The sequence below is a fragment of the Polyangium sp. y55x31 genome (genome assembly GCF_029946505.1).
Classification (GTDB): domain Bacteria; phylum Myxococcota_A; class Polyangia; order Polyangiales; family Polyangiaceae; genus Polyangium.
Map to the genome: position 1 here is coordinate 115,344 of NZ_JARZHG010000001.1, position 57,671 is coordinate 173,014.

Consider the following 57,671-nt stretch of genomic DNA (forward strand, 5'->3'; position numbering starts at 1 on the left):
ACGCCCGTGCGCGCCCCGGGGAGAGAATCGGCGACGGTGAGCTCGCTCCACGTCACATCGTAGAGGTCGCGGCGCTCGGAATCCGCGAGGAACCGCTCCGCCGGCGCGCGTCGGGTCGTGAATCCATCGACATGGGCGACGGGATGGCCCTCCGCGTCCCAGAACGTGAGATCGGAGCGCGTGACCTCCGTCGACGCCGACGGCTCCGTCCCCAGCGCGTGCTCGACCCAGGCGGGGACGCGCGGATCCCCGTACCAAACGAGCCGTTCCACGGAGAAGGGCAGCCGCGGGACGTCGGCTTTCGCCGGTTCGTCCGCGGCCTCGCCGCCGAAGCCGCCGCTCCAGAGGCCGAGGCCGAATGCATTGTCGAGCGCGCCGCCCGGCAGGGGGCTGTCGCCGAACGCCGTGTCCTCGGGGGAAACGAGCTTGCCGAGCGCTGCCGCTTTCCGGACGGCGACGACTTTGTCGAGCCACCACCAGCGCGCGCGCCATTGGAGCTGCGTCGCTCGCAGCGCGGCCCCGACCTCGGACAGCGGCCCCGGCGTCGGCCCCACGAGCGGAGGCGTGAACGGGTCCCGACGCGGCGCCTCGTGGGCGTCGAGCCCGCGGAGCAGCGCCGTCACGTGTGTCGTCCAGCCATCACCGCTCCGCGTGGAGAGCGTGGCGGAAAACCCGGCGTCGCCCTCGAGAGGCGTGAGGTGGACGTGCAATGTGACGTGGTCGGTCACGTCGGCGAACGTCAGGACCTTGAGGAAATGGACGTCGCACAGCTCGATGGGTCGGCCGGGGAAATGCGACGCGCCGATCGCGAGGAGGACGGACGGATAAAACGCGCCGGCAATGATGATCCGATCGTAGACGAGGTGTCCGTCGAGGTACGGCTGGACGCCCGGCCCGATCTCGACGGTGTGGAGAATGGATCCGTCGGGGAGATCGACCCGGGCACCGGCGAGGCGATACCGGCCCGCCGGCGTCCCTCCGCGGTTCTCCGCCCGGCGGGAGACGTCGATCCAGTGACGCTCGCGCTGGAAGGCATACGTGGGCAGCGCGACGCGGCGCGGGCGGGCATTCGCGAAAAATGCTTCCCAATCGACGTCGTGCCCACGCGCGGAGAGCCCCGCGAGCGCCGTCGTCAGGCTCTCGGGTTCGGCGATGTCCTTGCGCAGGACCGGGAAAAACGCTGCGTCATGCTCGTCGGGCAAACATGCGGGCCCGAGGCCGCTGAGCACGCCTCTCGGACCAAGCTCGACGTACGTGGTGACGTGATCCGCTGCGAGCGTCTGCATACCGTCGCGCCATCGAACCGCGCGCCGTACGTGCTCGACCCAGTATTGCACCGAGCAGAGCTCCTCCACGGTCGCGCGTTTGCCCGAGAGGTTCGAGACGATCGGAATCCGGGGCGCATGCAACGTCACCCCCGCCACGACGCGGCGGAATGCGTCGAGCATGCCGTCCATGCGGGGCGAGTGGAATGCGTGCGAGACCGGGAGGCGCGTCGCTTTCCGCCCGAGCGAGCGAGCCATGTCGGCGACCGCGAGCACGGCGTCCTCGTCGCCTGCGACGACGGTGGCCTCCGGACCATTCGAGGCGGCGATCTCGGCCCGACCGTCGAGGCCGGCGAGCCAAGCGTTCGCCTCCGCCTCGGTCGCGCGCAAGGAGACCATCGCGCCGCCCGGAGGCAACGCTTGCATCAACCTGCCGCGCGCGGCGACGACGGTGCAGGCGTCTTCGAGCGACAGAACACCGGCCACGTGTGCAGCCACGAGCTCGCCGATCGAATGGCCGAGGAGCACGTCCGGCTCGACGCCGAAGGATTCGAACAGCCGGTACAGCGCGACCTCCAGGGCGAACAGCGCGGGCTGCGTATACATCGTCGCGTCGAGCAGGCGCGAGGTCGCCGAGTTTTCCTCGGCAAACAGGACCTCTCGCAGGGGAACGTCGAGCGTCCTGTCGAAATACGCGCAGCAGGCGTCGAGGGCGTCGCGATACACGGGATACGCTTCGTAGAGCGTCCGCCCCATGCCCGGCTGCTGGCTGCCCTGCCCCGTGAACAAGAAGGCGAGTTTGCCCCCCGCGCCCTCCTCCCCGAAAATCGCGCAGGAAGGCATTTCCCCTCGGCTCACGGCGCCGAGCGCGTCGAGGAGCGCGCCGCGATCCTCCACGACGATCGCCGCGCGGTGCTCGTGGAACGTCCGCGTCGTCGCGATCGAGTAGGCCACGTCGCCGAGCCCGAGCTCGGGCCGCGCCACGAGGTGCGCCAGGAGCCGCGCCGCCTGGGCGCACCGCGCGGCCGGTGTCCTGCCGGAGACGAGGAACGGGAGCCACCGCGGCGCGTTCGGTCGAGGAGCGTCCGCGACCCGCGCGTCGGCCCTCGGCGGCTCTTGCAGGATGACGTGCGCGTTCGTCCCGCTCAACCCGAAGGCGGAGACGCCCGCGCGACGCAAGTGCCCGCTGTCGGAGCGCGCCCAGGCGAGCGGCGCGTCGATCACACGAACCGGCAGGGCGCTCCAATCGATGTGCGGGTTCCGCGGCGTCGTGTGCAGCGTGGCCGGCAGCGCTTCGTGGTGGAACGAGGCGATGATCTTCGCCACGCCCGCGAGACCGGCTGCAGCCTCCAGGTGACCGATGTTGGTCTTGACGGCCCCGAGCAGCAGCGGACGCGCTCGCTCCCTGCCCGGACCGTACACCGCGGCGAGCGCCTGCACTTCGATGGGATCGCCGAGCGAGGTGCCCGTGCCGTGGCACTCGATCACGTCGACCTCGCCGGGCGAAAGGCGAGCATCCTCCAGCGCCGCGCGCAGCACCTTTTGCTGGGACGGGCCGCTCGGCGCGGTGATGCCGCTGCTCGCGCCGTCGTGATTGACGGCGCTGCCTCGGACGACGGCGAGGATCTCGCGACCGTGCGCGAGCGCGTCGTCGAGCCTCTCGAGCGCGAGGACGACGACGCCTTCGCCTCGGCCATATCCATCGGCCTCGGCGGAGAACGTCTTCGACCGGCCGTCCTTCGCGAGCGCGCGCGTGCGCGAGAGCAGGACGAACGCCTCGGAGGCCGCCATCACCTGCACGCCGCCCGCGAGCGCGAGGTCACACTCCCTTCGCCGCAACGACTGGCATGCGAGGTGAAGCGCGACGAGCGACGACGAGCAAGCCGTGTCGAGCGATAGCGCCGGGCCTTGCAATCCCAGGGTGAACGCGATCCTTCCCGCGGCAAACGAGGTGTGGGTGCCGAGGACGGCGTACGCCTCGCCCTCCTGGGCCGCGGCGTGCAGGACATTGTAATCGCTCGGTCCAATGCCGACGAAGACGCCGGTCTGGGAATCCTTCAATGCGCCGGGGACCGTGCCGGCGCTCTCCAGCGCCTCCCACGCGGCCTCCAGGAGCAGCCGGTGCTGCGGATCGATGTTCTTGGCTTCGCGCGGGCTGATCCCGAAAAACGTCGCGTCGAAGAGGTCCACCTGGTCGAGGAACGCCGCCTCGCGGACGTAACTCTTGCCCTTCGCGTCGGGGTCGGGATCGTGGAGGGCATCCATGTCCCAGCGGGCCTTCGGGACGGGCCCCACGGCGTCCTCGCCTCGCGAAAGGAAGCGGAAATAACTCGGGAGATCCACGACGCCGCCCGGCAGACGTAGCCCGATGCCGACGATGGCAATGGGCGCGCCCTCGGCCGACGGCGCCGCTTGCCCGCCGCCCATGAGCGCGGTCGATCCGACCGGCGGGGCGAGGAGGTCGAGCAAAAACGTCGCGACGTTTTCCGGCGATGGGTGGTCGAACGTCAACGTCGCGGGCAAACGCGCGCCGGTGGCTTGCTGAAGCCGGCTGCGCAGCTCCACGCTCATGAGCGAATCCAGCCCGAGGTCCATGAACCCCATGCGCGCGTCGAGCCGCGACGCATCGGGATGGCCGAGGACCGCCGCCGTTTCGCCGAGCACGAGGCCCATAAGGCGCGGCGCGCGGTCCTTCTCCGGGAGCGCGCGGAGCTCCAGGGAAAACGCGGACGGCGCACCGCCCGGACGCACGTCCGTCGCGGCGCCCTCGAGCGCCCGGCGCGCGTCCGGCAGATCGCCGAGGAGCGGGCGCGGACGCGCCGCCGCGAACGACGGGGCAAACAGCGCCCAGTCGACGTCGGCCACGGTGACGGCGACGTCGGCTCCCACGAGCACACGTTCCAGGGCCGCGAGGGCCTTCGCGGGCGCCATCGGGCGGAGCCCACGCCGGCGGAGGAACTCCGCGGCGCCCGCCTCGGAGGCCATGCCGCTCCCGGCCCACGGACCCCACGCGATGGAGGTACCGGCGAGGCCCTGGCCGCGGCGATGCTCGACGAGCGCGTCGAGGAAGGCGTTCGCGGCCCCATACGCGCCCTGGTTTCCGCTCCCCCACACGCCCGCGATCGAGGAGAACGTCACGAATGCGTCGAGCGGCGTCTGCGAGAGCGCCTCGTGGAGATGCCACGCGCCGGCCGCCTTGCCCGAGACCACCTCCGCGAGCTCGTGCGCGCTCGTTTGCAGGAGCGGCTTCTGCTGGAGGACGCCCGCGGCGTGAAAGACCGCGCGGAGGGGAGGCGCCGCGGCTCGAAGCTGCTCGCAGAGCGCCGCCACGGCGGTTCGATCCGACGTATCGCACGAAAGGATCGTCACACGCGCGCCGAGCGCGGTGAGCTCCGCCTCGAGCTCCGGCGCCCCTTGCGTTTGGCGCCCCCGACGGCTCGTGAGCACGAGGTGCGTGGCGCCCTTCCCCGCAAGCCAGCGCGCGACCTCGGCGCCGATCGCGCCCGTGCCTCCGGTGATCAGGATCGTCCCCTCGGGGGTGAAGGCGGGGCGACCGGCGCCCGCATCCTCGTCCACGCGCGCGAGCCGACGCACGTAGATGCCGGCCTCGCGCACCGCAAGCTCGCCCTCCGCGCCGACGCCGGAGAGCGCGAGGCCGAGGCGCTGCCGTCCCCGCTCGTCGAGCGCGCCGGTCACGTCGATGAGCCCACCCCATCGCTCGGGATGCTCCAGCGCCGCGACACGCCCGAGCCCCCACACGAGTGATGGAATCGGACGCTTCAGCGGATCCGATCGACCGACGCTCACGGAGCCGCTCGTCACCACCCAGAACGGGGCCTCGACGCCGCAATCCCCCAGGGCCTGGAACAAACTGAGCATTCGCGCCGCGCCGTCCACGAGAACAACCTCGCCCGCGGGCAAACCCTCCTCCTCGGCGAGGAGCAAGACGATCCCCCGCGGGGACTGCGCGTCCGAAAGGGCGTCGCGCAGCCGCGCCGCGATCCGATCCCGACCCTCTTCGTTCCTCGACAAACGGAGGGAGACGACGCGCGCGCCCCTCTCCGTGAGCGCGGCTCGTATCGTGGAATGCAGGGCGCCCTCGGCGCCCGTGTCGTCGACCACGACCAGCCACGACCCTTCCGCGGGGCGCGCATCGTGCTGCTCGAGCGGCCGCCAGATGACGCGATAACGGAGCGCAGCGAGGCTCGATTGCTCCTGCTGCGCCTTGCGCCACTTCGCGAGGAGCGGCATCGCCGCGCCGAGCGCCGAGCGCCGCGCGTCGTCGTCGACGCCGAGCACGGCCGTGAGCGTGGACAGATCCTCCCGCTCGACCGCCGCCCAGAGACCCGCCTCGGCCGCCGAAGACGCGCCCGTCGCCGTGGGGTCGATGCCGCGGGGCTTCGCGCCCTCCAGCCAGCAGCGCTCCATCTGGAAGGCATACGTCGGCAGCTTCACGCGACGCGGGCCGAACGGCGCGAAAAACGCTTTCCAATCGACCGCTACGCCGTTCGCATGGAGACCTCCGAGCGCCGCCACGACCGCGGCGGCCTCGGGGATCTCTTTGCGCAGCACGGGGACGAACGTCGCGACGCCGTCCCCGGACAGGCACGCCGGTCCGAGCGCGCTCAGCGTTCCTCGGGGGCCAAGCTCGAGGTACGTCCGGACCCCCTCCTCCGCCAGGCAACGCATGCCGTCGTGCCAGCGAACGGCGCTGCGCACGTGCCGGACCCAGTACTCCGCCGAGCGGATCTCCTCTGCGGCCACGCGTTTGCCCGTGACGTTCGAGACGATCGGGATGCGAGGCGTTTCGCGCGTCACACCCTCCACGACACGCCGGAAGGCCTCCAGCATCCCGTCCATGCGCGGCGAGTGGAACGCATGCGAAACCGAAAGCCGCGTCGCCCTGCGCCCGTGCGCACGTGCCATTTCGGCGACGGCGAGGACCGCATCCTCGTCGCCGGCGACGACCGTGGCCTCCGGGCCGTTCAGCGCCGCGATGTCCACGCGCCCCGCGTGCGGCGCGAGCCAGCCGCGTGCCTCTTCCTCGTTCGCCTGCAACGCGACCATCGCGCCGCCTTCGGGGAGCTCGCCCATGAGCTTCGCCCTCGCCGCGACGACGACGCAGGCGTGCTCGAGCGTGAAGACGCCCGCGACATGGGCCGCGGCGAGCTCGCCGATCGAATGACCCATGAGCACGTCCGGCGTGACGCCGAAGGACGCGACGAGCCGATGCAGCGCCACTTCCAGCGCGAACAGGGCCGGCTGCGTGTAGGTCGTGTGATCGAGCAGGCCTGCCTCGGGCGTGCCCTCCGGCGCGAACAGGACGTCGATCAGCGGGCGGTCGAGGAGTTTGTCGAAGTGCGCGCACGCGGCGTCGAGGGCCTCGCGAAAGACGGGGTACGTCTCGTAAAGCTCGCGCCCCATCCGCGGGTGCTGGCTGCCCTGTCCGGTGAACAGCATCGCGAGCTCGGCCCGCGCGCGACCTTCTCCGAGCGTGACGCCCGGCGGGTTTTCCCCCCGCGCCATCGCGACCAGCGCGTCGCGCAGTGCGGATCGATCCTCCGCGACGATGGCCGCCCGCCGGTCGAGGTGCGCCCTCGTCGTGGCCAGCGAAAAAGCGAGGTCCACGAGCTCGTTTTCCGTCTCGTTTTCGACGAGCGCGGAGAGCTGCTTTGCCTGCGCGCGCAGCGCGTCCGGGGTTTTTCCGGAGACGACGAACGGTAGCCACCGCAGCGCCGGAGCCCCGGGGGCCGCCGAGACGCGTGATTCCTCGGCAGGCGCCTCCTCGAGAATGACGTGCGCGTTCGTCCCGCTGAGCCCGAACGCCGAGACGGCGGCGCGGCGGACGTGCCCCGCTTCGGACCGCGGCCAGGGCAGGAGCGTGTCGACCACGCGGACCGGGAGGGCATCCCATTCGATGTGCGGGTTGCGCGGGGTCGTGTGCAGCGTCGGCGGCAGCGCTTCGTGACGCAGGGAGGCGAGGACCTTCGCCACGCTCGAGAGGCCCGCGGCCGATTCGAGGTGGCCGATGTTCGTCTTGACCGCGCCGACGAGGATCGGGTGCTCCGGCCCCCTACCCTGGCCATACACCGCGGAGAGGGCTTGCACCTCGATCGGATCTCCGAGCGACGTGCCCGTGCCGTGGCATTCGACGAAGTCGATGTCGGACGGGTCGATCCGGGCATCGTCGAGCGCCGCCCGCAACACCTTCTGTTGCGAGGTCCCGTTCGGCGCCGTGATCCCGCTGCTCGCCCCGTCGTGGTTCACCGCGCTGCCGCGCACCACCGCGAGGATCGTCCGTCCCGCCGCCCGAGCGTCCCCGAGGCGTTCGAGTGCCAGCACGACCACACCCTCGCCGCGCCCATACCCATCCGCTCGCGCCGAGAACGTCTTCGAACGTCCATCCGCGGCGACCGCCCGCGTGCGGGACAGGAGGACGAACGCGTCGGGCGCGGCCATCACCTGCACGCCGCCCACGAGCGCGAGATCGCACTCTCTTCGACGCAAGGACTGGCACGCGAGGTGAAGCGCCACCAGGGACGACGAGCAGGCCGTGTCCAGCGACAAAGCCGGGCCCTGCAGCCCGAGCGTGAACGCGATCCGGCCGGCGGCGAAGGACATGTGTGTCCCCGTGACGACATGCGCGTCGGCCGATGACGCCGAGCTGCGCACGAGGTCGTAATCGCTCGGCCCGATGCCGATGAAGACGCCGGTCTGCGAGTCCTCGAGCCCGCGCGGATCGATGCCTGCGTCCTCGAGCGCCTGCCACGCCGCCTGGAGCAGGAGCCGGTGCTGCGGATCGATGTTCTTCGCCTCGCGCGGGCTGATCCCGAAAAACGCGGGGTCGAACAGGTCCACGCGATCGAGGAACGCTCCCTCCCGAACGTAGCTCTTGCCCGCGGCGTCCGGATCCGGATCGTAATGCGCGTCTGCGTCCCAGCGATCCGCGGGAATCGGCCCGATGGCATCCCCGCCGGCCGACAGGAATCGAAAGAAGCTCGCGAGGTCGACGACCCCGCCCGGGAGCTGCAGCCCGATACCGACGATGGCGAGCGGCTCGTCGAGCTCCGCCCTGGCCGGCTGCACGCGCGGTCGATCCACGAGCGCGTCGCTCGTTCGTCCGAGCGCAGGGGCGAGGCGCTCCAGCAAGAACCGCGCGACACGCGCGGGGGTTGGATGATCAAACGCCAGCGTCGCCGGCAAGGCGGTCCCGATCACGCGCTGGAGCGCCTGGCGGAGCTCGACCGCCAGGAGCGAATCCAGGCCGATCTCCATGAAGCCCGCATGTTCATCGATGCGCGAGGCATCCGCGAACTTGAGGACCCGCGCGGTCTCGGCCATCACGAGCCGGACGAGGCGCCGGAGCCGCTCGGGCTCGGCGAGCGGGCGGAGCTCCGAAAGAAGGGGGGGCTCGTGGGTCCCGGCCGCCGGGCCGTCACCGAGGGCTGCGCGCGCCTCGACCAGATCGTCGAAGAACGGCTGCGCGCGCACCGCGGAGAAGGCGGGCAGGAGGCGCGACCAATCCACGTCGGCGAGGGTGACGGTCACCTCGTCGCCGCGAAGCACCTGCCCGAGGGCCGCGATCGCGACGGGCGGCGCGATCGCTCGCAGCCCCCGGCTTCGAAGGCGCTCTTGCTCGGCGGTGGCCCCCGCCATGCCGCCCCCCGCCCAGGGTCCCCAGGCAATGGACGTCCCGGACAAACCACGCGCGCGCCTTTGCTCGATCAGCGCGTCGAGGAACGTGTTGGCCGCGGCATACGCTCCCTGGCCCCCGCTCCCCCACACGCCGGCGATCGAGGAAAACGCGACGAACGCGTCGAGCGGCTCCGCGGACAGGAGCTCGGCGAGGTGCAAAGCCCCGGCCGCCTTGCTCGCGAGCACCTCGGCGAGCTCGGCGGCGCCCATGGAATCGAGGGCCGTTTGATGAACGACGCCCGCGGCGTGAAAGACGGCGCGAATCGGCTGCCCCGCCGTGACAAACCCCTCGACGAGCGCGCGCACCGCGTCGCGATCGGCCATGTCGCAGGCGGCGAGGGTCACACGGGCGCCGAGCGCGACGAGCGCGGCTTCGAGCGCCTCGGCCCCCGGCGCCTCGCGCCCACGACGGCTGACGAGCACGAGGTGCTCGGCGCCGTTCCCGGCCAGCCACCGAGCGACGGCGCCGCCGAGCGCGCCCGTGCCCCCGGTGATCAGGATCGTCCCTTTCGGCTGGAAGGGACCACGCGCCGCGGTCGTCGGCTCGGGGGCGCGCGCGAGGCGGCGCACGTACAGGCCGCTCGGCCGCACCGCGAGCTGATCCTCCGCGCCGAGCCCAGCGAGCGCCGCGCAGAGCCGCGCGCGTGCTCGTTCGTCGAGGGGCGCCGCGACGTCGACGAGCCCCCCCCATCGCTCGGGATGCTCGAGCGCCGCCACGCGGCCGAGGCCCCAGCAAAGCGAGAGATGCAGGCGCTGCAAAGGATCGGACGGGCCGACGCTCACGGCGCCGCTCGTCACGACCCAGAGCGGCGCGCCGAGGCCGACGTCGCCGAGCGCCTGAAGCAGGGCGAGCGTCCGCGCCGCCGCACGAACGTACGCGCCCCCGCCGCCCTGCGCGGGTTCGTCCTCGTCGAGGAGCAAAACGATTCCCCGCGGCGAGGTGCCGTCCGCGAGGGCTTCACGCAGCCTCGAAGCGATACCCGCTCGATCGTCCTCGTTCTCGCCCAGGAGAACGGAGACGACGCGCGCGCCACGCTCCGTGAGCGCCGTCTCGGTCGCGGCGCAGAGGGCCGTTTGCCCGCTGCCGCGGACGAGCAGCCACGTACCGTCGATGGAGCGGGCCTCGGGGATGGGGAGCTCGATGGGCTTCCAGCCGACCCGATAACGAAGCGCGCTTTCCGCGGGCCGTTCTCGTTCGCGTTGCGGGGCTTCGATCCAGAAGCGCTCGCGCTGGAAGGCGTACGTGGGCACCTCCGCGCTTTGCGCACCGAGCGCCGTGAAGAAAGCCTTCCAGTCGACGGCGATGCCGCGCGCATGGAGCGCGCCGAGCGCGAGCGCGACGGATGGCTCGTCGGGGACGTTCTTGCGCAGCGCCGGGACGAAGGCCGCGTCAGGCCCCTCTTCCTCGGTCAGGCAGAGCGGTCCGAGGCCACTCAGCACCCCTTGCGGACCAAGCTCCAGATACGTGCCGACGCCGTCCGCCGCGAGGCTCCGCATGCCGTCGTGCCAGCGCACCGCGCGCCGTACGTGACGAACCCAGTATTCCGCCGTGCAGAGCTCCTCCGCTGTCGCGAGTTTGCCCGTCGTGTTCGATACGATCGGGATACGGGGCGGATGCAACGAGACGGACGATACGACCCGCCGGAAGGCGTCCAGCATCGCGTCCATGCGCGGCGAGTGGAACGCATGCGAGACGGAGAGCCGCGCCGTCTTGCGCCCGAGCCGTCGTGCCTCGTCGGCGACCGCGAGCACGGCGTCCTCGTCGCCCGCGACGACGATGGCCTCTCGCCCATTGAGGGCCGCGATCTCCGCGCGCCCTGCGTGACCGGCGAGCCAGCCGCTCGCCTCCTCCTCGGTCGCCTGCAAGGAGACCATCGCCCCACCGGGGGGCAGCTCTTGCATCAGCCGTCCACGCGCGGCGACGACCTTGCAAGCGTCTTCGAGCGACAGGACGCCCGCGACGTGCGCCGCAGCAAGCTCGCCGATCGAATGCCCCGCGAGGACGTCGGGCGTGACGCCGAACGATTCGAACAGCCGGTAGAGCGCGACCTCCAGGGCAAACAGCGCCGGCTGGGTGTATCGAGTTTCGTGAAGGAGGCTCGCTTCGGGGGTGTCCTCGCGCGCGAAGAGCACGTCCCGGAGGGGTCGATCGAGCAGCGCGTCGAAGCAGGCAAACGAGGCGTCGAGTGCGTCTCGAAAAACGGGCACCGTCTCGTAGAGCTCCCGTCCGCTCTGCGGGAGCTGGCTGCCCTGCCCCGTGAACAGCACCGCGAGCTTGCCCGCCCGATGGCGCTGGTCGACCACGGAGAGCGCCGCGCGTTCGCCCTGCCCGAGCGCCGCGAGCGCGTCGAGCAGCGCGCCGTGCTGCGCGGCGACGAGCACGGCCCGGTGCTCGAAATGTTTTCGTGTCGTCCCGAGCGCGCACGCCACGTCCGCGAGCTCCACCTCCGGGCGCGCGGCGAGGTGCTGGTGAAGACGGCTGGCTTGCGCATGCAGGGCCGCCGCGGTTTTTCCGGACAAAACAAAGGGGAGCCATCGCGGCGCCGCGGCGCTCGACGCCCGCGCCGCGCGGGGCTCCTCGCTCGGCGCTCCCTCCAAGATCACGTGTGCGTTCGTCCCGCTGATCCCGAACGACGACACGCCCGCGCGCCGGGGACGGCTCCGCGACGGCCACGGGACGGCGTCCTGGAGCAGCCGGATCCGGCTCTCGGACCAATCCACGTACGGCGACGGCGCCTCCGCGTGCAGCGTCCTCGGCAATCGCCCGTGCTGCATCGCGAGGACCATCTTGATGACCCCGGCGACCCCCGCCGCGGCCTGCGTGTGGCCGATGTTCGACTTGATGCCTCCGAGCCAGAGCGGGTGCTCCGCCGAACGGCCCGCGCCGTACGTGGAAAGGAGCGCGCGCGCCTCGATCGGATCGCCGAGCGTCGTCCCGGTCCCGTGCGCCTCGACCGCGTCGACGTCGTCGGCCGACAGCCTCGCGCTCGCGAGCGCTTGCTTGATCACCCGCTCCTGGGCAGGGCCGTTCGGCGCGGTGAGCCCCTGGCTCTTGCCGTCCTGGTTCAGCGCCGATCCGCGCACGACCCCGAGGATGGTGCGCCCGTGACGACGCGCGTCCGACAGCCGTTCGAGCAAGAGGAGCCCCACGCCCTCCGCCCACCCGACCCCGTCCGCGTTCGCCGAAAAGGCCTTGCACCGGCCGTCCTTCGCGAGGCCGCGCTGCCGGCTGAACTCGATGAAGCTCATCGGCGTCGCCATCACGGTGACGCCGCCGGCGAGGGCGAGCGTGCACTCGCCCGCACGGAGCGCCTGGCACGCCAGGTGGATCGCGGCGAGCGACGAGCTGCACGCGGTGTCGATCGTGATCGCCGGGCCCTCGAGCCCGAGCGCATACGCCACGCGGCCGGAAGCGACGCTGGGCGCGCTGCCGAGGCCCACGTGTCCTTCGAGCTCGTCGTCGCCCGAGCGCATCAGGGCCGCGCCATAATCGCTGTACATGATGCCCACGAAGACACCCGTGGGGCTGCCGAGGAGCGACGCCGGATCGATCCGCGCGTGCTCGATCGCCTCCCACGATGCTTCGAGCAGCAAGCGTTGCTGCGGGTCGATCGCCGCGGCCTCGCGGGGGCTCACGCCGAAGACCTCGGCGTCGAACCGATCCGCGTCGTGCAAGAAGCCGCCCTCGCGCACGTAGCTCTTGCCGCGCGCGTCCGGGTCCGGATCGAAGAGCGTTTCGAGGTCCCAGCCGCGGTTCTCAGGGAAGCCGCCGATCGCGTCCTTGCCCGCGTCGACGAGGTCCCAGAGCTCCTCGGGCGAAGACACGCCGCCCGGGTACCGGCAGCTCATTCCGACGATCGCGATGGGCTCGTGCCACCGCTCCTCGACCTCCGTGAGGCGCTCGCGCGTCTGCCGGAAGGCCGTGGTGAGCCGCTCGAGATAGGCCCGAAGTTTCTGCTCCTCGCTCATCAACCAAACCCCATGTCTTCGAGCTCGCGGTCGAGGATGCCGAAGAGCTCATCGTTCGACGCCGCTTCGAGGTCCTTGGGTGCCAAGGCCTCGGGGGCGCGTGCGTCGGAGGCGCGCCCCTTGGAAAGAAGAGCCCGAAGCCTGCGATCGACGTTCCCCCAGGTGACGTCGTCCCCGGCCGGGATCCCGGCGATCAAGGCCTCGAGCGTGTCGAGCGCCGCGCCGAGCGACGCGGGGGCTCGTTTGGCAGGGACGATCTCGGCGCGGAGCCATCGCGCGATGGCGGCCGGCGTCGGTTGATCGAAGAGCAGGGTCGCCGGCAGGCGCAAGGCCGTCGCAGCGCCGAGGCGATTGCGCAGGTCGAGGGCCATCAACGAATCGAGCCCCAGCTCTTGCAGCGGGCGATCGGGCTCGATCGCGGAGGCCTGCCGCCCCATGACCGTCGAGACCTCCTTGCGGACGAGCTCGAGGAGCGCGCGGGTTTGCTCGGCCTCGGAGAGGGACGAGAGCCGATCCTTCAGGAGGTCGGCCGAAGCGCTCGTGGCCTCGGGCACCCGCCGAGGCGCGGCACGGACGAGCCCTCGGAGCATGGCGGGCAGGGCCTCGGGCCGGCTCGCGAGGGCGCCGAGGTCGAGCCGAACGGGGACGACACAAGCGTCCACGCCCAAGAGCGCGGCGTCGAGCGCGGCGAGCCCCTCACCCGTCGAGAACGAGAGCAGGCCGTGACGCGCGAGCCGCGCCCGGTCTGCGTCCGAAAGACGCGCCGCCATGCCTTCCTCCGCCCAGGGGCCCCATGCGAGCGACAGGGCTCGCTGCCCCGCGGCCTGCCTGTGACTCGCGAGCGCATCGAGCAGCGCGTTCGCCGCCGCGTAGCTCGCCTGCCCTGCGTTGCCCAGCACCCCGGCGAGCGACGAGAACAGGACGAACGCGGAGAGCTCGCGCCCCTGCGTCAACGCATGCAGCGCGAGCGCGGCGTCCACCTTGGGCCGGAACACACGGTCGATCCGCGCGGCGTCGAGCGCCGGGAACAACCCGTCGTCGAGCACGCCCGCCGTATGAAAAACGGCGTTCAGAGGGAATGCCTCGGGGATCGTGGCGAGGAGGCGTTCGAGCGCCTCGCCATCTCCCACGTCGCACGCGGCGAAGGTGACCGTCGCACCCGCGGCGCGCAGCTCGTTCGCGAGTGCCTCCGCGCCCGGCGCCGCGCCGCCGCTTCTTGAAACGAGCAGCAGATGGCGGGCGCCGTATCGGGCGACGAGGTGCCGCGCGACGAGGGCGCCGAGCGCGCCCGTGCCTCCCGTGATGAGCACGGTCTTGTCGGGATCCAAGGCGAACGTCGCTGGCCCGCTCGCGGCCGGGACACGCGCGAGGCGGGGGACGACGGCGCGGCCGCCACGGATCGCGATCTGCCCTTCGTCGCTCGCGAGCGCGAGCGGCAACGCCTCGAGGGATGCGGCGTGCTCGTCGAGGTCGACGAGGCTCACGCGGCGCTCCGGGGCTTCGGCCTGGAGCGAGCGCAAGAGGCCGACGAGCGGGGCATGCAGCAGATCGACGGCGCCCTCGTCCGATCGCGTGGCGACGGCGCGCTGGGTGACCATCACGAGCTTCGTGGCCGACCCTCGCGCGTCGCCGAGCCACGCTTGCACGAGCGCGACCATCCGGTGCGTCGCGTCCCGGAGATCCGCGGCCAGATCGCCGTTCGTCCCGCGTTCGGGCCGCGGCGCCACGACGAGGAGGTCGGGGACCGGGGCCCCTCCGTCGAGAGCCGCCTTCAGCGCGTCGATGCCCGCGTGCGTCTCGACGCTCCATCCCGCCTCGCGCAGCACGCGGTCGAGGCCGGGATCGGTGGGCCCGAGGAGCACGAGGCGCCCCGACGGGGGTCGCGCCTCGGGCGTGTCGAGCGGCCTCCACTCCACGCGATGAAGCGAGGAGCGGTGAGGCGCGACCGCGTCCCGGATCTGCGCCGCGGAGGCCGGTCGTGCATGCAGGCTTCCAATGGTGGCGACCGGCTCGCCGCGTTCGTCGGTGATGTGGAACGACGCCGCATCACTCCCCTCGCGACGCGAAAGCCGCACACGCAATCGAGTGGCCCCCGTCGCGTGCAGCGAGACCCTTTCCCAGGAGAAGGGGAGCGGGATCTTGTCTGCATCGACGGCGGTCTCCAGCGTCGCGACGTGCAGGGCCGCGTCGAGGAGCGCCGGGTGAATCCCGAACGATCCGCCTCCCTCGGCGCTCCCCTCCGGCAGCTCGACCTCGGCGAAGAGCTCCGAGCCGCGCCGGAAAGCCGCGCAAAGCCCACGGAACTCCCCATCGTAGCCGAGCCCCACGTCGGCGAGCCGTTCGTACAGACCACCGATGTCGATCGGCTCGGCGCCCGGGGGCGGCCAGTCATGCAGGCCTGACGGCGCCTTCCCTTCGCCCGGCGCGAGGGTGCCCGTGGCATGGAGGGTCCACGGGGCGTCCGCCGGCGCGCCCTCGAGCCTCGAATGGACCGTGAGCGAGCGCGTCCCCGCGTCTCCCTGCGCGCCCACCACGAGCTGGAGATGGAGCGCCCCGGCGTCGGGGATCACCATCGGAGCCTGGATCGTCAACGTCTCGACCTCGGCGAGCCCCACGTGTTGCGCGGCGAACAACGCGAGCTCGACGAGCGCGGCGCCCGGCAAGAGGTTCGTCCCGAAGACGACGTGCCGCGCGAGCCAGGGGTGCGCGGACGGCGAGAGCCTTCCGGTGAACACGTGCTCGTCCGTCGCGGCGACGGCGACGGACGCCTGCAGGAGCGGGTGCGTCGCGTCGGCGAGGCCGGCGGACGCCATGGCGGCGCGCGAGCGCTTCGGGGCGTCGAGCCAGTAGCGCCGGCGCGAGAAGCCATAGGTCGGCAGCGGGACGCGGCGCCCGCCGTGCGGCGCGAAGAACGCGCTCGCATCGACGGAAAAACCTCGCGTGTGGAGCCGCGCGAGCGCGGTCACGAACGTCTCCGCCTCGGAGGCGTTCTTGCGGAGCGCCGGCAGGAACGCGCGTTCGTTTCGATCGTCATCGGCGAGGCAAGCAGGCCCGAGGCCCGTCAGCACGCCCTGGGGCCCGAGCTCGAAGAACGTGTCCACGCCCTCCGCTTCGAGGCATTGCATGCCGTCGCGCCACCGGACGGCGCGGCGTACCTGACGAACCCAGTACGCTGCGGTACAGAGCTCCTCGGCCGTCGCGCGTTTGCCCGTCACGTTCGAGACGATGGGGATCCGGGGAGGCGCGAGCTTCACGCCCTCGACCACGCGACGGAACGCCTCCAGCATGCCGTCCATGCGAGGAGAGTGGAACGCGTGCGAGACGGCGAGCCTCGAAACCTTGCGACCTCGCGCCCGGATCCGCTCGGCCACGGCGAGCACGGCCTCCTCGTCGCCGGAGATCACGGTCGACGCGGGGCCATTGATCGCTGCGATATCGAGCTTCGCGCCGTGCTCTCCGACGAGCGCGGCCACGTCCGCCTCGCTCGCCTCGACCGCGACCATGGCGCCGCCCTCCGGCAGCTCTCCCATGAGCCGGCCCCGCGCCGCGACGACGGTGCAGGCATCCTCGAGGCTCATCACGCCGCCGATGTGCGCGGCCACGAGCTCGCCGATCGAATGACCACAAAGGAAATCCGGCCGGACGCCGAACGACTCGACGAGCTTCGTGAGCGCGTATTCCAGGGCAAACAGCGCCGGCTGCGCATATCGCGTGTGCCCGAGCAAAGCCTCGCCCGTGGTCCCCTCGACCGCGAACACGACATCGACGAGCCGCGCTTCGAGGTGCCCATCGAACCCCGCGCACGCGCGCTCGAACGCCTCGCGGAAGACGGGGTAGGTCGCGTAGAGCTCCTTGCCCATCCGCGCGTGCTGGCTGCCCTGCCCCGTGTACAGGAACGCGAGCTTGCCGGCCCGTCGTTGCCGATCGACCACGACGCCTGGACCGTGCTCGCCGCGCGCAATGGCCGAGAGCCCTCCCACGAGCGCGCCCGTGTCCTTCGCGATCACCGCGGCCCGGTGCTCGAAGTGCGTCCGGCTCGTCAGCAGGGACGATGCGACGTCGAGCCCCTGGATCGACGGGTTTGACAGGACGTACCCCCGCAGCCGCTCCGCCTGGCGACGCAAGACGTCCGGCGTCTTGGCGGACACGACGAACGGCAGCCAGGAAGGCATCGGCGACGCGCGCTCCGCCGCGCCGGGTGAGGGCTCGGGCGCCTCTTCGAGGATCACGTGGGCGTTCGTCCCGCTGATGCCGAACGACGAGATTCCCGCGCGGCGCGGGCCCCTCCTGCGTTCCCACGCCGCGGCGTCGCGCAGCAATCGAATCGAGCCCGACGACCAATCCACGTGCGGCGATGGTTCGTCCGCGTGGAGCGTCTTCGGCAGGACGCCCCGCTGCATCCCGAGGACCATTTTCATGATGCCCGCCACGCCCGCCGCCGCCTGCGTGTGCCCGAAATTCGATTTGATGCTGCCGAGCCAGAGGGGCGCGTCCGCGGTGTGCCCGGAGCCGTACGTGGCGAGGAGCGCCTGCGCCTCGATGGGGTCGCCGAGCGTCGTGCCGGTCCCGTGCGCCTCGACGGCGTCGACGTCCGCAAATGAGAGCCCCGCGCTCGCGAGCGCCTGCTTGATCACCCGCTCCTGCGCGGGCCCGTTGGGCGCCGTGATGCCCTGGCTCTTCCCGTCCTGGTTGAGCGCCGACCCGCGCACCACCGCGAGGATCCGGTGACCTTTGCGACGTGCATCCGCGAGGCGCTCGAGCAGGAGAAGGCCCGCCCCCTCCGACCACGCCGCCCCGTCCGCCTTCGCCGAGAACGATTTGCAACGCCCGTCCTTCGCGAGGCCGCGCTGCCGGCTGAATTCGATGAAGCTCGCGGGCGTCGCCATCGTCGTGACGCCCCCCGCGAGCGCCAGATCGCATTCGCCGTTGCGCAAGGCCTGGCACGCGAGGTGAACGGCGACGAGCGACGAGCTGCACGCCGTGTCGACCGTGACGGCCGGGCCCTCCAGGCCGAACGTGTAGGCGATACGGCCGGAAGCGATGCTCGGCGCGCTCCCGATCGCGACGTATCCTTCGAGCGCGGCGGGCGCCTCCGGGAGGCGCGCACCATAATCGTTGTACATCACGCCGACGAAGACCCCCGTCGCGCTCCCCTGGAGGGACGCGGGCTCGATCCCCGCCTGCTCGAACGCCTCCCAGGTGGTTTCGAGGAGCAGCCGTTGCTGCGGATCGATGGCCAGCGCCTCGCGTGGCGTGATGCCGAAAAACTCGGCGTCGAAGTCCGCCGCACCGCGCAAGAATCCCCCCTCGCGCACGTAGGTTTTTCCGCGCGCGTCGGGGTCCGGATCGTAAAGCGAATCGAGATCCCAGCCGCGATCCGTGGGAAAACCGCTGATCGCGTCCGTACCGGTCTCGAGCAGCGCCCAGAGCTCCTCGGGCGACTCCACGCCGCCCGGGAACCGGCAGCTCATGGCCACGATCGCGATGGCGTCCGATGCGTCGGTCACGGAGGCTTTCGGCTGCACGGACGACGTCGCCTGCGCCGCGCCCGCGCGCGAGAGGACCTGTGCTTCGAGGTATCGGGCGAGCGCGATGGGCGTGGGGTGATCGAAGAGGAGCGTAGCCGGCAGACGCGAGGCCGTGGTTTTTCCCAGGCGATTGCGCAGCTCGATCGCCAAGAGCGAATCGAGCCCGAGTTCCGAGAGCGGCCGATCCGCTTCGAGCGCCTCGGGCTTGCCCCCGAGGACGGCCGCCGCCTCCTCGCGCACGAGATCCAGAAGCGCGGGGATCCGATCGGCCACCGGCAACGACGACAACCGCTGCAGGATGGCCGGCGCGGTCGACGTCTTTTCGGCCGTGGCGCGTGAGGATCGGGCGCGACCGCGCCCTCGGAGCATCACGGGCACGCTCTCCCCGCTGCGATCGAGCGCCGCGGTATCGAGTCGGATGGGCGCCACGAGGGCGTCGTCGACGCCGAGCACCGCGTCGAAGAGCGCGGTCCCCTGCTCTGCCGACAGGGGGAAGAGCCCAGAATGGGAAAGCCGTGATCGAAGCGCATCCGATAGATGCGCCGCCATGCCGCCCTCCGCCCACGGGCCCCACGCGAGCGATACGCCCGTTTGTCCCCGCGCCCGCCGCCGGCCGACGAGCGCGTCGAGGAATGTATTGGCCGCCGAATAATTGGCTTGCCCCGCATTCCCCAGCACGCCGCTCAGGGACGAGAAAAGGACGAACGCGGAGAGATTGCAATGCTGCGTCAGCTCGTGGAGGGCCCACGCGGCGTCGATCTTGGGTCGGAGCACGCGGCGCACGCGCTCCGGGTCGAGCGTCATCAAGACGCCGTCGTCGAGCGTGCCGGCCGCATGGATCACGGCGGTGAGCGGATGTTCGGCCGGGATCGTGCGGAGCAAAACGCCGAGCGCGTCGCGATCGGCGACGTCGCACGCGGCGAGCCGGACGTCCGCGCCCGCCTCCCGTAGCTCGGCGAGCAGCGCCGGCGCGGAGGGCGCATCGCCGCCCTGCCGCGAGACGAGCAAAAGGTGACGCACGCCATGCTTCGCCACGAGGTGACGCGCGAGATGCGCGCCCAGCGCGCCCGTGCCGCCGGTGACGAGGACGGTCCCCTCCCGATCGAACGGAGTGTTCCCGGATTTCCCCGTCGCGTCCATCTTCGCGAGCCGGGGCACGCGCCCTGCCCCGTTCCGCAAGGCCATTTGGGGTTCGTCGCTCGTCAATGCGCCGGGCAACGCCGCGAGAGACGCGGCGTCGTCGACATCGACCAGAAACATCGCTCGCTCGGGAAACTCCGCCTGCGCCGCGCGGACGAGCCCCCATACCGGAGCGTGCGCGAGGTCCTCGACGTCCTCGCCGGTCCGCGTCGCAATGGCGCGCCGGGTGAGCACGACGATGCGACGATGCGAGCATCGGCCGTCGCCAAGGTACGCTTTCAGCCAGGCGAGCGCCTCCTCGGTCGCAGCGTGCGCCTCGCGGGCCACGTCCACCGGCTCTCCGCTCGATAAGGCGGCGAGCACGAGCAGCTCGGGGATGTCACGGCCCTGATCGAGCGCCGCGCGCAAGGCATCGACGTCCGCATGGCGCTCCACGCGCACGCCGGCCTGTTCGAGCGCCGCCGCGATGTCGCCGCAATCCTTCCCGAGCAGCGCCGCGGCGAGCGGGTGCCGTGGAGCGCTCGGAGCGGGCTCGACCCACGTCACGGCGAAGAGGCCGGCATTCGCCGGAGAGCCGAGGAACCGGTCCGCGGGCGCGCGGCGCGTGGTAAAACCCTCGATCTGCGCGATGGGCTCGCCCTCGGCGTCCCAGAATGCGAGATCCGACCGGCTCGTATCACTTCGAGGGTCCGCGCCCTCGCGCAAGGAATGCTCCGCCAAGGCGGCCTGGATGGGCCTTCCAGACCAGACCAGCCGCTCGACGGCGAATGGCAATCGGGGGACGTCGCTGCCCTCGGGCAAACGAGGGACGGCGTCACCGTTCGCGCCGGTATCGCCGCTCCACAACTCGAGCCCGAAAGCATTGTCGATGAGCGGGCCTGGCACGGGGGCATCAAAGGCGGAGACCCCTTCGGGCGGCGCCAATCGCCCGAGCGTGGTCCGCGTACGGGGTCGCAAGACGCCGTGGAGCCACCACCACCGAGGGCCCCATTCGAGCTCGATGGAACGGAGCACGTCGACGTGCGCCCGTCCCATCTCGGAGGCCTCGAACATGGGAGGCTCGACAGGCCCGAGGTGCAAAAGCGCACCGGGCGCTGCGGGGCCGAGCGTCGCCGTGGCGTGGGTCGTCCACGAATCGCCGCTCCTCGTCGTGAGCGCGGCGGAATATCCCGCGCCGTCGCCGGACCGAGGGACGAGGTGAACGTGCAGGATGACGTGATCCTGCGCGTCACCGAACGAAACCGGCGTCAAGAATTGGATCTGCCCGAGCTCGATGGGCTGCCCTGGCCAGTACGACGCGGCGACGGCGAGCAGAATGGACACGTGGACGGCCCCCGCGACGACGATACGGCCATACACGACGTGGTCGGCGAGATAAGGCTGGACGCCCGGCCCAATCTCGACCCTGTGGAGGAACGAGCCGTCCGGGAGCTCGAGCCGCTCCCCGGCGAGCGCATATCGCCCCGCGGGCGTCGCGCGGGCCGAGGAGGGGCGACGCGCGGGCTCGAGCCAATGGCGCTCGCGCTGGAACGCATAGGTCGGGAGCGGGACGCGCCGGCCGCCGGAGGTCTCGAAGAATCGCCTCCAATCGACGTTCACGCCGCGCACGTGGAGACCCGCGAGCGCCGTCACGAGTGTTCGCGTGCCTTCGGCCTCCTTGCGGAGCGCCGGGAAAAACTTGATCTTGCCTTCGCTCTCCTCCGACAAACAAGCCGGGCCGGCGGCGGAGAGCACGCCCTCGGGGCCAAGCTCGAGGCAATGCGCGACGCCTTCGGCCTCGAGGCTCTGGATCCCGTCGAGAAAACGCACCGCGCTCCGGATCTGACGCACCCAGTACTCCGGCGCGCGGAGCTCCTCGGCGCTCACGCGCTTCCCGGTCACGGTGGAAACAATCGGAATGCGCGGGCTCCCGAGGGCGACGCCGTCCACCACGCGGCGATATGCCGCGAGGATCCCGTCCATGCGCGGCGAATGGAACGCATGCGAGACGGAGAGGCGTGTCGTCTTGCGCCCGCGCGTCGCGAGCTCGGCCGCCACGGCGAGCACCGCATCTTCGTCGCCTGCGATGACCGTGGAGCGCGGGCCATTCAGCGCGGCGATGTCCACCTTGCCTTCGAGCGTGGTGATGAGCGGGCGAATCTCCTCCTCGGACGCCTGCACCGCGACCATGGCGCCGCCCTCCGGCCCCGACCCCATCAGCTTCCCGCGGGCGGCGACGAGCTTGCAGGCATCCTCGAGGTTCAGCACCCCGGCGACGTGGGCCGCGGCGAGCTCCCCGATCGAATGGCCCATCAAGACATCGGGCTCGATCCCCCAGGACGAAAGCAGCCGGAAGAGCGAGACTTCCAGCGCGAAGAGCGCGGGCTGGGTGTATTGCGTTCGTTCGAGGAGCGCGGACGTCTCCGGGGTTTTCTCGGCGAACACGAGCGCGGCGAGAGGCCGATCGAGAAACCCGTCGAGCTTTGCGCACGTGGCATCGAAGGCTTCACGAAACACGGGATACGTCTCGTAAAGCGCCCTTCCCATTCCGACGTACTGGCTCCCCTGCCCCGTGAAGAGCAAGGCCAGCTTTCCTCCGCGACGCCGGTGATCGATCACCGCCGTCGACGCAGCCCGCCCCTCCGCCACCGCCGACAGCGCATCGAGCAGGCTGCCGCGCGCATCGACGAGGAGCGCCGCACGATGATCGAAATGCGTGCGGCCGGTCGAAAGGGAATGGGCCACGTCCACGAGATCGAGATCGGGGCGTTGTTCGAGGTACACGCGCAATCGCTCGGCCTGCGCGCGCAGGGCCTGGGGCGTGTTGCCGGAGACGAGCATCGGCTGCCACGACGTGCGCTCGGGCGAAGGCCGGACCTCGGCCGGCGCCGCGGGAGGAGGCGCCTCCTCCAGAAGGACGTGCGCATTCGTCCCGCTCAGGCCGAACGCCGAAACCCCCGCCCTGCGCTTGCGGCCCTCTTCGTGCCGTGGCCATGGGGAAAGGGAATCGACGACGTGGACCGGGAGGCCGGCCCAATCGATATGCGGATTGCGCGGCGTCGTGTGGAGCGTCGGCGGGAGCGCGCCGCGCCGCAACGACGCAATCATCTTGGCCACGCCCGCGAGGCCCGAGGCCGCCTCCAGGTGCCCGATCTGGGTCTTGATCGCGCCGAGCAGGAGCGGCCTCTCCGCGCTCCTTCCCGGGGCATACACCGCGGAGAGCGCGTGCACCTCGATCGGATCCCCGAGCGACGTGCCCGTGCCGTGGCATTCGACGAAGTCCACGTCCGTCGGCGCGAGCGCGGCGTCCTCGAGCGCGGCGCGCAGCACCTGCTGCTGCGACGTGCCATTGGGCGCCGTGATGCCGCTGCTCTCGCCGTCATGGTTCACGGCGCTGCCGCGAATCACGGCGAGCACCGTCCTGCCCTGCGAAAGCGCGTCTTCCAGGCGTTCGAGGACGAGGACGACGACGCCCTCGCCGCGTCCGTACCCATCGGCGGCGGCCGAAAACGTCTTCGAGCGCCCATCGGACGCGAGCGCGCGCGTGCGCGACAAGAGAATGAACGCCTCGGGCCCCACCATCACCTGCGCGCCGGCCGCGATCGCGAAATTGCATTCCCGCCGCCGGAGCGCCTGGCAGGCGAGGTGCAATGCGACGAGCGACGACGAGCACGCCGTGTCCACGGAGAGCGCAGGGCCTTGCAGGCCGAACGTGAAGGCGATACGCCCGGCCGCGAACGCGGGCTGGGTCCCCGTGAGCACGTGCGCGCCGGCCTCCGGACTCTCGTTCGGCAATCGGTCGTATTCGCCCGGGCCGATCCCGACGAAGACGCCCGTCCGCGTCTCCCGCAGCTCGGACGGGACGAGCCCTGCGTCCTCCAGCGCATTCCACGTCGCTTCGAGCAGCAACCGATGGCGCGGATCGATGGTCCTGGCCTCGCGCGGGCTGATCCCGAAGAGGGCCGCGTCGAACAGGTCGACGTTCTCGAGAAACGCCGCATCACGCACGTAGCTCTTGCCGTCGACATCCGGATCGGGGTCATAAAAGGCATCGGCATCCCAGCGATCCCGCGGGACCCGCGAGACCGCGCCTTCGCCCTCGGTCAGAAACCGCCACAACCCGTCGATATCGACGATCCCCCCGGGCAAACGCAGCCCGAGCCCCACGATGGCGAGCGGCTCGCGCGACGCCGCTTCGAGCTTCGTGATGGTGCCGCGCAGGCGCTCCACCTCGCGGAGCGATCGGAGCAGCGTCTCCCGGAGCTTGTTTTTCTGGTCGTCGTGGCTGTCCATGCGATTCTACTTCTCTTCCAGGAGGGAGCTCGCCGCGGCGATCAGCGCGTCGTCATCGAATGCCTCGAGGTCCGTGACCGCGACGCTCGGCGCCTCCTCGGCAGGACCCGGCTCGGCGAGCGACAAGAGCGCGTCGAGGAGGCCTCCCTTTCGCAACATCGAAATCGATACCCGTCCGAGGAGCTTTCGTATCTCCTGGTCACTCAAATCGCTCGCGCTCACGCTCGGCTCCTGCTTCTTCTCCTCGTGCAAGGCTTGCTGGAGCGTCTTGGCGAGGAACGCCGCCGCGCGGTGCGGAGACGGGTGATCGAATGCGAGCGTCGCCGGGAGCTTGACGCCCGTCGCGCGCTCGAGCCGGCGTCGCAGTTCGAGCGCCATGAGCGAATCGAGGCCGAGGTTCGTGAAGCCCGCGCGCGCGTCGATCGCGGCGCCGTCCGCGTGGCCGAGGACGGATCCCGTCACGTTTCGCACCAGCGTGACGAGACGCTCGAGCCGCTCTCGCTCCGTGAGCGGCTGGAGCTCGGTGAGGAGCTCGGGCTCGGAGCCCGCCTCCCGCCGGTCTTCCACGGGCGCTTCGAGGGCCTTTTGCGCTTCCGGAAGCTCGGCGAGCAGCGGTCGCGGGCGCGCCGCCGTGAACGACGGGACGAACCGCGTCCAGTTCACGTCGGCCACCGTGACGTTGGCCTCGTCGTGCTCGATGGCCTCCTGCATTGCCTGGAGCGCCCGGCCGATCGGCAAGGCTCCGATCCCGAGGCGGCGCAGCCGATCCTGGGTGACCTCGTCCGCGCCCATGCCGCGGCCCTCCCACAAGCCCCACGCAATGGACGTTCCCGCGAGCCCGAGACCACGCCGATGCTCGGCCAGCGCGTCGAGGAATGCATTCGCCGCCGCGTACGCGCCCTGATTGGCGCTGCCCCATACGCCGGCGATGGAGGCGAACATGACGAAAACGTCGAGCGGCCTCCCCGCAAAGACCTCGTGCACCCGCCACGCGCCGATCGCCTTGCCGGAGACCGCACCCGCGAATGCATCGAGGCTCGTCTCGACGAGCGGCTTTTGATGCGAGACGCCGGCCGCGTGGAAGACAGCGCGGATCGGCGTGCCTTCCGATTCGAGGCGATCGACGAGCGCGGAGAGCGCGCTGCGATCCTGCGTGTCGCAGGCAGCCAACGTCACACGCGCGCCGAGCCCTTCGAGCTCCGCGGCGAGGGAAGCGGCCCCAGGCGTGTCGCCGCCGCGGCGGCTCGTGAGCACGAGATGACGGGCGCCGTGCTTTGCGAGCCACCGCGCCACCTCGCTCCCGAGCGCGCCCGTGCCGCCCGTCACGAGCACGGCGCCGGACGGCTCGAATGCGCGCGCCGCCGTCGCATTCCCGAGCGGCGCGCGGACAAGGCGACGGACACGAATACCGTCCGAACGGAGCGCGAACTGATCCTCGCCGCCGCCGTGGCCGAGCACGGACACGAGCCGCGCGAGGACGCTCCCGTCGAGCCCTCTCGCCACATCGATGAGGCCTCCCACACGCGACGGGTGCTCCATCGAAATCGCCCGCCCGAGCCCCCATACGAGCGCTTGCTCGGGAGCCCGCAGCGGATCATTCGGCCCCGTGCTCACCGCGCCGCTCGTCACGAGCCAGAGCCGAACGTCGAGCTTTGCCTCGACAAACGCCTGGAGGAGCGTGAACGCCGACGCCGCGCAGCGCGGAAGCCCCGGCGCGGCCTCACGTGGCTCGCCGTCTTGCGGCACGAGCGACACGACGCCGCCCGGCGAAGCGCCCTGCCCCATGGCATTCGAGAGCGCCGCGGCGAGGGCCGCGACATCCATTGCATCGTCGGCGAGCCGCACGACGACGACCTCGGCGCCGCCGTCGACGAGGGCCCGCTCGACGGCGACCTCGAGCGGTGCCTTTTCGACGCCCGGCGGGACGACGAGCAGCCATCGCCCCTGGAGTCGATCCTTCGAATCGGACGTCCACGGCCTCCATGCAATCCTGTACCGGCAGGCGTCGAGTGCGTCCCGTTCACGGCTCTTGCCGTGGAACGTCGAGAGCGCGGGCAAGACAGCGGCGAGCGAGGCGCGCTGCGAATCGTCGACGAGGCCGAGCGATCCCGCGAGCGCCTCGACGTCCGCCCTCTCGACGGCCGCCCAGAAGCGTTGATCGATGGGCTGCGCCGTTGCCGGTCCACCCTCCGCGCCACGCGCCGCGCGCACGCTCGACCAATATCGCTCGCGCTGGAAAGCGTACGTCGGCAAAAGGACTTTACGTGCCGGCGGCAGCACGCGGGCCCAATCCACGGCAACCCCCTGCGCGTGGAGCTCCGCGAAGGCCGACAGCATCCGGTCGAACCCTCCCTCCTCGCGTTGCAAGGTGCCGATGACGACCCCGACCTCCTCGGCGGCATCGAGGCTCGCCTGCAAGGACAGGTTGAGGACGGGATGAGGACTCACCTCGATGAAGACCCGATGCCCCGTGTCGAGCAAGAGCCGCGTCGCCTCGGCAAACCGCACCGTGGAGCGCAGATTTCGATACCAGTACGCCGCATCGAACATGCCCTCCGAGGGCGCGCCCACGTCCACCGTCGAATGGAAGGGAAGGGTCGGTCGCCGTGGTGAAATGGGCGCGAGCGCCTCGAGGAGCTCCTCGCGGAGCGGATCCACCTGCGCGCAATGGGAGGCGAAATCGACGCGCACCTTGCGAGCGAAGATGCTGTCTTTTTCAAGCTCGGCGAGCAGCGCGTCGATCGCCGCCGTTTCGCCCGACACCACCGTCGAAGTCGGACCATTGATGGCGGCCACCTCGACGAGCCCGCCATGACGATGGAGCCGCTCGGCGAGCGCGCTCACGGGGAGCTCCACGGACGCCATGGCCCCGCGCCCTGCCACCTTCATGAGCGCGCGGCTGCGCAATGCCACGACCCGCGCGGCGTCTTCGAGGGAGAGGCCCCCCGCGACGTACGCGGCCGCCATTTCCCCCTGGCTATGCCCGACGACGGCGTCCGGCTCGACGCCAAACGAGCGCCACAAGGCGGCGAGCGATACCATCACGGCAAACAGGACGGGCTGGACGACGTCCATTCGATCCATCGACGGCGCCCCTGCCTCGCCGCGGAGGACCTGCCCGAGCGACCAATCGACATGCGGGGCGAGGGCACGCTCGCACGCCTCGATGGACGCGCGGAAAACGTCGGACGTTTCGAGGAGCGGCACGGCCATCCCGGCCCATTGTGATCCTTGCCCCGGGAACACGAAGACGACCCGGCCCGAGCCCGCCGCGCGCCCTTGCACGGCCCGGCGGTCGGGCCGCCCCGCGGCGAGCGCGTCGAGCGCCTCGCGCGCGCTCTCCCGCTCGCGCGCCACGATCGCGGCGCGGTGCTCGAGGTGGGCGCGGGTCGTCGCGAGCGAGAATGCCACGTCCGCGAGGTCCATCTCGGGGTGCGACGCGAGGTGGCCGGCGAGCCGCTCGGCCTGCATGCGCAGCGCCCGCTCCGTCTTGCCCGAGAGGGGCAGGACGAGCGAGCGTGACGGCGCCGTCGCAGGGAGAGGCGCGGTCTCGTATCCGAACGGCGCCTCCTCGATGATCACGTGCGCATTCGTGCCGCTCACGCCGAAGGAAGACACACCCGCGCGGCGGGGCCGCCCATTGCGTTTCCAGGGAACCGCCTCGGCGAGGATGCGCAAAGACCCCGAGGACCAATCGATGTGCTGCGAGAGCGGATCGGCGTGCAACGTCCTCGGCAGGAGGTCGTTTTGCATGGCGAGGACCATCTTGATGACCCCGCCCACGCCCGCGGCGGCCTGGGTATGGCCGATGTTCGACTTGAGCGTGCCGAGCCAGAGGGGCGCTTCGCTCGAATGGCTCCGCCCGTACACACCGAGTAGCGCCTCGGCCTCGATGGGATCGCCGAGGGGCGTGCCCGTTCCATGGGCCTCGATGGCGTCGATCTCCCCGGGCGAGAGCTTCGCGGCGGCGAGCGCCTGACGGATGACGCGGCGCTGGGAAGGACCATTGGGAGCCGTGAGGCCCTGGCTCCGTCCGTCTTGGTTCAATGCGGAGCTGCGGACGAGCGCCAGAATGGGATGATTGTTCCGAATCGCATCCGAGAGCCGTTCGAGCAGCAACATGCCCGCGCCCTCGCCCCATCCCGCGCCATTCGCGTCGGCCGAGAACGCGCGGCAGCGCCCGTCCGGCGACAGCGCCTTCATGCGAGCGAACACGAGGAGAGGCTCGGGCGTGGCGAACACCGTCGCGCCCCCCGCGAGGGCCAGGGAGCACTCGCCATTTCGCAGCGCCTGGCAGGCGAGGTGGATGGCCACGAGCGAGGAGCTGCACGCCGTGTCGACCGTCACGGTCGGCCCTTGCAGGCCGAACGTGTACGCGATTCGCCCCGAGGCGATCGCCGTCGACGTGCCCATCGCCGGATACGCGTCCTCGGCCTCGCGCGGGCCTGGCACGATGAGCTCGTAATCGTTGTAGCAAACGCCCACGAAGACGCCGGTCGGGCTCTCGTTCAGCGAGGTGACGTCGATCCCGGCGCGCTCGATCGCCTCCTGGCTCGTCTCGAGCATGAGACGCTGCTGCGGATCCAGATAGATTGCCTCGCGCGGGCTCAACCCGAAAAACCCTGGATCGAAGAGATCCGGTCGCCGGAGGAACCCTCCCTCCCGGACGTAGATTTTGCCCTTCGCTTCGGGATCGGGATCGTAGACCGCGTCCACGTCCCAGCCTCGATCGCTCGGGAACGGGCCGATGGCGTCCGTGCCCTCGCGCACGAGCCGCCAGAGGTCCTCCGGGCTCTCGACGCCGCCGGGATAACGACAACCGATACCGATGATCGCAATGGGCTCGTGCTCGCCCGTCGTCCCCGCTGCGGGGGACGGCGCGACCACGGGGGCGACGGCCTCTTCTTCGCCCAGGATCTCCGAGCGGAGGAGCTTCGCGAGGGCCGTGGGCGTCGGATGATCGAAGAGCAGCGTGGCCGGCAAACGCAGCCCGGTCTCCGCGCCGAGACGATTGCGCAGCTCGATGGCCATCAACGAATCGAGCCCGAGGTCCTGGAGCGGGCGATCCGGATCGACGGCCTGGCTCTTCGCGCCGAGGACGGCCGCGGCTTCCTTCCGGACGAGCTCGACGAGGACACGCTCGCGCTCCGGCTCCGACAACGAAACGAGGCGCTGCTTGATCGCCGTGGGGGCGGCGGAGGCTTCGGATGCGGCATTGCGACGCGGGGCCGCGCGAACGAGGCCCCGCAACATCTCCGGAATGCCATCGGCTTGCGCGCCGCTCGCGGCGACATCGATGTGCGCGCCGACGACGAGGGGCGCGTCCCAGCCAAGGGCCGCGTCGAGCAGGGCGAGCCCCTCTTCCTTGGAGAGAAGCGAAAAACCCCGCCGGCGCATGCGCTCCCGATCCGCCGTGGAGAGCCGCGCCGCCATGCCGCCCTCGGCCCACGGCCCGTAGGCGAGGGAGACAGCCCTTCGTCCGGAGGCCCGACGCCGCGCCGCGAGCGCGTCGAGGAAGGTATTCGCGGCGGCATAACTCGCTTGCCCGGCATTGCCGAGCAGCCCGGTGAGCGAGGAGAAGACGACGAACGCCGAAAGCTCATGCCCGAGCGTCAGCTCGTGCAGCGCGAGGGCCGCGTCGACCTTCGGGCGGAGGACGCGGCTCGTGCGCTCCGGCGTCAGCGAGAGGAGCACGCCGTCGTCGAGCACCCCGGCGGTATGAATGACCGCGGTGAGCGGGTGTTCGTCCGGAATTCCGTCGAGGAGCGCCTTCAAGGCATGACGATCGGAGACGTCGCAAGCGACGAGCGTGACGACGGCGCCGGCCGCGCGAAGGGCCTCGAGCAGCGCGCCTGCGCCCTTGGCCTCCGGGCCTCTCTGCGACACGAGCAGGAGGCGGTCGACGCCGCGTTTTTCCACGAGATGACGGGCGACCTCGGCCCCGAGCGCGCCCGTGCCGCCGGTCACGAGCACCGTTCCGCCAGGAGGGAAAGAAATGGGCGCGAGGTCGCGCGGGGCGCTCGCGCGGGCAAGGCGCGGGAGCCGGATCACACCGTCGCGCAGGACAAACTCGATTTCGCCCGTGGAGAGCGCGGCAGGCAAGGCGCGCAGGGACGGCTCACTCTCGTCGATGTCGACGATCGCGAGCACACGATCGGGGTGCTCGATCCGCGCGGTCCTGACGAGCCCCCAGAGCGGCGCATGCGCGAGGTCGAGCACGTCCTCGTCGGGCTGCGCCGCGACGGCGCGTTTCGTGAGGACCACGAGCGTGTGCTCCGCGAGGCGCGCGTCGGCGAGGATCGCCTGGAGCCACACGACGGCGCGGTTTGTCGCGGCATGAGCCTCGGCGGCGACGTCGACATCCGTCTCGGGCCGTGCTTCGACGCAGAAGAGGAGGTGCCGCGGGAGGTCGCCTCCCTGATCGAGGGCAGCGCGGAGCGAATCGACGTCGACGTAATGCGAAACGTGGTCGAATGCGCGCGAGAGCCGCGCCTGTTCCGCAGGGTCTACCGCGCCGAGCAGCGCGATCGAGGCCGGCGCCGGGCGCGGCGGGTGCGCCGGGGCCTGCGGCTCGACCCAGGAAACGACGAAGAGGTCTCGGCTCGTCGCTCCGGCGAGGAGACGCTCCTCCGGCGCGCGGCGATTCGTGAAGCCGTCGATGTGGGCGACCGGCGCGCCTTCGGCGTCCCAGAATGTGAGGTTGGCTCGACAAACCTCTGCTTCGGCCGGATTTTCGGTGAGGATCGCGTGCTCGACCCACGTCGGCACGGCGCGGCGTCCGTACCAGACGAACCGGTCGACGGCGAACGGCAAGCGCGTGATGCTCCGGCCTTCTGCGCTAAGTGTCGCGATCCATTGCGCGAACGCGAACCCGTTGTCGACGAGGCCTCCGGGCAGGGGCGCGTCGTCGCTCGGGACGCCTTCGGGGGCCTCGAACCGGCCGAGGCCGACCCTGTCGCGCGTGGCGTCGAGCCTGCGGAGCCACCACCATCGCGCGCCGAATTCGACGCTGGCCGTGCGGAGCATCGCGTCGAGCCGGGAAACCTCGTCGGGCGTGGCGTCGCCGGACGGCGGTGACAGGTTCGCGCGCGGCGACACGGCGCTCGGAGCGACGGGCGCGAGGACGGCCGTGACGTGCGTCGTCCATTCGTCGTCCTTCCGGGTGCACACGACGACCGAAAAGCCCGGAGCGTCCCCGCCGAGACGCGTGAGCTGGACATGCAGCGTCACGTGCTCGCTCGCGTGCGCGAACGCGAGGACCCGCGCGAAATGCACCTGCCGCAGCTCGATGGCCTGGTCGGGGTAATGCGATTCCGCGATGGCGAGCAGGATGGTTAGGTAAAACGCACCCGCAATGACGATACGGCCGTACACGACATGATCGGTGAGGTACGGCTGCACGCCCGGCCCGATGTCGACGGTATGGAGGACGGAGCCATCGGGGAGGTCGGTGCGAACGCCGGAGAGAGGGTATCGGCCCGCGGGGGCTCCGAGGCTCGTGAGCCTGCCCCGGGGCCTTTCGATCCAGTGGCGCTCGCGCTGGAATGCATACGTCGGGAGGGCGACGAGGCGCCGCGAGATCGGCGCGAAGAAGGCCTGCCAGTCGACGGCGTGGCCATGGACGAAGAGGCCGGCGAGCGCCGCGACGAGCGAGCGCGTCTCGGAGGTGTCCTTGCGGAGCGCCGGGAAAAATGTGGCCCGCGCGCCCGCGTCGGCGGACAGGCAATCCGGACCGAGCCCGCACAGGACGCCGCGCGGGCCGAGCTCGAGGAAGCTCGATACGCCGTCGGCCTCGAGGGTCTTCATGCCGTCGAGCCATCGGACGGCGTGGCGTACGTGACGAACCCAGTATGCCGGGCTCGTGAGTTCCTCCTCGGTGGCTCGTTTGCCCGTGACGTCGGAGATGATGGGAAGGGACGGGGGCGCGAGGCGAATGCCCTCCACGACGCGCTGGAAAGCGTCGAGCATGGGGGCCATTCGCGGAGAGTGGAATGCGTGGGAGACGGCGAGGCGCGTGGCCTTGCGTCCGAGGGCCGTCACCTTTGCAGCGATGGCGAGCGCCGCGTCCTCGTCGCCCGCGATGACGGTGGCGGCGGGGCCATTGAGCGAAGCGATGTCGACGCGCCCCTGATGCTCGACGAGGAGAGGGAGGACCTCGGCCTCGGAGGCCTGCAAAGAGATCATCGCGCCGCCGGGCGGGAGCTCTTGCATGAGCCTGGCGCGGGCGGCGACGACGGCGCAGGCATCTTCGAGCGTCATCACGCCCGCGACGTGCGCCGCGACGATCTCGCCGATGGAGTGGCCCCAAAGAACGTCGGGCCGGAGCCCCCAGGAGGTGACGAGCGCGTGGAGGGCGACCTCGAGGGCAAAGAGGGCCGGCTGCGTGTAAAGGGTCTGATCGAGCAGCGCCGCGTCGGTGGAGCCTTCCGGAGCGAAAAGCACGTCGAGGAGCGGGCGGTCGAGCAAGGTATCGAAATGCGCGCAGCAGGCCTCGAGCGCATCCCGGAACACGGGATGGGCTTCGGAGAGCTGCTTGCCCATGCGGGGGTGCTGGCTGCCCTGGCCCGTGAAGAGGAATGCGAGCTTGCGAGGCTTTCGATGCTCCCCGAACGTCACGCCCGCCGGGCGCTCGGCGCGCGCGATGGCTCCGAGCGTCTCGACGAGGGTGCTCCGCTCTTCTGCGACGACCGCGGCCCTGTACTCGAAATGGGTGCGGCCGTTCGCGAGAGAATGGGCGACGTCGGCGAGCGCGAGCTCCGGATGGGCCTCGACGTGATCACGGAGCCGCGCGGCCTGCTCTTGCAGCGCCCCCAGCGTCTTGCCCGAGAGCAGCAAGGGAAGCGGCCGCGAGGCCTTCGAGGACGCGGGCGCGGGCGGGAGCTCCTCGGCGGGAGGCTCCTCCAGAATGACGTGCGCATTGGTGCCGCTGAGGCCAAAGGCCGAGACGGCGGCCCTGCGGGGACGCCCATCGGCGCGCCGCGGCCAAGGCGTGAGGGTATCCACGACGCGGACCGGGAGAGAATCCCAGTCGATATGGGGGTTTCGCGGCGTCGTGTGGAGCGTGGGTGGCAACACGCCATGACGAAGCGCGGCGATCATCTTGACGACGCCCGTGATGCCCGCGGCAGACTCGAGGTGGCCGACGTTCGTCTTGACGGCGCCGAGGAGGAGCGGCTCCTCCTTGGAGCGCCCCGCGCCATACACGGCGGAGAGCGCCTGGACCTCGATGGGATCGCCGAGCGACGTACCCGTGCCGTGGCATTCGATGACGTCGACGTCCGAAGGCGCGAGGCGAGCGTCGTCGAGCGCGGCGCGGAGTACCTTTTGCTGCGAGGTCCCATTCGGCGCCGTGATGCCGCTGCTCGCGCCGTCATGATTGACCGCGCTGCCGCGAAGGACGGCGAGGATGTTCCTGCCGTGCCGCCGCGCGTCGGCGAGGCGCTCAAGCGCGAGGACGACGACGCCCTCGCCGCGGCCATAACCATCCGCGGCCGCGGAGAACGTCTTCGAGCGGCCGTCGGGCGCGAGCGCGCGTGTGCGGGAGAGGAGAACGAACGGCTCGGGCGCGGCGATCACCTGCACGCCGGCCGCGAGCGCCGTGTCGCATTCGCCGTTGCGCAGCGCTCGGCAGGCGAGATGGAGGGCGACGAGGGAGGACGAGCACGCGGTGTCCACCGACAACGCGGGCCCCTGCAATCCGAGGGTGAACGCGACACGGCCGGCAGCGAAGCACGCGTTCGTCCCGAGGACGGTATAAGCCTCCACGTCGGGAGCGCCTGCGTGGAGCAGGCCGTAATCGCCGGCTCCGATGCCGACGAAGACACCCGTCTTCGAGTCCTTGAGCTCCCCCGGCCGCCGTCCCGCGTCCTCGAGCGCCTCCCACGAGGCCTCGAGCAGGAGCCGGTGCTGCGGATCGATGTTCTTCGCCTCACGCGGGCTGATCCCGAAGAACGATGCGTCGAAGAGGTCGATCCGGTCGAGCAGCGCGGCCTCCCGGACGTAGCTCTTGCCGCTCTGCTCCGGGTTTGGATCGTAAAACGCCCCGACGTCCCAGCGATCGGCGGGGATCTGCGCGACGGCGTCGTCCCCCGCGGCGAGGAAGCGGAAAAACGTCGAGAGGTCCACACCACCGCCCGGCAGTCGGAGCCCGATCCCGATGATCGCAATGGGCTCGTCATTCGACGACGAGACCGTCTCCGCGGTCGCGTCCACGGCCTGTGGGGCCGTTTGTCCGAGCGACGCAGCGAGGCCATCCAGCAGGAAGAGGGCGACGTGATGGGGCGACGGATGATCGAAGGTCAGCGTGACGGGGAGCGGAAGGCCCGTGACCAACCTGAGCCTGCGTCGCAGCTCGACGGCCATGAGCGAGTCGACGCCGAGATCCATGAAGCCGGCGCGCGTATCGAGGGCCTCCGCGTCGGCGTGGCCGAGCACGGCCGCCGTCTCGACGAGCACGAGGCGAACCATCCGCTCGACACGCTCGTGCGCGGGGAGCGGACGGAGCGCCGCGCAAAGCACAGACGGCTCGTCGCTCGCAGTCCCGCGTGCAGGCTCCGTCGCGAGCGCTGCGCGCGCGTCCGGCAGATCGTCGAGCCATGCGCGCGTGCGCGCGGCCGCGAACAACGGCGCGAACACCGGCCAATCGATGTCGGCCACCGTGACGGCAGCATCGTCCGAGCGGAGCGCCCGATCGAGGCAGAAGAGCGCCAGCGGCGGCGCCATCGGCCGCACCCCCCGGCGCTCCATGAAGCTCCGCGCGGCCTCGTCGGACGCCATCCCGCTCCCGTCCCACATTCCCCACGCAATGGACGTCCCTGCCAAACCTCGCTGGCGGCGGTGCTCCATCAGCGCGTCGAGGAACGTGTTTGCCGCCGCGTACGCAGCTTGATGCGCGCTCCCCCATACACCGGCAATCGAGGAGAACACGACGAACGCATCGAGCGCCCTCTCCGAGAGAAGCTCGTGCAGGTGCAACGCCCCCGCGGCCTTGCCAGAGACGATGCTCGCGAGCTCCGCCGACGCCACCGCCGCGAACGGCGCGAGCTTCACGACCCCGGCCGTGTGGAAGACGGCGCGGATCGACGAACCCGCTGCATCGAGCGCTTCGACGAGCGCCGCCACCGAGCCGCGATCGGCGACGTCGCACGCAGCGAGCGTCACGCGCGTGCCGAGCGCGCCGAGCTCCGCTGCGAGCTCCGCCGCGCCGGGCGCCTCTCCGCCGCGACGGCTCGCGAGCACGAGGTGCGTCGCGCCACGCTTCGCGAGCCAGCGCGCCACCTCGGCGCCGAGCGCGCCCGTGCCGCCGGTGATCAGGATCGTCCCGCGCGGCTCGTACGACGAGCGGCTCGTGTCGTCCTCGCGAGATGCGCGCGTGATCCGGCGCGCATAACGGCCGCTCGATCGCAACGCGATCTCCGTCTCGCCGTTCTGTGCGACCAACGCCCCCGCGAGCCGCGCGCGCCCTCGCTCGTCGAGCGGCCCCGCCACATCCACGAGCCCTCCCCAGCGCTCGGGATGCTCGAGCCCAAAGACGCGCCCGAGCCCCCACGAGAGCGCTCCGAGCGGACGTTCGCATCGATCGGAGCGCCCCACACGAACCGCGCCCGACGTGACGACCCACAGCGGCGCCTGCACACTCACGTCGAGGAGCGCCTGCGCGAGCGAGAGCGTCCTCACGAGCCCCCGCGGCATCGCCGCCTGCCCCTCGGAAGGCGCCTCGTCGAGGCTCAGGAGCGAGACGACGCCGGCAAACACGACGCCCGCGGAGCTCACCTCCGTGATGCGCGCGGAGAGCGTGCGTCGATCCACGTCGCCGTCCCCGAGGACCAAACGAACCACCTCGCCGCCGTGCTCGCGGAGCGCGCGCTCCACCGCCTCGGCGAGGGAAGATCGCGCGCCTTCGTCGCCCACGACCACGAGCCACGTCCCTCGTGTTTCGCTCGGGCCGGCATCGGGCAGCGGCTTCCACGTCACGTGGTAACGAAGCGCGAGCGCCGCGTCCTTCTCCGCTTGCGTGCGACGCCACCGTCGGAGCGATGGCAACGCGGCCGCGAGCGACGCCTGCTGCGTGGCCTCGTCGACCCCCAGCAAGGCATGGACCGCGTCGGCATCCTCGCTCTCGACGGCGTCCCAGAAGCGCGCCTCGACAGCAGAGGGCTCACCGGCGCCACTCGCTGCAAGCGCGCGTGACGGTGTGGTGAGCCAGTACCGATCGTGCTGGAACGCGTACGTCGGGAGCACGACGCGGCGCGGCGCGTACGGCGCGAAAAACGCCTGCCAGTCGACGAGGCTACCGCGCGCAAAAATCCCGCCGAGCGCTGCGGCGAGCGCACGCGTCTCCGGCGTGCCTCTGCGAAGCGCTGGGATGAACACGACGCGCTCGTCGGCGCCGTCGAGAAGACAATCCGGCCCCAGGCCGGAGAGCGTTCCTTTGGGCCCGAGCTCGAGGAAGTTCGTCACGCCAGCCGCTTCGAGCGACCGTACGCCTTCGAACCAACGGACGACGTGGCGGACGTGACGAACCCAGTACTCGGGGTTGCAAAGCTCCTCGTCGGTCGCGAGCTTGCCCGTCACGTTGGAGATGATCGGGAGGGTGGGCCGGTTCGCGCGCACGCCCTGGAGAACGCGGCGGAAGGCGTCGAGCATCGGGGCGATCCGGGGCGAATGGAACGCATGCGAGACGACGAGGCGTGTCGTCTTTCGCCCGAGGGCGATCGCTCGTTCGGCGACGGCCGTCACGGCGTCCTCGTCGCCTGCGATCACCGTCGACATCGGCCCGTTGAGCGCTGCGATGTCGACACGACCGCCATGCGCGTCGAGCCAGGGCAGCACCTCGGCCTCGGACGCCTGAAGCGCGATCATGGCGCCGCCGGCGGGCAGCTCTTGCATGAGCCGCCCCCGCGCCGCGACGATCGTGCATGCGTCCTCGAGCGAGAACACGCCCGCGACGTGAGCGGCGGAGAGCTCGCCGATCGAATGACCGGAGAGCAGGTCCGGACGAACACCCCAGGAAGAGACGAGCCTGTAGAGCGCAACCTCGACGGCGAACAGCGCGGGCTGGGCGAACGCGGTCTGATCGAGTCGCGCGGCGTCCGCGGACCCCTCCGGCGCGAAGAGCACCTCGCGCAGCGGGCGATCGAGGCTCCGATCGAAGAAGGCCGCGCATGCATCGAACGCGTCCCGGAACACCGGGTACGCCTCGTAGAGCTGCTTGCCCATGCCCGCGTGCTGGCTGCCCTGCCCCGTGAAGAGGACGGCGAGCTTCCCCGCCCGGCGGCTGTCCCCGAACGTGACGCCCGCCGGCCGCTCCGCGCGCGCGATCGCTCCGAGCGTGCCGACGAGCGCGTCGCGGTCCTCGGCCACCACCGCGGCCCTGTAGGCGAAATGCGTACGGCTGTTCGCCAGCGAGTGTGCGACGTCGAGGAGCGGTTCGTCCTGTCGTGTCGCGAGGTGCTCGCCGAGTCGCGCGGCCTGCGCGCGCAAAGCTTCGACACTCGCGCCGGAGATCAAGAAGGGAAGCGGCGCAACGTCCGCGACGGCCGCGCGGAGCGCGGGCACGTCTTCGGCGGGAGGCTCTTCGAGGATCACATGAGCGTTCGTGCCGCTCAGGCCAAACGCCGAGACGGCGGCCCTGCGCGGACGCCCCTCGGTGCGTCGCGGCCACGGTGTGAGGGCATCGGTCACACGAACGGGGAGCGCATCCCAGTCGATGTGAGGATTGCGCGGCGTCGTGTGCAACGTCGGCGGCAGTGCGTCATGGCGCAAGGCCGAGAGGACCTTCGCGACACCCGCGAGACCGGCGGCGGATTCGAGGTGCCCGAGGTTCGATTTGACGGCCCCGAGGAGGAGCGGCTGCTCCTTGGGACGTCCCTGGCCATACACCGCGGAGAGCGCCTGGACCTCGATCGGATCCCCGAGCGAGGTCCCCGTTCCGTGGCACTCGACGACGTCGATGTCCGCGGGCGAGAGCCCTGCGTCCTCGAGCGCGGCGCGCAGCACCTTCTGCTGGGAGGTGCCGTTCGGCGCGGTCAGCGCGCTGCTCGCGCCGTCATGGTTGACGGCGCTCCCGCGGACGACCGCGAGGATCGTCCTGCCATGCTCGCGCGCGTCCGAGAGCCGCTCCAGGGCGAGCACCACGACGCCCTCGCCGCGGCCGTATCCATCGGCCTTCGCGGAGAACGGCTTGCTGCGACCGTCGGGCGCGAGCGCGCGCGTGCGCGACAACAAGACGAAGCTCTCCGGCGCAGCCATCACCTGCACGCCCGCGGCGAGCGCGACGTCGCACTCGCCGCTCCGCAACGCGCGGCACGCGAGATGGAGCGCCACGAGCGACGACGAGCACGCCGTGTCCACCGAAAGCGCTGGCCCCTGAAGCCCCAGGATGAACGCGATGCGTCCCGCGGCGAACGATGCGTGCGTCCCGAGGAGCGCGTGCGCGTCCGCGTTCTGCACACCGTCCTGGAGCCGCTCGTACTCGCTCGGCCCCATCCCGACGAAGACGCCGGTGCGCGAATCTTTAAGGTCGAACGGTTTTACGCCGGCATCCTCCAGCGCTCGCCACGTTGCTTCGAGCAGGAGCCGGTGCTGGGGATCGAGGCTCTTCGCCTCGCGCGGGCTCAGGCCGAAGAACGCCGCGTCGAACCGATCGACCCGCTCGACGAACGCGGCCTCCTTCACGTAGCTCTTGCCGATCGCGTCCGGATCGGGATCGTAAAACCCTTCGAGCCCCCACCGGTTCGTCGGGACCGACGCGAGGGTATCCTCGGCGCGCGACAGGACACCGAAGAGGGTCGAAAGATCGACGCTGCCACCGGGCAGGTCGAGCCCGACACCCACGATGGCGATCGGCTCGTCGTCGGCCCTCGGCGTCGTGCGGACCTCCGCAGCGTCGGCGAGCACGCGACGGGGCGCACCAAGCGCGTCCGATAGTTTGTCCAACAAGAATCGGGCGACGTGGTCCGGCGACGGATGGTCGAACGCCAGCGTCGCGGGCAAGCTCACCCCCGTCGCGCGACGAAGCCGCTGCCGGAGACCGACCGCCATGAGCGAGTCGAGCCCGAGATCCATGAAGCCCGACAGCGGGTCGAGCCGCTGCGCGCTCTTGTGCCCGAGGACGATCGCCGTTTCTTGGAGCACCAACGAGACGAGCCGCGCCTTGCGTTCATGTTCTCCAACGGAGCGGAGCTCGAGCAGCAGATCCCCCGCGGCGCTCGCGCTGGCGGCGGACGTCGAAGGAGCATCCATCGCCGCCGACGCCTCGGGCATGCCGGCGAGGAGCGCACGCGGGCGTGCGGCCGCGAACCACGGAGCGAACCGCGACCAATCGATGTCGGCGACGACGATGGCGGACTCGCCATGCTCGAGCGAACGTTGCATCGCGCGCAGCGCGTCAACCGGCGCCATGGCGCGGAAGCCGCGGCGGCGGAGGTGCTCTTGCACGGAGGCCTCGGCGGCCATGCCCGCGCCGCCCCACATGCCCCACGCGATGGAGAGGCCCGTGAGGCCACTCCCCACGCGGTGCTCGACGAGCGCATCGAGAAACGCGTTCGCGGCGGCGTACGCGCCCTGATGACCGTTCCCGAGAACACCGGCGACCGAAGAGAACACGACGAACGCGTCGAGTGGAGCCGCAGCGAGCGCCTCGTGCAGATGCCACGCGCCCGCCGCCTTGCCCGCGACGATCCGCCGGAGCTCCTCCGCGTTCGTCTCTGCAAACGCTGTGTCGTTCGTGACGCCTGCCGCGTGAAACACGGAGCGGATGGGCGTCTGCTCCGCGTCGAGACGCCGGACGAGCGCGTCGACCTCCGCGCGCTCGGCGACGTCACAAGCAACGAGGGTCACCTTCGCGCCGAGCGCCTCGAGCTCCGCGCCGAGCTCGCGCGCGCCCGGGGCATCCGCTCCGCGGCGGCTCGTGAGCACGATGTGCTCGGCGCCGAGCCTCGCGAGCCACCGCCCCACCTCGCTGCCGATCGAGCCGGTCCCTCCCGTGACGAGGACGGTCCCGCGCGGACGAAACGCAGGCCTCTCCGCCTCGTCCTGGCGAGGCGCGCGGCCGAGCCGGCACGCATAGGTTGCGCTCCGACGCACGGCGATCTGATCCTCGCCTCCGCTGCCGAACAACGCGGCCACGAGGCGCGCGCGTCCTGCAGCGTCGAGCGGGCCGGCGATGTCGACGAGCCCACCCCAGCGCTCGGGATGTTCCAGGGCAAACACACGCCCGAGCCCCCACGAGAGGGCCTGCACCGGGTGCATCAACCGATCCGATCGGCCGATGCTGACGGCTCCGCTCGTCACGAAAAAGAGTGGCGCTTCGAGCCCGATGTCTCCGAGCGCTTGCGCGAGGGCGAGCGCACGAATCGACCCGAGCGAGAGGGCGGCCTCGCCGAACGCAGGCCGCTCGTCGAGCGAGAGCAGCGAGAACACCGCCCGCGGCGGCGCCGCGTCGGACCGGCCCGCGCGCAAGCTCGCGGCGATCCGTTCGCGATCGGCATCCGCGTCGGAGAGCACGATGCTCTCGACACGAACGCCCCGCTCCTCCAGCGCTTCACGAAGGATCGTCTCGACGGAGCACGCCCGTTCGTGCTCCCCGAGGACGAGCCAGCACGTGCCTTCGAGGGCCCGCACCTCCGGGGGATCGAGGGGCTTCCATTCAATTCTGTATCGGAGGGAATCGAGCGCGGACTGCTCGCGGAGCCTTTGCCGCCACCTCGACAGGACGGAGACCGTCGTATCGAGCGCCAAGCGCTCGCCGCCGTCGTCCACCCCGAGGACGGCCGAAACACGCCCGAAATCGCCGCGCTCGACCGCCTCCCAGAAACCCGCCTCGTCGAGCGAATGCGCGCTCCCGCGCGGGAGGTCCTGCGCCGCGGTCCCCTCCAGCCAGTATCGCTCGCGCTGGAATGCGTACGTGGGCAGAGCGACGGGGCGCGCGGAGAGCGGCGCAAAAAACGCCGCCCAGTCCACGTCGACGCCGCGGGCGAAGAGCCCCGCGAGCGCCGAAAGCAAGGTCTGCACCCCATCGGCGTTCTTGCGGAGCGCCGGAAAAAACGCCGCCGCGCTCTCCTCCCCTTCCTCGGACAAACAGGCAGGGCCGAGCCCGCTCAAGACGCCCTGCGGGCCGAGCTCGAGGTACGTCCCCACCCCTTCGGCCTCCAACGTTCGCATGCCGTCGTGCCACCGCACGGCGCGCCTCGCGTGCGCGACCCAGTATTCGGCGCTGCAAAGCTCTTCGGCGGTCGCACGTTTCCCCGTCACGTTCGAGACGAGGGGGATCCGAGGGGCTCGAAATTCGAGGCCACGCACGGCGCGACGGAAGGCTTCGAGCATCGCGTCCATGCGAGGCGAATGGAAGGCGTGCGAGACCGAGAGCCGTGTCGTTTTACGCCCCATGGCGCGCACGATCGCCTCGACGGCGAGCACGGCGTCTTCGTCCCCGGCGATGACGGTGGCCTCGGGGCCATTCTGCGCCGCGATGTCCACGCGGCCGCCGTGCGCCGGGAGCCACGCGAGGACCTCCTGCTCGGTCGCCTGCAATGCGACCATGGCGCCTCCTTCGGGCAGCGCACCCATGAGACGCGCCCGCGCGGCGACGAGCGCGCAGGCATCGTCGAGGGAAAACACCCCCGCGACGTGCGCGGCGACGATCTCGCCGATGGAGTGTCCGGCGAGCACGTCGGGCTTCACGCCCCACGACGCGAGCAGCGCGTAAAGCGAAACCTCCAGCGCGAACAGCGCCGGCTGCGTGTATTGCGTCCTGTGCAGCGCGCCGCGATCCCCGGGCGCGTCGTTCGCGAGGACGAGCGCCGAGAGCGGCTCGTCGAGCAGCCCATCGAAGCGGCTGCACACGGCGTCGAACGTCTCGCGATACACGGGATACGTCTCGTAGAGCGCCCGCCCCATGCCGGCGTACTGGCTGCCCTGCCCGGTGAATAGCAGCGCGAGCTTTCCTGCGCGGCGACGTTGATCGGAGACGAGGCCCGGCGAGCGCTCGCCCCGCGCGAGGGCCGAGAGCGCATCACCCAGCGAACGACGGTCCTCCGCGATCACGACCGCCCTGTGCTCGAAATGGGTGCGGCGCGTCGCGAGCGAATACGCGACGTCGGTCAGGCTCGACGCCGGGTGCGCCTCGACGTGCTCACCGAGCCGCGCGGCCTGCGCCTTCAGCGCCGCAGCGCTCCGCCCCGAAACGAGGAAAGGCAGCCACGCGGGCTCCTTCGCGCGGCCCGCGTCGGCTTTGGCGGGGGCCTCCTCGAGGAGGACGTGGGCATTCGTGCCGCTCAATCCGAACGAGGACACCCCGCCGAGCCTGCGGTTGCCCACGGGCGACCAGGGGATCGATTCGGCGAGGGGCGCAAGAGGCGTCCCCGCGATCCGGACACGCGGATTCAGGTGGCGCAGGTGCAAATTGGGGGGCAGCCGGCGCTGACCGAGGGCGAGCACGACCTTGATGAACCCGGCGATCCCCGCGGCCGCTTCGAGATGCCCGATGTTCGTCTTGAGCGCCCCGAGCCACAGCCGCGATCCATCCTTTCGCTCCGCGCCGAAGACGCTGCGGATCGCGTCCGTCTCGATGGGATCACCGAGGGACGTCCCCGTGCCGTGGCATTCGATGAAGCCCACCTCGTGCGGCTCGACGCGCGCATTGCGCAAGGCGTCGCGGAGCAGCGCCTCCTGCGCGAGCACGTTCGGCGCCGTGAGCCCCGTCGAGCGCCCATCTTGATTCACGGCCGACCCACGCACGAGGGCCAGGATCGTGTCGCCGTCGCGCTGCGCATCGGAGAGGCGCTTCAAGACGACGACGCCGGCGCCCTCGCCACGCACGAATCCATTGGCCGATGCGTCGAACGTCTTGCAGCGGCCCTCGGGCGAGAGCGCCTGCAAGAGCGCGACCGCCGCCGTCGTCCGCTCCGAGAGAATGAGGTTGACCCCGCCCGCGAGCGCGAGATCGATCTCGCCGTCCCGCAGGCTCTGGCACGCGAGATGAACGGACACGAGGGAGCTCGAGCACGCCGTGTCCACCGTGACCGCGGGACCGCGCAGGCCGAGCACATACGAAAGCCTGCCCGCGGCCGTGCTGGCGAGGTTCCCCGTGAAATCTCCCGCGTCGCGCTCCTCGATCGGCCGCAGGCGCAAGCGCTGCCGATAATCGGTGAAGCACAACCCGACGTACACGCCCGTCCTCGAGCCGTGCAATCGTTCAGGGACGAATCCAGCGTTTTCGAGCGCCTCCCAGCTCACTTCGAGCAGCAAGCGTTGCTGGGGATCGAGGCTCTGCGCCTCGCGCGGCGAGATGCCAAAGAACGCAGCGTCGAATCGATCGGGCTCGTCGTCGAGCAGCCCCGCCCACCGCGGCACGCCCTCGGGCCAGGGACCGAGCAGACGGCTCTCCGGCACCTCGCGGATCATGTCGGCGCCGGCGGCCATCGTGGCCCAGAACGTCTCCGGGCTCCGCCCGCCGGGGAACCTGCAACCGATACCGACGACGGCGATCGGCTCGTGCGCCCTTGCCTCCAGCTCTGCGATGCGGCTCTTTGCGTTCCGGAGAGCGGTGAGCACCCGCTGGGGGTCCAATACCCCCGGACCAGCCTGATCAGCCACCAACGACCTCCTCGAGCTCCTCGAGCTCCCGCCGGAGCGCATCTTCGATGGACGAGCCGTTCACGGCAGGCGCTGCGGCGGGTTTGTCCACGATGGCGGCTGCGACGGGTGTCGCCTCGCGGCGTGGCTCCGGAGCGGGAGCTGGGCGGAGCCGCCCGAGCAGGAACTCGGTCAATGCATTCGCCGTCGGATACGTCCACACGATCGTGGCGGGCATGGATTGGCCGGTGCTCGCTTCCAGCCGATTTCTGAGCTCCAGGCCGATGAGGCTATCGACGCCGAGCGCGCGGAAGGGCGTGCTCGGATCCAGCTTGGCCGGGTCCATGCGGAGCACGTGCCCGACGTGCTCGAGGACATGGGCGCAGACGAGCAGGCGGGCTTTTTCGGGCTCCGCGCCGCGAATCGATCCGACGAGGTCCAGATCCGAGGCGCGCGAATCCGTTCGGGTGCTGTCCGCGAAGAGCGCACCGAGATAGGGCCATCCGACCGCGGTCGGATAAAAATCGGCCCATTGGCGCACGTCGATCGGGCACGGAGCCACGTGCGGGATCCCGGCCGCCGCGACCCGCGCGAAGATGGCGTGACCCGCGCGCGCGTCGATGAGGCCGAGCCCGCGGCCTTCGAGCCGCGCTCCGCGATTGTCGGACGCGGCGGCGAGCCCGATCCCCGCGAAAGGCCCCCAGGCGATGGACGATGTCGGCAAGCCGAGGCTCCGGCGATGATGCGCGAGCGCATCGAGGAACGCATTGGCGGCGGTATAATTCGCCTGACCGGGGCTGCCGAGGAGCGTCATCGCCGAGCTGTAAAGCACGAAGAAATCGAGCTTCATGTCTCGCGTGAGCGCGTCGAGGTGGACCGCGCCGGCGACCTTCGGGCCGAACACGCCGCGAGCGCGCGTGATGGATTGATCGGGGATCATCCCATCGTCGAGCACCATGGCTGCGTGCACCACGCCCTTCAAGGGGAAGGCTGCGGGCAGGGACGCAACGACAGCCGCGAGCGCCGCGCGGTCCGACACGTCGACCTGCGCCACCGTCACCTCGGCCCCAAGGCGCCGCATCGCTTCGATGGCCTCGCGTTGCGCGTCGTTTTGCGGGCCGCGTCGACCGACGAGCACGAGGTGACCCGCCCCTCGTTCGGCCATCCACGAAGCGAGCGACAGCCCGAGCCCGCCGAGGCCGCCCGTGATGAGGTAACTGCCTGTCTTTTTCAACAGCGTCGCCTGCGCGTCCCCCGTCACCTTCACGGTCGGCTTCGTGGATTCGTCGACCCGCAGGACGAGCTTGCCCGTATGCTTGCCGCCGCGCATCTCCCAGAACGCTTCTTGCGCGCGGGACAGCGGGAACGTTCGATGGGGAAGCGGCCGGATCTCGCCCCTGCGGACATGTTCGAGGATCTCCAGGAAGAGCTCGCGAACGAGCTCCGGGCGCCTGTCGATCATCGTCCCGAGATCGACGAACGAGAACGTGAGCCCCTTCAGAAACGGCTTCAAGCCGATTCGATGATTCGCCTGGTAGTCCCGCCTGCCGAGCTCGACGAAGCGGCCCCCTTCACGCAAGAGATCGAGGCTCTTCTCCAGGAATGGTCCACCGAGCGAATTGAGGACGACGTCCACGCCCTCGCCCCCCGTGAACCGCAGCACGTCCTCCACGAAACGATCCGAGCGAGAATCCGTGACGAAACGGACTCCCTGCGAGCGCAGCCACGCGCATTTTTCCTCGGTGCCCGCCGTGGCGATGATCTCGGCGCCTGCGTGACGGGCCCACGCGAGCGCCGCCATTCCGACGCCGCCCGCGGCCGAATGGATGAGCACACGCTCGCCTGCCCGGAGCTTGGCGACACGGCAGAGCGAATGGTAGGCCGTCAAGTGCGCAATGGGGAGCGTGACCGCGTCCTCGGCCGCGAGGTCCTCGGGCAGCGGGAAGGTCAATACGGCGGAGGAGAGCACGTGCGTCGCAAAGCCCGAGAAGCCCACGGCGATCACGCGTTGCCCTTCGTGGAGCCCCGTGACGCCCGGACCGAGCCGCGCGACCCTCCCGACGCATTCGAGCCCCATGTTCGTCCTGCGCCCCTCCACCGCGGGGATCTCGCCGAGCACCGAGAGGACATCGCGGAAATTGATCCCCGCGACCTCGACCTCAATCTCGACCTCTCGCTCCCCCGGCGGCGTCCGCTCGAAAGGCGCGAGGTGAATCCCGTCGAGCACCCCAGGACGGTCGTTCGCGAGGCGATACGGCCGATCGCCGGCAGGCTCCACGCGCGCGGGGCTCGTCTCCGGCAGGGGCGCATGCTCCAGCCGAGCCACGTAACGGGCCGAGCCGCGCAGCGCGATCTGATCCTCGTCCGTGTCCGACAGCAGAAGCGAAATCAGAGATTGCACCTCCACGGGGCTCCCGGGATCGCCGATGTCCACGCGGAGCGGGCGCAGGTTCGGGTGCTCCATCCGGATCGTCCCGCCGAGCCCCCATGCAAGCGCCTGCTCGGGGCAAACGCGCGTGGCGTCGTGGACCGATTGGGATCGCTGCGTCACGAGCACGAGCCGGGGCGGATCCCGGAGCGGGCGCGCGGCGAGCGATTGCGCGACGTGCAGCGCCCCGGCAAAACCCCGCTGGCCTGCCTCGGCGAGCGGATCCGCCAAAGGCTCGTCGATCGCGGGCGCGTCGAGTCCCCACGCGCAGATCACGCCACGGAGCGGCGAAGGCGCGCGAAGGGAATCCGCGATCGTTCGCTCCACGGCGTGACGATCGAGCGGATCGATCCCGCCTTTGCGATCGTCGGAGCGGCCGAGCACGACCTCCACGTCACCTCCCGCCGACGCGAGCTCGGCGGCGATCGCGTCCGCGAATTCCTTCTGGTCCGAAAGCACGAGCCAGCGCCCCGGCGCGGCTTTCGCAGGAGGCCGCGGAGCCTCCTCGAAACCTCGCCACGCGACGCCGAGCAGCCATTTCGACCACGGCTCCACCCGCGCGGTCGCGCCGCGCCCGAGGGGCTCGAGGTGCAATCCATCGATGCGCCCGACGAGCGCGCCGCTCTCCTCCCAGATACAGAGGTCGGCGACGATCCCGGGCGCCCCACGGCGCGCGGAGACCGTCGCCTCGCACCACACGAGCTCACGCTTCGACGCCGGGCGAAACCCGTGCACCCGATCGATCTTCACGGGCACGAGGGGCCCCGCGGGGACGGGCGCGTCCGCTGGCTCGGCGGCGAACAGCACATGAATGCATGCATCGAGCAGCGCGGGGTGGATCAGGAAAGCGCTGGCCCCCGAGGCGGCGTCGGGCAGCGCGACCTGCCCGAGCGCATGCCTGCCCTCGGCGTCGCGGAAGAGCCGCCGCAGGCCGCGGAATGCGGGGCCATAACGATGACCCCTCTCCGAAAAGCTCTCGTAATGCGCGTCGACCGACCGCTCGCGGACGCAGCGCGCCCTCGCCTCGTCGAGCCGCGGGGCGCCGTCGCCCGCACCCTCGTTTTCAGGCGCCGGCCCGACGCGCGCCGAAACCAGCTCTCGCCACGGCTCCGCCTCGGGCCCCGCCGAGCCTTGCCGCTCGGCGATGCTCAGCCGGAAATTCGACGGGCCCGCCTCCTCCAGCGTGATCTGGACGAGCGCCGGCGTGGCGTCCGTCAAGACGAGCGCCTGCCGGAGCTCGATTTCCTCGATCGAAACGCCCCGATCACGGAGCACCTCCCGCGCCGCGGCGAGCCCCATCTCGACGTACCCCGCGCCCGGGAAGACGCAGCTCTCCTCCACGCAATGGTCGCGCAGCCAGGGGAGCGCCTCGGACGACAACTCCTGCTCCCAGAAGACCGTACCCTTCGGCACGGACATGCGGAACGGCGCCCCGAGAAGCGGATGACCCAACGTCGCGCCCGCGCGAGCGACCGCCGTGCTCCTCGCGCTCGGCACGTTCAGCCAGTATCGCTCCCGCTGGAATGGATACGTCGGCAGCGGCGCCCGCTGCGCGCCGCGGAACATCCTGGCATGCTGGAGCGCGACGCCGCTCGTGAAGAGCTCGGCCCACGACGACAGCACGCGCGCAAGCGTGCCATGCTCGCGCCGCAACGTGTTCACGATCAGGCCGGATACACCCGCGGCTTCCAGATTCGCCTGCAGCGGGATGGCGAGCAGCGGGTGGGGATTCACCTCGATGAAGACGCGGTGGCCGTCCGCGATCAGCCGCTCCGTGGCGTCCGCGAACCGGACCATCTTCCGGAGATTCTGGTACCAGTATTCCTCGTCGAGCGCCGGCCCCTCGAGCTTGTCGCCGGTGACCGTCGAATAGAACGAGATGCTCGGCGTCTTCGGGGCGAGCCCTCCGAGGATCTGCGAGAGCTCGCCCTGCATCACCTCCATTTGCGCGTAATGGGTCGCCACGTTGAAGTGGAGCTTTCGCACGAAGATCTGCTCGTCCGAGAGCTCACGCACGAGCTCCTCGACGGCGTCGGGATCGCCGGACACCGAGGTCGCCCTCGGCCCATTGACGGCCGCCACCTCGATCCGACCGCCGAAGCGGGCGAGCCTCTGCGAGAGCTCCTCGCGCGAAAGCTCCGTCGTCGCCATCGCGCCGGTGCCCAGAAACCTCGTGAGCGCGCGGCTGCGACGCCCGACGACCCGCGCCGCGTCCTCGAGCGACAGCGCGCCGGACACGTACGCCGCCGCGATCTCTCCCTGGCTATGGCCCACGACGGCGTCCGGCTCGACCCCGAGCGAGCGCCAGAGCGCGGCGAGCGACACCATCATCGCGAAAAGGACGGGCTGCACCACGTCCAGCCGATCGAGCGTCGGCGCCCCCGGCTCGGCGCGCAGGACCGAAAGGATCGAGAAATCCGTATGCGGCGCGAGGGCGCGCTCGCACTGCTCCATCTGCGCGCGAAAGACCGCCGAGCTCTCGAGGAGCGGGAGCGCCATCCCCACCCATTGCGAGCCCTGACCCGGGAATACGAAGACGACCTTTCCGAGCGGCTTCGTTCGGCCCTCGACGACCTCCTCGACGCGCTGCCCGTTCGACAGCGCCTGGAGCGCGTCGAGCGCCGCCTCGCGCTCGCGCGCGACGACCACCGCGCGGCGCTCGAAATGCGTGCGCGTCGTGGCCAGGGAATGGGCCACGTCTCGGAGATCGAGCTCCGCGTGCGACGACAGGTGCGAAAACAGCCGAGCGGCCTGCGCGCGCAACGCCGGCTCGGTCTTGCCGGAAAGCACGAGGGGGATGGGCGGTGTCGGCGCCGCCGGAGCGCGCGCGTCGAGCGCCTTGTTCTGAAGGGCCCCGAGCGTCTCGGCGAGATCCGGTCGGAGCACGTCGAGGCCCCGCGCATGTCGGAATACCTCGGAGAAGCGCGGATCGAAGCCTGCCTGGAACAGCGCGCCGAGGCTCTTCAGCAGGCTCGCACGCTCGTCCTCGTACCGGAAGCAGGACGGGAGCGCCGACGCGCGCGCCTCGATCGATTGAATGGTCCGCTCGATCGGCTTGAGCAGCACCGGGTGCGGCCCGAGCTCGAGGAATACGGCCGGGCCTTCCGAGGCAATGGCCGCAATGGCTCTCTCGAAGAGGACCGTGTTCCTCAGGTTTTTCGCCCAATATTCGGGCGAGCACTCCGCGCCGTCGAGCCACCCATCGAGCGCGGTCGAGCGGAACCGCACCCTCGCCGCGTGGGGCATGATCCCGACCAGGCTCGCGCGGAGCGGATCGAGCAGCGGGTCCATTTGCGGACCGTGCGCCGCAAACCCCATTTTCACGCGCTGGCACACGATGCCTCGTGCAGAAAGGCGCGCCTCCGCCCGTTCGAGGTCCTCGATCGCGCCGGAGAGCGCGACCGACCGCGGCCCATTCACGGCCGCCAGCGCGAGCCCCTCCGCGTCTCTCAGGACCGCCTCGAGCGTTTGATCCGCCGGAAGGACGACGGAGAGCACCCCACCCCGCCCGGCGACCGTGCCAATCCATCGGCTTCGCTCGGCGATCACGCGCACGGCGTCGTCGAGCGAGAGCACGCCGGCCAGGTACGCGGCCGTCACCTCGCCCATGCTATGGCCCACGACGACATCGGGCTCGATGCCCCAGGAACGCCACAACGCCGCGAGCGCGACGGATACGCCGAACATCACGGCCTGGACGACCTCCGGCGCGTCGAGGCGTGAGTCCGCCTCGTTCGCGAGGAGCTCCCCGAGGATGGTGAAGCCTCGATGCGCGGAGAGCGCTCGATCACAAGCCTCGATTTCAGCGCGGAACACGGGCTCCGTCGCGACGAGAGATCGGGCCATGCCCACCCATTGCCCACCGTGCCCAGGACAAACGAATACGAGCCGCGGACGCGGCGCCGCGGGCTCTTTCGCGCCGAGCCCCTCGGAAAGCAGGTTCGACAACCCCGTGACGAGCTCCTCGCGCGAGCTCGCCGCGACGGCCCCGCGGTAGGCACCGCGCGGGCCGCGCTCCGTCACGCTGCGGCAGAGGCCCTCCACTTCGGCGAAGCTGACGAGCTGGCTCGCACAATCGAGCGCGTCGAGGACGCTGCGCCGGAGGGACCGCGCGTCATGGGCAGCGAGCGCGAGCAGGAGACCATTGCTCCCGGGCGCCGCCTCGAGGATGGCGTGACAGTTCGTGCCCCCGAAACCGAACGAGCTCACGCCCGCACGAGGAATCGCTTCATGCCGAGGCCAGGCTTCGAGCTTGGTCTGCACGGCGACACGGAGCGCGTCGAAGGGAATGTGGGGATTCGGCCGCTCGTAGTTCAGGCTCGGCGGCAACATCCGGTTGCGGAGCGAAAGCGCAACCTTCATGAGCCCCGCGACGCCCGCAGCAGCCTCGAGGTGCCCGAAGTTCGTCTTGATCGATCCGATGCGAACCGGTCGATCCGCGGGGCGGCTCGCGCCCAGGATCGCGCCGATGGCCCCAGCTTCGATCGGATCGCCGAGGATCGTGCCCGGGCCGTGTGTCTCGATGTAATCGATCGACTCGGCGTCCACGCCCGCCTCGACGAGCGCGCGGCGGAGCATCGCTTCCTGCGCCTTCGGGTTCGGCGCCGTGAGGCCGTTGGAGAACCCGTCGTTGTTCGTCGCGCTCCCGCGAATGACGCAATAGATCGGATCGCCGTCCGCGATGGCCTGGCGAAGCGGCTTCAAAAGGAGGAGCCCGCCGCCTTCTCCGCGAACGTAGCCGTTGGCATCCGCGTCGAATGCACGACATTGCCCCGCGGGGTTCATCGCGCCGAGCTTCGTCATCGCGACCGTGCTGTGCGGTGACGAAATGATGTGAACGCCGCCCGCGAGGGCCATCGTCGACTCGCCGAGCCGCAGGCTCTGGCACGCGAGATGGATCGCCATGAGCGAGGAGGAGCACGCCGTGTTCACCGTCAAGCTCGGCCCCTCGAGCCCGAGCGTATAACTCACGCGGGCCGAGATGATCGACGTGTCCTGCCCCGTCGCGGTATGCTGCTCGATGACCTCCGGATTGCCGTTCGTGAGCCTCGCATAATCGCTCCACATGGCTCCAACGAACACGCCGATCGCGCGCCCGCACAAGGCGGCGGGATCCATCCGCGCGTCCTCGATGGCCTCCCAGGCCAGCTCCAGCACGATGCGCTGCTGCGGATCCATGTGCTCGCCTTCGCGGCGAGAAATGCTGAAGAACGGCGCGTCGAATTGTTCGATTCCGTCGACGAAGCCGCCCCAGCGCGTGCTCATCTTGCCGGGCTTCTTGAGGTCCTCGTCGAAGAACGCCTCGATATCCCACCGCTCCGGCGGGACCTCCCGGATGCCGTGCCGTCCCTCCCGCAAGAGCTTCCAGAGCTCGGCCGGCGAGGACACGCCGCCGGGCAGACGGCAGGCCATACCGATGATGGCAATCGGCTCGTTGAGCTCCGCGTGCGTGGGCTCCGCAGGCTTTTCGTCCAGGCGAGCGGGCACGACGGCCCCCGCCGAGAACGACGTCGCGGCATATCGCGACAGCGCCTCGATTGTCGGATATTCCCACGCCGCCGTGGGGAGGAGCGGGCGCCCGATGTGCGACGACAGGCGAGCCACGAGGGCCGTCAACGGCGCGGACTCGAGCCCGAGCTCGCGGAAGCGCCGTTCCCTTCCAATGGCGTCGGGCGACAGGCCGAGCAATCGCCCCACTTCCACCTGGAGCCACACGCACAATGATTCTTGATTCGAGGACGCGGGCGCTTTCACGCTCGCACCGAGACCGGTATCCTTATCCATGATCGATGTAAGACCGGCCCACCGGCGTCGGTCACTCTCACCCGCTCCAAAGCCTAATAGAGAGCAAGGGCACCGTGCTGTAGCACGCTACACCTCTCGTGTGCAAGAGGCTTTCGACGACGCCCGCGGCGCACACAAAGCTCGTTGAATGGGAGAAGCCGCGTCGCCAATGTCCTCCAGTGTATCCGGACGAGCGTCGCGCGCGTCCATCACGTTCGCCTTGACATGCGCGCCCACCTGTGTGTGCCTCGGCGGTTCTTATTGGCAAACCACGCCGCGCCGAGCGTGTTCACGCCCGGCGCGGCCGCGCTCCTCCACGCGGGAGGGTCAGCCAGCGGAGCGGCGCGCCGGGCCCCGCGACGGCGATCTCGCGTCTCGCACGTGAACAAGCAGGAATTCGCCACCTAGAACCATCAAAATAACCAAGGATTGCCATTTTGCGTAATCTTGCACACCAGAACCGGGATTACGCTGGACGTGACGCGCCGTTACTGATACGAGTTGATGTACTGCAAGATTTTTAACAGAGAAGCACCGGTTCATCGAGCATGATAGATGCGGGGAGGGGTCGGCTCGCAAGAGCCGGCTCGCATCACCCCGATGGGGCGAACGCCCCTCGGTGCGATTCTGATGAAGATCATTCTTGGGCGGGCACTTTTCGTCAATCGAGGAGTACCCCTGTCGGAGGCAGCATGGACATCAGAAGAATCAAAGGGATCAAGCGAATCGTGATTCCGCAGGCCGCGCAGGCCGCGGGGGCCACGGGGACCGCGAGGGTATCGACGGGCCCGATCGTCATCAAAGGAAAGAAGTCGAAGCGGAGGAAGCTCTCGAGGAGCTCCAGGCTCTTCGAGAAGATCACCCGGCGCAGCGCGCTGGCCAACCGCGCGGTCCTGGATCAGTACCTCGACCGGCACAAGCGTTCGAACCGGAAGAAGAAGAACGGCTGGTTGAAGGACCTGTCGAAGAACATGTTCACTGCCGGCCGGAAGGGCCGGAAGCGCTTCAAGTTGAGCACGTTGTTCTGATTCGAAGACGATCGGGGCGACCCGATCGAGGAAAGCGACGGATTTACCATGGCCACCGAAACTGCATCGACGAAGTCATCCGCAGCCGCCGGAGCGGCCGCACCCGCGGCCGCTGCAGCAGCGACGCAGGAGCCCATCATCATCGACCTGGGGAAGAAGAAGCGAAAGCTCGTTCGCAAGCTCCGCAAGGGCAAGCCGAACCGGCTGATGGATCGCATCATGGAGGTCCTCGACGACGGGAGGGCGGCCAAGGCGATCCCCTCCGATGCCCAGCCGGTCGTGATCATCGTTCGCGAGAAGAAGCGCGCGAAGATCGGCAAGATGTGGGGACTCGGTTGACCATCGATTTCGCGTAAAGGCCGGGGGCTGACCGATTCTCGGGTCAGCTCCCGGTCGTCTTCGTGCTCGACGACATTCTTATTGCCTGATCGCCATGCTGAAGAAGAAGCTCATTCCAACTCCCCTCGTCGTACGCAAGGGTGTTACGAGGCGTCCGCTCGAGCCGGTACGTTCATGGCGCCTCGGCTTCACCATGTTGATGGTCTGGAAGGTGATCTGGCACAGGCTGATGGCGCGGCTTCGGGCTCCGCATGGCCCCGGCGGCAAGTACACGCCGCTCCGCCTCGCCGTCATGGTCCGAACGGACATGGAGCGGCTGGGCGGCCTCTGGATCAAGGCTGCTCAGATCATGGCGATGCGCAGGGACGTCTTCCCGAAGGTGTTCTGCGACGAGCTCTCCAAGCTCCATGATCGGGCGACCGGATTCTCCGGCGACGTCGCGCGCCAGATCATCGAGGAAGAGATCGGCTGCCCCGTCGACGAGGTGTTCCGGGAGTTCGACGTCGTCCCCATTGCCGCGGCTTCGATCGGCCAGGTCCACGTCGCGCGCCTGCGGGAGACGAACACCAAGGTGGCGATCAAGGTCCAGCGGCCTTCCATTGCGGAGTCGCTGAAGAAGGACCTCGCCATCATCGCGGGATACCTGAGCTTGCTTCGCTGGTTCCCCTCCTTGTCGTGGATGAACCTCGACGAGATGTACCAGAAGCTCGAGGGCACGCTCGCGGACGAGCTCGATTACCGCATGGAAGCCGGCGCGATGCGCCGTATGCGGCGCACCCTGCGGCAAGCCAAGGTCTACGCCCCGAAGGCGTTTTCGCAATACTGCACGAAGCGCATCCTCGTGATGGAGTTCGTCGACGGCGTGCTCATGTCCGATTACATCGAGGCACTCGTCAACGATCCGAAAAAAGCCAAGAGGTGGCGCAGAGAGAACAACATCAGGCCCAAGAAACTGGGTGAACGACTTTATCTCAGCTATTTGAAGCAGCTCCTTACCGACAACCTGTCCCACGGCGACCTTCATCCGGGCAACATCATGATGTTGCGGAACAACCGGATCGCGCTCATCGATTTCGGCTCCATCGCCGTCCTCGACAAGGGCTGGCTCTCGAAGTACGTGCTCTCGCTCAGGACCCTCGCCGCGCGGGATTTCTCGAAGTACGTGGACATTTATCTGACGATGCTCGCGGGCATCCCGAACATCGACATCGAGGCGATGCGCAAGGAGGTCGTGAGGGAGCTGGAGACCTGGGAGGCCATCTCGGACGTCAAAGGCATCCCCTACGAGCAGCGATCGTTGCTGGGAGGGGTCTCGAGGTTGACCGCGATCTTCGGCAAGTATCAATTGCCGCCCATCTGGACCTCTCTGCGCGTCATGCGCAGCGGCGCCGCGCTCGACGCCTCCCTCAAGTACCTCATCCCCGAGGCCGACTGGTTCAAGCTCGCGCGGAAGCATTTCGCACGCGAGCAGCGGTACATGCTCAAGTTCATGGCCTCGAATCAGAGCAGGCAAGCGCTGGCCGGGTCCATCAACGACCTGATGCGCCTCCCCGCGAACCTCGGCGAAAACCTCATCTTCCAGGGCGAGCTCATCCGCAAGCGCGCGATGAGCTTCCAGGCACAACTTTCGAAAGCCGCCGCGGTTGCAAAGGCCGCGTTCACCACCCTGTTGAACATCGGCCTCATCGCGACGGTGTTCGTCGTCGCGAGGTACTTGACGAAGCAACACGACGTGGGCAGGAAGGCCATCTCGGCGCTCCCGCTGCGGGACGTCTTCGGCTCGATGCCGCAATTCGCTCCCGGCGTGTGGATCCTCATCATCATCCTGTCGCTCTATTTGCTGCGGAGCATCGCGAAGCTCGTGAAGCTCCTCGGGGTCAAGGGGACAGGAACGAATCCGTGGGTTTGAAGAGAAGGCGAGGCGTGACGTGCAGCGGCACATGAGGTTACGTCCCCCCCTCACGCGAAGGGCGCTCCTCCGTGGCGCGGCCGGGATTGGAGGCAGCCTCCTCCTCGGTTGTGGACGCGGCGGTTGCGGTCGATCTTCCGCCCCGCTCGAGAAGAGGAAGGCGGACGTCGTCGTGGTCGGCGCCGGTTTGTCAGGGCTCGTCGCCGCGCGCGAGCTGCTGAAAGCAGGTGTCGGCTCCGTCGTCGTGCTCGAAGCCCGGAATCGGGTCGGAGGTTTGACCATCAGCCAGGAGGTCAGCGAAGGCGTGATGGTCGACGGCGGAGGGTCCTGGGTCAGCCCGAAGCACACGCGAATCCTGGCGCTCGCAGAGGAGCTCGGCGTCGGCACCGTGGACGCGGCGGAGGCCAAGGGAAACCCCGTGTTCCTCTTCGAGGGTGTCCGCGTGGCCGGGACGAGCCGGCTCTTCACGCGCGCCGAGGCGCGGGAGCTGCGGCAGCTACGGGACAAACTCGAGGCGATGGCGGCCGAGTTCCCGATGGGCGCTCCGTGGGACGCGCCACGCGCGGCCGAGTATGATCAAATCTCGATGTTCAACTGGCTCACGGACAACTCGTCGACGGTCTGGGGCAGGCGCGATATCGAGCTTGCCATCGACTTCACGTTCGGCTGCCAGCCGCACGACATCTCGCTCCTGCGGTTCGTCGCGGCCGTCAAGTCCGTCGGCGGGCTCGAGCGTTTGATGGCCATTTCGGACAGCCAGGATGTCACGTTCAGCGGCGGCTCGCAGATGCTGTCCGTGAAGATGGCGGAGGCGCTCGGGGACCGGGTGATGCTCGCGTCGCCCGTGACGCGCATCGTGGATGATCCGGCAGGCCCCGTGCGCGTCGAGACGGAGCGCCTGTCGATCGAGTGTGGTCGCGTGATCGTCGCGATGATGCCGGCGGACGCTCGACGCATCGAGTTCGAGCCCGAGCTGCCCGAGCGCAAGGCGGGCCTCATCGAAAATTGGACGGGCTCGCCGGATTACAAGGCGCACATCGTGTACAAGACGCCATTTTGGCGCAATAGCAGGCTCAACGGCACGGCGGTCGGGGATGGGGTCGTCGTGGATTTCATCTTCGACAGCACGCCGGCGTCCGGCACGCCAGGCGTCCTCGTGGCCTTCGGCGCGGGCGAGGAGCTGCCCGCCACGGTGGAGGGCCGCAAGGAGGTCGTCACCCAATCCCTCGTGAGCTTCTTCGGAGAAGAGGCGCTCGATGCCATTCACTTCGTGGAGATGGATTGGCTCGGAGAAGACTGGTCGACCGGGTGTGCGTCGCCGCTCAGGCCTGGAGTCCTCAGCAAATATGGCTCCACCCTGCGCCAGCCCGTGGGCCGCATTCACTGGGGCGGCTCGGATACCTCTGCCGAGTTCGATGGATTCATGGAAGGGGCGGTTCGCTCCGGGGAGCGCGTCGCCTCGGAGGTGGCGACAATCCTGCGCGAGAGCGGCGTCATCCCCGCACCCGCGAAATCGGGTTGATCTCCGGCATGAACGAGCTCGAATCCCCCCTACGCGCGGCGCTCGCCGACAAGCGCGTGAACCGGATCGACGACCTGCACGTCGTCACGGACAGGCTCGATTACCCGGCCATCGATCAGGTCTTTCCCCTCTTCGCCGAGCAGCAATTCTTCCTGGACGAGCTCGCACGCGATCGGATTCGCGGCGCCGAGGTGCTCGAGATCGGGCTCGGCTCGGGCGTGCTCTCGATCGGCGCGGCGCGCGCGGGCGCGAGGCGCGTGACGGCGCTCGAGATCAACCCGCGAGCGAAGATCTTCGCTGGTTTCAATGCGATGATGAACGGCGTCGCGGACAGGATCGCGATCGTCGACGGCGATGAACGGCTCTTTCTGCCCGTCGCGGGCAGGCGCTTCGATTACGTGATGTCGAACCCGCCGTTCGAGCCGACGCCGCCGGGCATGCAATACTTCCATCACTCGGCGGCCGGACCGTACGGCCTCGACTTCCTGGAAAAACTCTTCGTAGGCCTCGACGCGCACCTCACGGATGGGGGTCACGCGCAGATCGTGACGGCAGCGCCTGGCGACGCGAAGACGCCGACGTTTCTCCTCGATCTCGTCCAGAAACACCTGCGCGGCTCGACGCGCATCGTCCAAAACCCCTTCACGATGACGTTCGACGTGATCATGGATCGCCTCGCCGGCAAGAACATGGGCACCGTCGAGCAGGTCGATGGCCTGCGCGAGATGGCCCGGCGTGACGGCGCGACGCACGTGCATCTCTGCATGATCCACTACGACCTGGGTCCGACGTGCTTGAAGGTCGAACCTTCGAAGAAGACCTACACAGATTACTGGGACCTGCCCGCCGAAGAGATTACGCTACAATCCAAGTAGACCGTGACGAAACCGCCTGGTAGAGCCGAACGATCCGTGAGCAGTGTGCCTGGCCTGTGGAAGGAGATGGGCGGCCTCGCGCTCGCGGTGTGGCTCCTCGGCAGCATTGCGTATGGGTTCATCCGGGAGCAACGCCGCCTGATCCACGCCGAGACGGCGCTCATCGTCGACGTCAAGACGACCACGAGCACGCAGACCGATATCTGTGGCCCACCCACCAAGGACGGGCGCCCGGTGGTCATCAGCATGCTCTACGGCGACGACAAGCGGGCGTGGGTGGAGCAAGCCGCCAATCGCTTCGCGAAGCTTTGCCCGACCATCCAGGTGAAGCTCTCGGTCATG

Annotated in this window: 10 protein-coding genes (2 of these 10 cut by a window edge); 6 read left to right on the forward strand and 4 right to left on the reverse strand. The window is 70.0% G+C overall.

Features of this window, described 5'->3' with window-relative positions; translation table 11 throughout:
• The 4 genes in view from QHF84_RS00420 to QHF84_RS00435 are tightly spaced (at most 34 nt apart) and all read right to left on the reverse strand, a layout consistent with a single transcriptional unit that may run on beyond the window.
• On the reverse strand, positions 1 to 12,929 hold the 5' portion of the coding sequence (locus QHF84_RS00420) for a type I polyketide synthase (protein ID WP_281311111.1). The gene continues 1,885 nt to the left of window position 1, outside the view; the window shows 12,929 of its 14,814 coding nt (coding positions 1-12,929); the start codon lies at positions 12,927 to 12,929; its stop codon lies beyond the left edge, outside the window.
• Positions 12,929 to 23,869, reverse strand: coding sequence for a type I polyketide synthase (locus QHF84_RS00425; protein ID WP_281311112.1), 10,941 nt, complete (start codon positions 23,867 to 23,869; stop codon positions 12,929 to 12,931). The genes QHF84_RS00420 and QHF84_RS00425 overlap by 1 nt, the downstream gene beginning before the upstream one ends.
• A 6-nt stretch (positions 23,870 to 23,875) precedes the next feature.
• On the reverse strand, positions 23,876 to 43,423 hold the full coding sequence (locus QHF84_RS00430) for a type I polyketide synthase (RefSeq protein ID WP_281311113.1): 19,548 nt from the start codon (positions 43,421 to 43,423) through the stop codon (positions 23,876 to 23,878).
• 34 nt (positions 43,424 to 43,457) lie between these two features.
• Positions 43,458 to 51,587 carry a type I polyketide synthase gene (locus QHF84_RS00435; protein ID WP_281311114.1) on the reverse strand — a complete coding sequence of 2,710 codons (8,130 nt, stop codon included), beginning with the start codon at positions 51,585 to 51,587 and terminating at the stop codon, positions 43,458 to 43,460.
• 761 nt (positions 51,588 to 52,348) lie between these two features.
• Between QHF84_RS00435 and QHF84_RS00440 the strand changes: the two genes are divergently transcribed.
• The 6 genes from QHF84_RS00440 to QHF84_RS00465 form a co-directional block, all read left to right on the forward strand.
• Positions 52,349 to 52,684, forward strand: a complete 336-nt coding sequence (locus QHF84_RS00440) for a hypothetical protein (protein WP_281311115.1) — start codon at positions 52,349 to 52,351, stop codon at positions 52,682 to 52,684.
• Positions 52,685 to 52,732: 48 nt separating this feature from the next.
• Positions 52,733 to 53,023: a hypothetical protein gene (locus QHF84_RS00445; RefSeq protein ID WP_281311116.1), complete on the forward strand. Its 291-nt coding sequence runs from the start codon at positions 52,733 to 52,735 to the stop codon at positions 53,021 to 53,023.
• 193 nt (positions 53,024 to 53,216) lie between these two features.
• Entirely contained in the window at positions 53,217 to 54,932 is a 1,716-nt protein-coding gene (locus QHF84_RS00450; RefSeq protein ID WP_281311117.1) for an AarF/UbiB family protein, read from the forward strand.
• 31 nt (positions 54,933 to 54,963) lie between these two features.
• Complete coding sequence (locus QHF84_RS00455; RefSeq protein WP_281311118.1) at positions 54,964 to 56,454, forward strand: FAD-dependent oxidoreductase; 1,491 nt, start codon at positions 54,964 to 54,966, stop codon at positions 56,452 to 56,454.
• Positions 56,455 to 56,462: 8 nt separating this feature from the next.
• On the forward strand, positions 56,463 to 57,329 hold the full coding sequence (locus QHF84_RS00460) for a 50S ribosomal protein L11 methyltransferase (protein WP_281311119.1): 867 nt from the start codon (positions 56,463 to 56,465) through the stop codon (positions 57,327 to 57,329).
• 36 nt (positions 57,330 to 57,365) lie between these two features.
• Positions 57,366 to 57,671 carry the 5' portion of a substrate-binding domain-containing protein gene (locus QHF84_RS00465; protein WP_281311120.1) on the forward strand. Its footprint extends 1,206 nt past the window's final position, so only the first 306 of its 1,512 coding nucleotides appear in the window; it begins with the start codon at positions 57,366 to 57,368; its stop codon lies off the right edge, out of view.

What these genes read in the sequence shown, in the direction of transcription:
- QHF84_RS00425 (WP_281311112.1), bottom strand. Translation starts at nt 23,869, where the DNA reads ATGGACAGCCACGACGACCAGAAAAACAAGCTCCGGGAGACGCTGCTC.
- QHF84_RS00445 (WP_281311116.1), top strand. Translation starts at nt 52,733, where the DNA reads ATGGCCACCGAAACTGCATCGACGAAGTCATCCGCAGCCGCCGGAGCG.
- QHF84_RS00450 (WP_281311117.1), top strand. Translation starts at nt 53,217, where the DNA reads ATGTTGATGGTCTGGAAGGTGATCTGGCACAGGCTGATGGCGCGGCTT.
- QHF84_RS00440 (WP_281311115.1), top strand. Translation starts at nt 52,349, where the DNA reads ATGGACATCAGAAGAATCAAAGGGATCAAGCGAATCGTGATTCCGCAG.
- QHF84_RS00455 (WP_281311118.1), top strand. Translation starts at nt 54,964, where the DNA reads ATGAGGTTACGTCCCCCCCTCACGCGAAGGGCGCTCCTCCGTGGCGCG.
- QHF84_RS00460 (WP_281311119.1), top strand. Translation starts at nt 56,463, where the DNA reads ATGAACGAGCTCGAATCCCCCCTACGCGCGGCGCTCGCCGACAAGCGC.